This is a genomic window from Nonomuraea sp. NPDC026600 (genome assembly GCF_040638335.1).
Classification (GTDB): Bacteria; Actinomycetota; Actinomycetes; order Streptosporangiales; family Streptosporangiaceae; genus Nonomuraea.
Window position 1 is genome coordinate 113,169 of the sequence record NZ_JBEZYD010000005.1, and the last position, 53,840, is coordinate 167,008.

The window sequence follows — 53,840 nt, forward strand, 5'->3', positions numbered from 1 at the left end:
CAGCAGAACGCCCTCCACCTGCATCTCGTCCAGGACGGCGTCGAGCACGTCCAGAAAGCGCGGCAGGTTCTCTCTGATCGCGAGGTCGACCCGCTCCACCCCCGGTGGGATGGGCAGGCCCGCGTCGGTCACGACGATCCGGTCGGTGTGGCCGGCCTCGCAGATCACACGTGCGAGCTGGGCGTTGAGCGTTCCGCCGTTGCGCCTCATGAGGAAACTCCTTCAGGGATGAGTCTTCCTGGAGCCGTGTTGCCGGTTGGAGCTCTTTTGAAACCGTTGTCCGTTCGGCGGCGAAGTCGAGTGTCCTGGTCGGGCCATATGCGCTAATAGGGTGAGCACATGTCGCCGCTCCGGACCCGAATGGCCGCCCGCGACCTGGGCGAGCCTCATCGTGTCTCGAGCCCTCTCGAGTTGCTCTTCGATCTCACCTTCGTCGCCGCCGCGTCGCAGATCGTGGGCCGGCTCGCCCACGCGACCGAGCAGGGGCATGGCGTGGAAGCGATCGGGCCGTTCCTCATGGTCTTCTTCGCCATCTGGTGGGCGTGGATGAACTTCACGTGGTTCGCCTCCGCGTACGACACCGACGACGTGCCGTACCGCGTCATGACGCTCCTGCAGATGGCCGGCGTGCTCGTGCTCGCGGCCGGGGTGCCCGCGGCGTTCGACGGCGACTTCACCGTCGTGACGATCGGCTACCTCGTCATGCGGGTCGGGCTGGTGAGCCTGTGGTCGCGCGCGGCGGTCGCGCACCCTGAAGGACGCGCGACGGCGCTTCGCTACGCGATCGGCATCTCGCTCGTCCAGGTGCTCTGGGTGTCCAAGCTCGCGCTGCCGGGCGGCGGGCCGGTGTGGGTGTTCGTCGTGTGCGCCGTCCTCGACCTCGCGGTGCCGCCGATCGCGGAGCGTACGGGGTCGACGAGCTGGCACCCGCACCACATCGCCGAGCGGTACGGGCTGTTCACCATCATCCTGCTGGGCGAGAGCGTGCTCGCGGCCACGAACGCGGTGCAGGGCGCGGTCGCGCACGGGCTGAGTGCCGGCCTCGTCGTCATCGCGATCGCCGGTCTCGTCATCCTGTTCGCGCTGTGGTGGATCTACTTTTCCGAGCCGGCCGGCGACGGGCTTGAGGAGCGACGGCAAAGGTCGTTCTTCTGGGGCTATGGGCACTACCTGATATTCGCGGCGCTCGCCGCGCTCGGCGCGGGTCTTGAGGTCGCGGTGGCGTCGGTAGGGGAGGGGGAGCACCACATCGTGGCGGGTGCGGAGGTCGTGGTCGCCTCGGTCGCCATCCCGGTGGCCGTCATGCTCGTCCTGTTGTGGGTGCTGCACGCACCGCTGGTGAGCCGTACGGTCGTGCGGCCGGAGGCGATCGGTGTCGCGGTGGCGCTCGTGCTGCTCGCCGCGTTCATCGCGCCGAGCATCGGCGTCGCCGCGGGACTGAGCGCCATCGCCGCGGTGCTCGTGCTCTTGCTCGTGACGACGTTGGCGCGCGAGGCCCGCCGAACGCTGCCCGCATCCGCCCCATGAAGTCGGCGGCTGCGCCCCATGAAGCCAGCGGCTAGCGCGGGTCCATGCCGCGCAGCAGGAGGGCGAGCCCGCCGCGGAACTCCTCGTCCGTGGTGACGCCGTCCGAGTGTCTGGCGGTCTCGGACAGGTAGGGGAGTTCGGCGTGGTCGGCGATGACCTGGGTGCCCGGGCCCGCGAGTGGCCCGAGGTGTTCGAGCTGGATCGCCCCGACGACGTACGCGAGCAGGCAGCGCAGGGCGATCACCCGCTTCCCGCCGTCCAGCCCCGCCTCGGTGAGGATGGCGGCCAGCGTCTCTGACCAGCGCAGCACGCTCGCGGACTGGTGCCGGTGGGTGATGAGCAGCGGCACGATCCACGGATGGGCGCCCACGACGCCGCGCACCCGCTCGACCATGATCTCGATCTGTTCGTGCCAGGGCCGGGCCGTGCCGGGAGGGGTGGTGTCGACGGTGCCGAGGACGAGTTCGATGACGAGTTGTTCGAGCTCGCCGCGGTCGTCGACGTATCGGTAGAGGCCCATGGTGCTCATGCCGATCTCCTGCGCGACCGCGCGCATCGACAGCCCGGCGAGTCCGTCGCGGTCGATGACGGCGAGGGCGGCCGTGGCCAACTGGCCGGGAGTGAGTGAACGTGGGCGCGGCATGGCAGTTGACAGCGTACGGCATACGCCTATCATCGTAAGCGTATGTCGTACGCCTACAGGAGGTTCAGATGCGTGTCGTCGATGCCAGAGAGCTGACCGCGGTGTCCGGCGGGCCGGTCGCCATTCCGGACCGGGAGCGGCTGGTCCACCTCCAGTTCCGGCGGTTCGCCGGATGTCCGGTCTGCAACCTGCATCTGCGGTCCATTGCGCAGCGGCATGGCGAGATCGAGGCGGCGGGCGTCCGCGAGGTCGTGGTCTTCCACTCGCCCGCAGAAGAGCTGGCCGAGCATACGCCCGGCCTGCCGTTCCCGGTGATCGCCGATCCGGGCAAGCTGCTGTACGTCGAGTTCGGCGTGGAGTCGGCGGCCCGCTCGCTGCTCAACCCGCGCGTGTGGGGGACGATCGTCCGCGCGGTCGCACTGAGCACGTGGGGGATCCTGCGCGGTCGCGAACGCGGCCCGGCCGCCAGGCCGCACGGCGGCCGGTTCGGCCTGCCCGCCGATTTCCTGATCGGCCGGGATGGCCGGGTGCTCGCCGCCAAGTACGGCGAGCACGCCTACGACCAGTGGTCCGTCGACGAGATCCTCGACCTGGCGTCCCACGCGCCGAAACCCAGCCAAAAGTAGTCCCAGGCGTCGAAACCCAGCCAAAACTAAGGGACCCTCGTCCCGGACACCGCACGCCTCATTGACCGGCTGACGGCACCTCGACGAACGACGCCGCGAAGGAGTTGCGGGCGATCTGGTCGAGCTGTGCGTCCGTCATGCCCAGCTCGTCGCGGAGCGCCTGGTAGTTGTCCTCGACGTAACCGCCGAAGTACGCCGGATCATCGGAGTTCACCGTGACCATCAGGCCCTCGTCCAGCATCGCGGGCAGGATGTGGTCGCGCAGCGACGGCACCGTGCGCAGCCGGACGTTCGACAGCGGGCACACCGTCAGCGGGATCCGCTCCTCCCGCAGGCGGGCGACCAGCGACGGGTCCTCCATGGCGCGGATGCCGTGGTCGATCCGCTCCACCTTGAGCACGTCCAGGGCCTCCCACACGTAGTCGGGGCCGCCCTCCTCGCCGGCGTGCGCGACCCGGCGCAGGCCCTCCGAGGCCGCCATGTCGAACACCCGGCGGAACAACGCCGGCGGATGACCGACCTCCGCCGAGTCCAGCCCGACGCCGATGAAGTGCTCCCGGTACGGCAGCGCGGCCCGCAGCACCTCCTCGGCCTCCTCGGCACCCCGATCGCGCAGGAAGCACATGATCAGGGCCGCTGACACGTCGCTGTCCTTGAGGGCGGCCGACAGCCCGCCGAACACCGCCTCCAGCGACACGCCCCTGATCAGATGCGCCTGCGGGTCGAAGAAGATCTCGGCATGCCGTACGCCCTGCGCCTGCGCCCGCCTCAGGTAAGCGGTGGCGAGATCGTAGAAGTCTCGGTCGGTGCGGAGCACGGCCATGTTCTCGTAGTAGATGTCCAGGAACGACTGGAGATCGGCGAAGTCGTACCGGGCCCTGATGGCCTCCGCGTCGAAGGTCGGCAGGTCGATCCCGTTACGCCTGGCCAGCTCGACGACGAGCTCGGGTTCGAGGGTGCCTTCGATGTGCAGGTGGAGTTCCGCTTTGGGCCGCATATGATCGAGTAAACCTGACAACGCGCCGGCCACGGTATCGTGCGAACCTCCGAACTGTCACTCGTTGACCTGGCATAACATCAGATTCATGAGGCTGGCGGATCTGTTGGGGCGCGACGACCTGGGCCTCGTGCCGGTGACCGGTCACGAAGGGCTCGGCAGGGAAGTGAAACGGGCCTATCCGACGGATCTGCCCGACCCTCGGCGCTATCTGCGTTCCGGCGACCTCGTGCTGACCAGCGGGGTCTGGTACACCCAGCCGTCCGACTGCGAGACGTTCGCCGACGCGCTGTGGACGAGCGACGCCGCCGGGTTGATCGTCGGGCTGGTCGTGCTGGGGGAGCTGCCGGACGCGCTGGTCAAGGCGTGCGAACGCCGCCGGTTGCCGTTGCTCCTGGCCGCGCCCGACCAGTCGTTCGGCGCGATCACCGAGGTGGTGACCGAGGAGGCGTTCGCGGCCGAGCGGCGCAAGGACGAGCGGGCCAGGGCGCAGACGCTGCTCGACCTCCTGGGCACGCAGCGGATCGCGCCCGGCGAGGTGTCGGCCCACCTGCGGCTGCTCGGGGCCGATCCGGGGCTGCCGACCACGGCCATGGTGGTGGCCAGGACAGGCGGCACCGACGATGACGACGTGCCCGCCATCATGTACGCGCTGGACCGCAGAGGCCGGCATCTGGTCGTCGGCGGGCGGTCCGACGAGGCCATGGTGCTGGTGAACGGCAAGGTGTCGCGCCAGGCACTGACCGAGGAGTTGCGCCTGCTCGTGACCAACCGGCCGGGGATGCGGGTGGCGGCCGGGATCAGCGACGCGACCGCCAGCGTGTCGCAGCTCGGCGAGGCGCTGGAGACGGCGCGGCGCGGGATGGAGTCGGCCCGCTACGGCGAGGGGCCGGTGTCCGTCATGTCGGTCGCCGACGTCGACAGCCACGAACTCCTGCTTGCCCAGTTGCCCATGAGCGTGCGCCGCTCGTTCAGGGAGCACCTGCTCGGGCCGATCATCGAGTACGACGCCCGGCACGGCTCCGAGTTGCTGCGCACGCTCGACGTCTTCCTGGAGACGTGCGGCTCCTGGCAGCGGACGGCCGACGAGCTCTATGTGCACGTCAACACGTTGCGCTATCGCATACAGCGGATCGAGGAGCTGACCGGGCGGCGGATGTCGTCGATGCGCGACCGTACGGACCTCTATCTGGCGCTCAGGTCAGGGCAGCCGGCCCGCGACGAGCCGGCCACGTGAGACCACGGCGACGATGTTCGCCACGGCCAGGTCCGCGATCCGCTCCCACGGGCGGCCGCGCAGCACGATGAAGTCGGCCCCGAGGCCCGGCGCGATCCGGCCCACCGGCATGCCGATCGAGTCGGCGGCGTCGGAGGTGGCCGCGCGCAGCGCCTCCGAGGCGGACATGCCCAGGATCTCGGTCATGTGGACCACCTCGGCGAGCTGGTCGCCGAACTGGACGTGGTGCCCGTTGGCGTCGGTGCCCAGGACGAAGCGGACGCCCAGCCGTGCCGCCTCGGCGAGCAGCACGTTGCGCGTGGCCACCAGCTCGGCGGCCTTGGCCATGGACTCCGCGGTGACCGGGACCCGGCCGTCGGCGATGGCCTCGTTGATCAGCAGGGTCGGCGCGACGGGCGTGCGGCGGGCCGCGAGCACCTCGGCGAGGTCCCCGCTCAGCAGCGTGCCATGCTCGATCGAGTCGACGTGCTCCTCGACGGCGACGCGGATGCCGTCCTCGGAGTGGGCGTGTGAGGCGACCAGCATGCCGAGCGCGTGCGCCTCGTCGACGACGGCCCTGATCTCCTCGCGCGTGTAGTTGCGCCAGCCGTTCTTGTCGCCGATCGACAGCACGCCGCCGCTGGTGGTGAGCTTGATGCCGTCCATCCCGGCGCGGGCCCAGGTGCGTACGAGCTTGCGGCACTCGTCGGGGCCGTCGGCGGTGGGTTTGCGCTGCGGGATCGCGGGCGGCACGAACAGGTCGTTGTGCCCGGCCGTCATGCCGACCACGCCATGGACCTGGACGCGCGGGCCGGGCAGCACGCCGGCGTCGAAGGCCCGGCGCAGCGCGATCTGCGCCTCGTCCCCGGCCAGGTCGCGCAGGGTCGTCACGCCGTGGCGCATGGCCCGCTGGGCGTGGGCGACGCCGTGCAGCACCTGCTCGTCGCGGGTCGTGACGAGCGGCCAGGTGGCGAAGTCCGGCGGCGGGCCCTCGCCGGCGTAGCCGATCAGGTGTACGTGCGTGTCGACCAGGCCGGGGAGCACGCACAGGTCGTCGTACCGCTGCGTGGCGGGCCGCACCTCGCCGATCCGGTCCGGTTCCCAGCTCAGCTCGACCGGGCCCCTGAATTCGGTACCGTCCCAAAGCGGGATTCCGTCAAGTCTCATCTCATAAGCGACGCTACCGGACCCTCTCCACCGCTGGAGGGATCTACGGACCTCACCGGGCGCTCTCGTAGGGACCTACAGGGTCCGAAGCGCCGGGGCTGGGCTTTTCCCCACCTGATCATCCCACCCCATGCCGTGACCGGTTTTCCGTCACACGATGGTAATAATCACTGTATAGCTTCCTGACCTGCATGTTCATCGCCGTTCCAAGGAGAATTATGGCTACCCTCGACCGTCGCGCGTTCCTGCGGACGACAGGATTGGCCGGACTGGCGCTCGGCCTGGCCGCCTGTGGTGACGGCGGAACGTCCGGTGGGAGTGGGAGTGGGAGCGGGTTCGGCGCGGTCAAGATCCAGCTCTCCTGGAAGAAGAACGTCGAGTTCGCCGGCGAGTACTTCGCCGACAGCAAGGGCTACTACAAGGCCGCCGGGTTCTCGCAGGTGGAGCTGCTGTCGGGCGGCGGCTCCGGTACCTCGGTCGAGTCGGGCCTGACCACCGGCCGCTGCTGGATCGGCCTGTCGACGCCGACCATCACCGCGCCCGCCGTGCTCCAGGGCGCCCTGCTGAAGATCGTCGGCGCGACCTTCCAGAAGAACCCCTTCGCCATCGTCTCCCTCGGCAAGAACCCGATCCAGGACCCCAAGGACCTGGCCGGCAAGAAGATCGGCGTCCAGGACTCCAACGAGCTGGTCTGGAACGCGCTGCTCAAGGCCAACGACATCGACCCGGCGAGCCTGACGCGGGTGCCGTTCCAGTCCGACCCGTCGATGCTGACCTCCGGCCAGCTCGATGGCTATGTCGGCTTCGTCACCAGCGGCCCGGTGCGGCTGAAGATGCAGGGCGTGGACGCGGCGCACATGCTGTTCGCCGACCACGGGCTGCCGCTGGTCGCCGAGACGTTCACGGTGACGCAGGAGACGATCGACAAGGAGCGCGACAAGCTCAAGGCGTTCCTCACGGCCGAGATCAAGGGCTGGAAGGACGCCGTCGCCGACCCGGCCAAGGCGGCGGAGCTGGCCGCGAAGACGTACGGCAAGGACCAGAACCTCGACGTCGCCGAGCAGACCGAGGAGGCCAAGATGCAGAACGGCCTCGTCGTCACCCCCGACGCCAAGGCCAACGGCCTGTTCACGATGACCGCCGAGCTGATCGAGCAGAACATCGCCTCCCTCGCCAAGGCCGGGCTGACCGTCAAGGCCGAGAACCTCTTCGACCTGACGATCCTGGACGAGATCTACAAGGCCGACGCGAGCCTCAAGCTCTCATGACCGGCATCGGCATCACGGGGCTGAGCAAGACGTTCAGCAGAGGGCTGACCGCGATCGAGCACATCGACCTGGAGACGCCGAAGGGCTCGTTCCTGTCGCTGCTCGGCCCCTCGGGCTGCGGCAAGTCGACCGTGCTGCGCATCCTGGCCGGGCTCGAACAGCCCACCACCGGCGAGATCCGGGTGAACGGCGAGACTCCCGAGGAACTCCGCAGGAGCCACCACCTCGGCATCGCCTTCCAGGACTCGGCGCTGCTGGCCTGGCGCAGCGTCGCGGCCAACATCCGGCTGCCGCTGGAGGTCGCCGGGCTCAGGCCGGAGCCCGGCGTGATCGACGACCTGATCAAGCTGGTCGGCCTGCAGGGCTTCGAGAAGGCGCGGCCCGCCGAGCTGTCGGGCGGCATGCGGCAGCGCGTGTCGATCGCCCGCGCGCTGGTGGTCAAGCCCAGCGTGCTGCTGCTGGACGAGCCGTTCGGCGCCCTGGACGACATGACCCGCCAGCGGCTCAACCTGGAGCTGTTGCGCATCTGGACCGAGAAGCCCGCCACCACGCTGATGGTCACCCATGGCATCGGTGAGGCGATCTTCCTGTCGGACGTGGTGGCCGTCATGAGCCCGCGCCCGGGCCGGATCGTGGAGATGGTGAAGATCGATCTGCCGCGCCCCCGCGTGCCGGAGATGATGCGTACACCGGAGTTCCACGCCATCCACGACCACGTCAGCGACCTGCTCTTCGGGCACGGCTCGTGAAGGGGCACGGCTCGTGAAGCGGATCCACGGCCTGCTCGGCGTCGCCGTCCTGATCGCCCTGTGGTGGCTGCTCGCCGTGACGGTCTTCGCGGACGGCGGCGCGGTGCCGACGCCGTGGGCGGTTCTGGCCGGGATGGGCCGCGACGGCTGGGGCTTCTACGGCCCCAACACGACGGCCACCGTCAGCGCCGCGCTGCAGGGCTTCCTCTGGGGCAACGGCCTGGCCATCGGGGTCGCGCTGCTCGTCCTGCTCGTCCCGCGTCTGGAGGCTGTGGCGACGCAGCTCGCCGTGATCAGTTACTGCATCCCGCTGCTGGCCATCGGCCCGATCGTCCTGGTCGTCTTCGGTGGTGAGGCCGCCGTGGTGTTCCTGGCCGCCGTCTCCGTCTTCTTCACCACGCTCATCGGCGCCCTGCTCGGGCTGCGCTCCGCCGACCGGACCAGCCTCGACCTCATCGCGGTGTACGGCGGCGGCCGCCTGGCCAAGCTCCGGCACGTCCAGATCATCGCGGCGCTGCCGAGCACGTTCGCCGGGCTGAAGATCTCGGCCCCCTCCGCGCTGCTCGGCGCGATCATCGGCGAATACCTCGGCAGCAACGACCAGGGACTCGGCGTCTCCTTGATGATCTCCCAGCAGCAGTTCCAGGTCCCGCGCACGTGGGGGCTGGCGCTCGTGGCCGGCCTGGTCGCGGGCCTCGGCTACGCGGTCGTCGCGCTGGTCGCGCGCGTGGTGACACCCTGGTCCTACGGCAGAGCGAGGTCCTCCCGATGATCGGCCGCATCGTGTTGCGGGTCGTCGGCCCGCTGCTGCCCTCCGTGGTCATCGTGGTGGCGATCTGGTGGCTGTCCCTGGAGGCGTTCGGCATCAGCCCGCTGGTGGGCAAGCGTCCCCCGCAGGTCTGGGAGTACCTGTTCGGCTCGTCGGCGGCCCACCGCGACGCGGTCTTCGCCGCTCTGGGCATCACGATCAGGGACGCGGCCATCGGCTTCACCACCGGGATGGTCGCGGCGGTCGTCGTGGCGATGGCGTTCGTGCTGTTCAGGACCGTCGAGCAGACGTTCATGCCGGTCGCGATGCTGTTGCGCTCGGTGCCCCTCGTGGTGATGACGCCGCTGATCACGCTCGTCTTCGGCCGCGAACTCGTCGGCGTCGCCGTCATCGGCGGCATCGTGGTGTTCTTCCCCGCCCTGGTCAACATCGCCTTCGGGCTGCGCTCCGCCTCGCCGCAGGCCACCGACCTGGTGATGGCGTACGGGGGCGGGCGGCTGACCGTGCTGCGCAAGGTGGCCGTGCCGACGGCGATGCCCTCGGTGTTCGCCTCCGCTCGGATCTCCGTGCCCGCCTCGATCATCGGGGCGCTCATCGCGGAGTGGCTGGCGACCGGGCAGGGGATCGGGGCCGGGATCCTGCGGGCGATCGGCGGGTTCCGGTACGACGAGGTGTGGGCGGACATCGTGGTGGTCACGGCCGTGTCGATCCTGGCGTACGCGGTCGTGGGCGTCGTCGAGTCACTGGTCCTGGCCCGCTTCTCGGACACTCGCGACTGACGGCGGTGGGGCTGGAAAGGGGTGCGGGCCCGGTCGCGGTCCGCTGTGCGGGGGGAGGCGCGACCGGGCCCGCCGGATGGGAGCGCCGTGGCGTTGCGGTGGGAACCGGCGCGGTGGCGCGCCTGGTGGAGGCCCGACGCTCCCTGGCTGGGTGGGGTTCTGTGGTCTAGTGGGCGGCGAAGTCCTGAGTCCAGTAGGGGCCCTTGGCGGACTGGCCGACGCCGATATGGGTGAAGGAGCAGTTCATGATGTTGGCGCGGTGCCCGGGGCTGTTGAGCCAGGCCTGTACGACCGAGGCGGCCGTCGGCTGGCCCATGGCGATGTTCTCGCCCCAGGTGCTGATCGGCGCGAAGCCGGCCGCCGAGATGCGGTTGCCCGGGGTCCGGCCGTTCGTGGAGTCGTGCTCGAAGTAGCCCCGGGCGGCCATGTCGGCGGAGTGCCGCTCGGCCGCCGCGTGGAGCTTGGGGTCGTGGGTGAGGGGGCGGCAGCCGTTCCTGGCGCGCGCCTGGTTGGTGAGCTTGACGACCTGGTCCTCGGCGGCCGAGGCGGTGCCGGTCTTCGACGGTGCCCGCGTCTCGCAGGACAGCGCCACGGACGGCGACTGGATCGGCTTGCTCTGGTAGTCCATGGCCACGACGTAGTAGCGGCCGGGGGCGGCGCAGCGGACGCGGGCGGCGATCCGGCCGTTCAGCACGGGCTTGGATCCGCTCTTCACCGTACGATCGGGACCGGCCATGGCTCGGACGATCCGGACTCTGAGCGTGGCCTTGGCGTCACAGCCGATCCTGCCGGCCGTGCCGGTGACCATGCCCCTGGACAGGGACGGCTTGGCGGCCAGGACCCGGCACGGGGCCTTCGTGCTCGCCGCCTGGGCGGTGGCGGGCGCGGGGAAGCTCAATGCCGCCAGACTTCCGAGGCAGACGAGTGCCTGGAGTTGTCCGCGCATCCTGTCCCTCCGGTGCTGCTAGATACTGCGTCGATCCCGCATTCTGGTAGGCCCGCAACGTCCATGTCACGAAAAACACTGCTATATCTGGAGTACCAGGTGACCCAATCGTAACGATGACCCCGTCGACCTCGGTAAACCTCCCATGCCACATAGGCGTCGGACGCCGAAAAAAATATGGCCGTGCGGCGTAAGGCCGCACGGCCATGGACGGACATCGCCGGCTCAGCACTCGCCGGGCGTCACCCGGGCGGTCAGCACTCGGCGGGCTTGAGCCAGGAGCACTCGAGGTCGGCCGTCGCGGTCTCACCCGTCGAGCGGAGCTGCGACACCGCGTCCACCGGCGCGGTCCGCGAGAACTGGGCGAGCCGGATGGCGATCTTGTCCTCGATGTCCTTCGGCGAGCTCGACAGGAACTGGTTGAGCATGATGGAGAACACCAGCGGCTCGCCCTCCGCGCTGTTCACATAGCCCGACAGTGACGTCACACCGGTCAGCGACCCGGTCTTGGCGTGCACGTTGTTCGCCGCGACGGTGTTGCGCATCCGGCTGCGCAGCGTGCCGCCGGTGAACCGGTCGGCGTTGCCCGCGATGGGCAGCGCGTCGTACCAGGTCTTGAACCACGGCTTGGCGCGTATGGCGCTCAGCAACTGGGCGATCGAGGTCGGCGTGAAGCCGTCGCGGCGCGAGAGGCCGGAGCCGTCACGCATGTTGAGCACCTGCACACCGTTGGCCTTGGCGAAGTCGGTGCTCACCTTGAGCCCGGCCGCCCAGGTGCCCTGGCCGGAGACCTTGCGGCCCATCGCCTTGGTCAGGATCTCGGCGTGGATGTTGTTGCTGAGCTTGAGGAAGGGCACCAGCAGCTCGCTCAGCGGCATCGACTGGTGCTCGGCCAGCGTGGCGGCGCCGGACGGAGCCGCGCCGGTGACGGTGGGGCCCGCCACGCGGACGCCGTGCTTGGCCAGCGCCTTGCGGAACAGCGACGCCACATAGCGGGTGGGGTCGTCGACGGCCACCCACTCCTGGTACGGGTCGGCCACGGTGCCGGTGATGACCACGGTGTTCGTGGCGTGCTGCCGTTCGATGAGCACGTCGGTCGTGGTGCCCACGGTGGCCTTGTTGACGATCTTCAGGTAGTCGGTCTCGGGCGTGGTCGACACCTTGACCTCGGTGCCGGAGGCCGCCACCGAGACGATCACCGAACCGGCGTCGTAGTCCCGGTCCGGGGAGGCGGTCAGCGCGGAGATCTGCGCCGCGTAGTAGGCCGTCTCGTCGTCCCAGGCCCAGTCGTTGCCGAGCCGTACGGAGTCGAACCACGTGTCGTCGGCGACCAGCTTGCCCGCGACCACCTTGATGCCCGCGGCGGCGACCTTGGCGGCCAGCGCGTCGTAGTCCTCGGCCAGCATCGTCGGGTCGCCGGTGCCGCGCAGGACCAGGTCGCCGGTCAGTACGGAGCCGAGCTTGCGCCCGCCGCTCAGCACTGTGGTGGGGAAGCGGTAGTCGAGGCCGAGCGTGTCGGCGGCGGCGGCGGAGGTGAACAGCTTGGTGTTGGACGCCGGGATCAGCAGCTTGCCGGCGTCGGTGGCGTACAGCTCGTCACCGTTGGCCGCGCTCTTGACGACCACGCCGGCCCGGCCGACGGTGAGCCGCGAGTCGGCGAGGATCTGGTTGATGTCCTGGGCCAGGTCCGCGACGCCCGCCGAGGGTTCGAGCGCGACGGCGGGTGAGGAGGGGCCGGACGCCCACGCGAGGGCCGCGACGAGCGCGCCCGCGACGAGGGATGCTGAGGTGCGCCGCATGGGGTCTCCAATGGGGACTGGGGGTCTCGCCTGGGATCATGCGGCAGCGCCCGCAGCCTGTAATCCGCAAATATCCGTATATTCGGGTCGGCTGTACGGCAGGCGCCGCCCATGGTCAGCCTGGCAGGCGGCCCTCGCTCATGAAGGACGGACGCGCTTACGAGAGCTGGCCCGCGTTCACCAGGAAGCCGCAGTCGCCGAAGGAGATCTCGTCACCCGACTTGACCTTGGCCGGCCCCACCAGCCGCCAGCCGTTCAGCCGCGTGCCGTTGAGCGAGCCCAGATCGACCAGCATCCATCCGCCGTCGTCCTCGCGCCGCAGCTCGGCGTGCACCCGTGAGACCGTCAGGTCGGACAGCACCAGGTCGCAGGCCGACCCGCGGCCGACCACGTAACGGACGCGGTGGTCGTCGGGCAGGGCCAGCCGGGGCAGGCGCGGCTTGCGCCAGGCCGCCTGGAGGCGGGTGGTGAAGTCGGAGGCGTTCGACACCGCGTCGGTCAGCCGCTGGCGGAACGTCCGGCGGCGGGGCAGGTCGGCGACCAGGTCATCGAGCTCGTGCCGGTTGCGTGCCCGCAGCGCCTGGTCCACCCGGCCGACGAAGGTGTCGTGGGAGATCCGCCCTTCGACGGCACGGTCGCGGAGCTCGTCGATCGCGCGATCGCGTTCCCCGTCGGACGCGCGGAACGGTGGATGCGTCGAGCTCATGCCCCGAGTATCGGCCTGAACCGCGTCCCCTGTCCAGAATATGCGGATCTCTTGCGTTGAGCATACTCAGTATGCATACTCAGTATCCATGTCGATCAGACACGGACTGCTCGCGTTGCTGAGCAGGGGGCCGCGTTACGGCTACCAACTCCGGGTGGAATTCGAGGCGTCGACGGGGGCGACCTGGCCGCTCAACATCGGCCAGGTCTACACGACGCTCGCCCGGATGGAACGTGACGGCCTCGTCGAGCCCGGAGGGGCCGACGAACAGGGGAGGGCCGTCTACACGGTCACCGAGGCCGGTCGGGCCGAGCTGGAGCGATGGTTCAGCACCCCCGTCGACCAGACCGACCGGCCTCGGGACGAACTGGTCATCAAGCTCGCCATGGCCGTCGCCGCCGGGGACGTCGACGTGCCGGCGGTGATCCTGGCCCAGCGCACCGCCACCATGCGCACGTTGCAGGAGCTGACCAGGGCGAAACGGGCGAACACGGATGGGTTCGCGCAGCGGCTCGTCCTCGATTCATTGATCTTTCAGGCCGAGGCGGAACAGCGCTGGCTGGACCACTGCGAGGCCGTTCTCAAGGAGAAGAGCACATGACCGTGATGAGGCTGGATGAGGTGACGCGCGCGCACGGCCAAGTGCACGCGCTCAGGGGAGTGAGCCTCGAGGTCTCCAGCGGCGAGTTGGTCGCCGTCATGGGCCCGTCGGGCTCCGGCAAGTCGACGCTGCTCAACCTCGCGGGCGGCCTTGACCGGCCGACCTCGGGCAGCGTGACGATCGAGGGCACGGACCTGGCCACCGTGACGGATCTGGCGGCGCTGCGGCGCGGCAGTGTCGGGTACGTCTTCCAGGACCTGAACCTGATCCCGTCGCTCACGGCCGCCGAGAACGTGATGTTACCGAGAGAGCTCGACGGCGTCCGCTCCCGGCAGGCCCGTGAGGAGGCGCTGGCCGTACTGGCCTCGGTGGGGGTGGACCACATGGCCGACCGCTTTCCCGAGGAGCTGTCCGGCGGGCAGCGGCAGCGCGTGGCGATCGCCAGGGCGCTGGTCGGCGAGCGGCGCCTGGTGCTGGCCGACGAGCCGACGGGCGCGCTGGACACGGCGAGCGGCGACGAGATCCTGCGGCTGCTGCGTGAACGCTGCGACGAGGGCGCGGCGGTGCTGCTGGTCACCCACGAGCCCCGCTACGCCGGGTGGGCCGACCGCGTGGTGTTCCTGCGGGACGGGGAGATCGCCGACTCGACGGCCGTGCCTTTGGAGAGCGCCCGATGAGCGCGTTCGCCGCCGCGCTGCGCATCTCCCGCAGGGACGCGCTGCGGTTCAAGGGGCGTACGGCGCTGATCATGGTGATGATCGGCCTGCCGGTGCTGCTCATCACCGGTGTGCTCACGGGGTACGCCACCATGGACGTGGACGCCCGAGAGGGGTTGACCGCCCGGCTGGGGGCGGCGGATGCGCGGATCGCCACCAGGAACCACCGGCCGCTCGAGCAGGATGTCTCTGGCACACAGTGGTGGTCAACGGCCGAGGGAGAGCCGTCCAAGACCCTGCCATGGACGCGCACGGAGGTGGCGGCGCTGGTCGATGGCCGGATCATCCCCTACGACGAAGGCTCCGTGGAGGTCCAGGTCAAGGACGGCTATGACCAGGTGAGTGCCGTCGAGGTGGACCTGCGCGACCCGATGACGCGCGGAATGCGGTCACTGAAGGAGGGCAGGTTCCCGGCGTCGCCCGGTGAAGTGGTGGTGACACCCGCGCTGCTGGAGCGAGGAGCGAAGGTAGGCGACACGATCGGCGTGACCCGGCGGAACACGCAGGTGCGTGTGGTCGGTGTGATCGAGCATCCGAACAAGCCCGCCTACGCCGAGATCATCGGCTTCCAGGGTGTGCTCCTGCTGGACAAGACGGACGGAGGCGGCACCGGCTGGCTCGCCGACACCGCCGCGCCGTTCGACTGGGCGCACGTGCGGGGGCTGAACAGACACGGGCTGCTCGTCCATTCCAGAGCCGTCATCGAGAACCCGCCCGCTGGCGTTTCCGATGGTTTCCCGGACAGCAGGCTGCCGATCAAGATCGCGCTCGCCGTCGTCTTCATCGTCATGGAGACGGTGCTGCTGGCCGGGCCCGCGTTCGCTGTGGGCCTGCGGCGGCGGCGCCGGGAGCTGGCCGTGGTCGCGGCGCAGGGCGGCTCGGGCAGGCACCTGCGGGCTATCGTGCTGGCCGACGGGCTGGTGCTCGGCGGCGCGGCGGCGCTGGTGGGGACGGTCCTCGGCGTCGGAAGCAGCCTGGCGGTGGTACGACTTGTCGCGGGGTGGTTCCGGTCGCTCGGCCCGTTCGAGGTGCCGTGGGCGAGTGTCGCGGGTGTGGCCGCGCTGGGTGTGGTCAGTGGGCTGATCGCCGCCCTCGTACCCGCCGTGCAGGCCGCGCGGCAGAGTCCCGCCCAGGTGCTGGCGGGCCGGGAGGGCGAGTTCCGCGACCGTGCGGGCCGTCCCGTGCTCGGCCTCGTGCTCGTGGTGGCCGGGCTGGTCGTGACCGCGCTGAGCCTGCGCAGTGACGGGCTGCCGGTCGTGGCGGCTCTGGGGCTGGTCGTGCTGGGGCTGGTCGCGTTGATGCCGTGGCTGGTCCGCCGCACGGCCCGGCTCGCCGTCCGCCTGCCGCTCCCGCTGCGCCTCGCGGTCCGCGACGCTTCACGCCACCGCTCCCGTACGGCCTCCGCCGCCGCAGCCGTCATGGCGGCCACGGTGGCGGCGGTCGGGTTCAGCATCGGGCTCGCCAGTAGTTCCGCGGGACAGGAGGCCGCTTACCATCCCTATGCCCCGGTCGGCAGTATCAAGATCGAAGGCGCCGACTTGGACGACAGCGGCTGGGCCAAGCTGCGGATGGCGGCCGCACGGCGACTGGGCGGGGCCCAGATGGTTCCCGGTGCGTATCCGGTGGACGCCAAGGGCCGTCGAACCTGGATCAGTCTCGGCCGCGACTGCGGCGAGCGGTGTGACGGCAGCGTCTATGGAGGCGAGGTGCCGGTTGGAGACGCGCAACTGCTCGCGTTCATCCAGGGACGGCAGGATCCGCAGGCCGCCGCGGCGCTGGCCGCGGGCAAGATCGTGGTGTTCGATCCGGAGCTCATCAAGAACGGCCTGGCGACCCTGGAGTTCACTACGCAGGAGGACGGGAGCCTGATCAAGCCCAAGCAGCTGCCCGCCGTGCTGGCGAGCGCCGCCGACCCGCGGCTCAGCGGCGGGGTGGTCCCGCCGGCCGCGCTGGCGTCCGTCGGAGTACAGGTCAAGGAGCGGCGGCTGTACGCCATGTACCGCCCCGCGAACCAGGAGCAGCTGAACCGGGATCTCTCGGCGATCAGCGGCAGGATCGACCTCTTCGTCGAGGGCGACCGGGGCGACGATCTCACACCCATGCTCTGGATATTGCTGGGCGTCGCCATGGTGCTGGTGCTCGGCGGCACGTTCGCGGCCACCGGGCTCGCCGCGGCCGACATGCGCCGCGACCTGGACACCATGACGGCGGTCGGCGCGCCGTCCCGCAGCCGGCGGCTGGTGATAGCCGGTCAGGCGGGTTACATCGCCGGGCTGGGTGCGCTGGTCGGCGTCGTGGCGGGGGCCGTGGCCGGGGTCGCGCTGTCGTGGCCGATGTCCTTCGTACCCCAGAGAGGCGGGGCGTTTCCGTTCGATCCCGGGCCTACGACGATCGCCGTCCCGTGGTTGTTCCTGGCCGCGCTCCTGCTGGGCCTGCCGCTGCTGGCCGCGCTGGTGGCCGGGTTGTCCGCCAGGACGCGGCTCGTCCTGGCCCGCCGCCTGACGTAAAGGCGTACCTCCCGTCCGACGACCGCGGTCCGCCTGAGGCGGGCCGCGGTCGCTCGTGTCCGGGTGGCGCTAGTCGATCACGTCCGCGCAGACCACGTGGGCGCCGATCTCGATCATCCGTTGCTCGCTGCGCGAGTCCGCCACCCGGGCCATGAGGATGGGCGCCCCGCTCGCCGCGAACTGCGGCAGCCGGGCGCGGGTCCCGCGGTGCAGGTCGCGGACCACGTCCTCGGCGGCCGACATGTGCACCTTCACGTGCAGCATGATCCCCGTCGCCCCCGAGGCGGTGCGCGCCTCGGAGATCCAGACGTGGTGCACGAGCGGGTAGTCCATCAGCAGGTTCCCGATCGCCAGCCGCAGGGCGGGCAGGATCGGGTGCGTGCACCGCCGGTAGCCGGGGTCGACCTGCTGCATGGGCCCCGACAGGTGCGGTCGCGGCGCCGGGATCCACGGCAGCGCGGGGGCGTCCGCCGAGGGCGGTGCCACCTGCGCGAGCGCGGCTCCCCGTGACACCGTGGCCATCGCGCCCGTCGCGTACGCGGCGGGGACGGCTCCCGACAACACCGGATGAGGCCCCGATCGCGTCGAGGCGAGGAAGCGCTGCAGGTCGTCGATGGGCACGGCCGCAGCAGCGGGCCCCGCCGCGTCGATCACGATCTCCCGCACGCCGGTGACGCGCTGGATGTCGAGGATCGTGTCCGGATCGCAGGCGGAGAGGGAGTGACTGCCACGGTGCCGGGCGTACGTAGCCGCGCCCGTGTATCCGAGCAGCACTCTGTCGCCGGCCTGGGTCGTACCCAGGACGACTGAACGGTCTGGTCGCACTGCCACCAGAACCCCACCATCAGCGAGCGCCGCCAGCAGGCGATGTGGACTGCCATGCTGGGCGAGCACGTCGGCAAGCGCAGGATTCCCGATGCTCATATGACGAACCATAGGTAGTCGGTCACGGCTTATCAGGCTAATAGCCAAGAATTCCCCCGATCAAGACAAAGATGCGAGCAGTCTGGATGAGTTTGCGGGACGCGGGGTATGGCGGCGGCTGTCTCAGATCCTGGGTCCCTCGTGAACACATTCACAAGCGCGGATAGACTCGGAGCGATCCGAGGGGCCCGGAGACGTGTCCCTCAATGCCCGCCCGCCTGCCCCTAAGGATCCACTTCCATGAGCAAGCCCGTCGTACTGGTCGCAGAGGAGCTGTCCGAGGCAGGCCTCGCCGTACTCGCCAACGATTTCGAGGTCCGCCACACCGACGGCGCCGACCGCGCGCAACTCCTGCCCGCGCTCGCCGACGTGGACGCGCTCATCGTCCGCTCCGCCACGCAGGTCGACGCCGAGGCCATCGCCGCGGCGCCCAAGCTGCGCGTGGTCGCCCGGGCCGGTGTCGGTCTCGACAACGTCGACGTCGAGGCTGCCACCAAGGCCGGTGTGATGGTGGTCAACGCCCCGACCTCCAACATCACCAGCGCCGCCGAGCAGACCATCGCGCTCATCCTGGCCAGCGCCCGCAACACGGCTCAGGCGCACGCCGCGCTGAAGAACGGCGAGTGGAAGCGGTCCAAGTACACCGGTGTCGAGCTCGACGAGAAGGTCGTCGGCATCCTCGGCCTGGGCAAGATCGGCCAGCTCGTGGCGCAGCGCCTGCAGCCGTTCGGCGTCGAGCTGATCGCCTACGACCCCTACCTGCCGCCGGCCCGCGCCGACCAGATGGGCGTCAAGCTGGTCAGCCTCGAAGAGGTCATCAAGCAGGCCGACTTCATCACCGTGCACCTGCCCAAGTCCAAGGAGACGCTCGGGCTCATCGGTGACAAGGAGCTGCACGAGGTCAAGCCGTCGGTGCGGATCGTCAACGTGGCCCGCGGCGGCATCGTGGACGAGGGCGCGCTCTACTCGGCGATCAAGGAGGGTCGCGTCGCCGGGGCCGGCATCGACGTGTTCTCCAAGGAGCCCTGCACCGACAGCCCGCTGTTCGAGCTCGACCAGGTCGTCGTCACGCCGCACCTGGGCGCCTCCACCCACGAGGCCCAGGAGAAGGCCGGCACCCAGGTCGCGCGGAGCGTCAAGCTCGCCCTCGCCGGCGAGTTCGTGCCCGACGCGGTGAACGTCCAGGGCGGAGCGGTCGCCGAGGACGTCAAGCCGGGCCTGCCGCTGGCCGAGAAGCTGGGCCGCGTCTTCACCGCGCTGGCGGGCGAGGTCGCCACCAGGCTCGACGTCGAGGTGCGCGGCGAGATCGCCGCGCAGGACGTGCGGGTCCTCGAGCTGGCCGCGCTCAAGGGCATCTTCACCGACGTGGTCGAGGACTCGGTCACGTACGTGAACGCGCCGCTCCTCGCCAAGGACCGCGGGATCTCCGTCAACCTGGTGACCAGCGCCGACAGCCCCGACTGGCGCAACGTGGTCAGCGTGCGCGGCGTGCTCGCCGACGGCCGCCGCGTCTCGGTCTCGGGCACGCTGTCCGGCCCGCGGCAGATCACGAAGATCGTCGAGGTCAACGGCTACGAGATGGAGATCGAGCCGACCGCGCACCTGTCGTTCTTCACCTACGCCGACCGGCCCGGCATCGTCGGCGTCGTCGGCCGCCTCCTCGGCGAGCACGGCATCAACATCGCCTCGATGCAGGTGGCCCGCGACACCAAGGGCGGCAACGCGCTGATCGCGCTGACGGTCGACTCGGCCATCCCGGCCGAGGTGGTCGAGCAGATCATCACCGAGATCGGCGCCGACAGCGGCCGCTCGGTCGACCTGGAGGACTGACCTGCCCCGTTCCAGGACAAACGGCTGCCGCTCTCGCGGCAGCCGTTTTTCTGTCTCAGGATGCGAGATAGTAGGACGTCCAACGAGACAGCCAAACTACCGCCAGGTATTCTTTCGAAAGATGCGCCAGGTTCTCGTACTTCTTACCTGCCGCGGCGGGGCCTGTTAGGGCAGGTCGACGACTCGCCGCGGTGTGCGGCGTCGCGTCGGCCGGTAAGCCCCTTCGTCCGGTCCGCGATCCGGACCCCACGAGCTCAGGCCCGGTCGGATTCGTGACCGGGATCCGACTGCACAGTACGACGCCCCGCGAAACGAGATGAGACACCCATGTACGAGATGTATGCCTGGAACGCCACCGACGAGACCGAGGACGAGGCGACCGAGGCCCTGCAGACCGCCCTGGACCGCAGGGACAACGGCGGCGCCCCTCAGAACTCCAGCCGGTAGAAGACGGCCATCCTCCCGAACCGTGGCACGACCTTGGCGATCCCCGCCGAGAACCGGTGCGACGCCGAAAGGCGGCCGTAGCCGGGCAGGTCGAAAGCGCTCAGCGCGGTGACGAGGCGCAGCTTCGGGCTGATCGACAGCAGGTCGTCCGGCCCGTCGATGCCCCAGCGCATCGTGGCCTCGGCCTTCCTGAGCGGTTTGTTGATCGCCTGCAGGCGCAGGCCGAAGGGGCTGACCGCGTCGAAGACGAACTGGCCGCCCGGGAACCGGTCGACGATCGCCCTGACCAGCGCCCGGCCGCCCGGCGGATCGAGGTAGTAGAACAGGCCCTCGGCGATGACCAGCACCGGCTTGCCCGCGGGCACCTGGTCCAGCCAGCCGAGGTCGGTGACCGACGTGCCGATGGTCCTGTGCTCCTCCGGATACAGCCGCCGGCGCAGGTCGATGACGTCGGGATAGTCCACGTCATACCAGTCGACGCCCGGCGGCGGCGCCAGGCGGTAGACCCGCGTGTCGAGGCCGCAGCCCAGATGCAGCACGGTCGCTTCGGCATGCCGGGAGAGGAACTCCCTGGCCCAGCCGTCCAGGAAGCGGGCCCTGAGCGCGACCGAGCCGGCGTTGCGGCGGTCCATGCCGGTCTGGCGGAAGTCGTGGTCGATGCGCTCGACGGTCGCCGCCGCCATGCGATCGTCGAGGATGGGACGCGGTGATCGGGCGTCCAGTGCCCTGCCGTACAGGGTGGCGAGGAGCGTGGCCTTCTCAGCGGCCAGGTGCACCTTCTCGGGGGCCATGTTCCTTAAGCTACACCTATTTCACAAACTCATGAAGACTGTGAAGCGGCGTGGGCGAGTGCCAGCGCGCCGAGCAGCGGGGCGTCGTCGGTGAACCGCGCCGGACGTATCTCCGGCGGGAAGGGTACGGCCCGGCGCAGCTCGGCCGTCAGGCGCGGCATGATCAGGTCCGCCGCGCCCATCATGCCGCCGCCGACCACCAGGCACTCGGGGTCGAACGTCGCGCACAGGTTCGCCACGCTCATGGCCAGCAGCCCGAGCGCCTCGTCCACCAGTCCGGCGACATCGGGAGTGCCGTCAGAGACATCGGCGGCGAAGAGGGCGAACAGGTCGGCCGCCGTGGTCTCGCGGCCGAGCAGGGCCGTGCCCCGGGCCGCGAGCGCGGCTCCGGAGACCCGCTCCTCCAGGGGCACATGCCCGTCGGCGAAGGCGGGCTCGCCCGGGATGGCCTGAAGGTAGCCGATCTCGCCCGCCGCGCCGTGCGCCCCGGACACCACCTGGCCGTTCACCACCAGCGCCGCCGCCAGGCCGGTGCCCAGGTTCAGGTAGACGCCCGCCGACACGCCGCGCAGCGCTCCCCAGCGCAGTTCGGCCGCCGCTGCCGCCTTCACGTCGTTGTCGATCGCCACCGGGATCGCGCCGTACTCCTCCCGCAGCAGCCTGGGCAGCTCCAGCCCCTCCCAGCCGGGCACGTTCGGCGCCAGCCGGACCCGGCCGTCACGGATGACGCCGCACGTCGAGAAACCCACCGCGGCCGGCGCGCCGTCCAGGCCCCTGGCCGCCGCGAGCGCCCGTTCGAGCGTGCCGGAGCCGGTGTCGAGCCGGATCCGTTCGGCGATCTCCGGTCCGTCGGAGCTGGACACGCCGACGGCGACCTTCGTGCCACCCACGTCGATGCCCAGCACCCGGCTCACTGGGCGGCCCCCCGGCGGGCCAGCGAGTCGATCGCCACGGCCAGGGCCAGGACCGCGGCCGTCACCATGAACCGTACGGAGGAGTCGACGCTCAACAGGTACATGCCGCTGGTGATCGACTGGATGACCAGCACCCCGAGCAGCGCGTCATAGGCGCGCCCACGGCCGCCGAACAGCGAGGTGCCGCCGATGACCGCCGCGGCGATCGCCATGAGCAGGATGTCGCTGCCACCGGACTGCTGGTTGACCGCCGACAGCCGGCTGGCCGCCAGGATGCCCCCGGCCGCCGCCAGCGTGGAGGCCAGCATGAACGCCAGGATCCTGATCCGCGTCACGTTGATCCCGGCCCGCCTGGCCGCCTCCGCGTTGCCCCCCACGGCGTACACATGCCTGCCGAACGCGGTATGCCGGAGCACGAGATCGAACACCACGACCAGCGCGCCGAAGATGATCAGCAGGAGCGGCACGCCCCGGTCGGCCGACATGATGAGCACGCCCGCCGCGAGCAGTACGGCCAGCCCGCCCGTCCTGACCAGCAGCCACCACAGCGGTGTGATGGGCAGCCCGGCGGCCAGCCTGAGGCGCCGGGTGACCAGCGCCGCGCCGCCCGAGACGAGCACCAGGCCCGCCACCAGCAGCCACGACAGCCAGGACGGCAGCCAGGTGTCGCTCAGCTTCGAGATGAACCCGGTGAACGGCAGGTTGATCGTGCCGCCCTGCCGCAGCAGGAAGAGCAGCAGCCCGAGCCAGCCCATCAGCCCGGCCAGCGTGACCACGAACGACGGCATCCGCAGCTTGGTGAACATCAGCCCATGGATCAGCCCGATCCCCGCCCCGGCGGCCAGTGCGATCAGGATGGCCGCCAGCGCGCTCCAGCCCTGCTTGACGTGCATGATCGTCATGATCGTCGCGCAGAGGCCGCTGACCGAGCCCGCCGACAGGTCGATCTCGCCGAGCAGCAGCACCATGATGATGCCCAGCGATATCGTGCCGGTCGCGGCCATCTGGAGGGCCAGGTTGGTGAGGTTCTCCGGCGCGAGGAAGCGGTCGTTGAGCGCGCTGAAGACGATCGCGATCGCCACCAGCCCGCCGACGACCGGCCACGCGCCGACGTCACCCTGTCTCAGCCGCTCGACCGCGACCTTCGGTGTGTAGGGCTTGCGCGCCAGTGTGTCGGTCATCGCCCTGCCCCTGTGATCGCGGCCACGATCTCCTCCTGCGTGGTGTCGGCCGTACCGAACTCACCGGCGTTGCGTCCCAGGCGCAGGACGACCACGCGGTCGCTCACCTCCCGTACGTCGGCCAGGTTGTGTGAGATGACCAGGACCGCGAGCCCGCGTTCGCGTAGCCGTCCGATCAGCGCGAGCACCTGGGCCGTCTGCTCCACGCCGAGTGCGGCGGTGGGCTCGTCCAGGATGACCAGCCGCGGCTCGCCGATCAGCGCCCTGGCGATCGCCACGGACTGGCGCTGGCCGCCCGACAGCATGGCGACCGGCACCCTGATGTCCCTGATGCGTACGTCGAGCTGTTCGAGCAGGTCGCGGGTGGCGCGTTCCATCGCGATGTGGCGCAGCAGCGTCCAGCGGCGGCGTTCCGTACCGAGGAACAGGTTGGCCACCACGTCCAGGTTCTCGCAGAGCGCGAGATCCTGGTAGACGGTCGAGACGCCGAGCGCCTGCGCGTCGTGCGGGTTGGTGATCCTGACCGGCGTGCCGTCGAGCGTGATCGTGCCCTCGTCGGGGACGACCACCCCCGAGATGGTCTTGACCAGCGTGGACTTGCCGGCGCCGTTGTCGCCCATGAGGGCGGTGACCTCGCCGGGGCGCAGGTTGAGGCTCGCGCCGTCGAGAGCCTGGACCGCGCCGTAGCGCTTGGAGATGCCTGTCGCGGAGAGCATTTACTGAATGCCCGCCTTGGCGCAGGCGGCCTTGACCTCGGCGGTGCAGATCTGGTCGGCCGTGTAGAACTTGTCCTTCACGATCGTGTCCTTGACCTTGTCCGCGGTGACGGCGATGGGGTCGAGGAGGAAGGCCGGGATGTCGACGGTGCCGTTGTTGACCTTGCTGGTCGCGGCGGGCTGCTCGCCCTTGGCCACGGCCACGGCCAGCTCGGCGGACTTCTCCGCCTCAGCCCTGATGTCCAGATATATGGTCATGTACTGCTCGCCGGTGAGGATGCGCTGCACGGCGGCCAGTTCGGCGTCCTGCCCGGTGATCGGCGGCAGTTCCTTGTAGCCCGCGCGCTTCATGGCGGCGATCGCGCCGCCGGCCATGCCGTCGTTGGCCGACAGCACGCCCACGATGTTGTCCCGGCCGATGGCGGTGATCGCCTGCTCCATCTGCTGCTGGGCCTTGTCGGGGCTCCAGTCGGGCGTGTCGAACTCCCTGCCGACCTTGACCTTGCCGTCCAGGACGCTCTTGGCGCCCTTCTTGTAGTCGGCCGAGCTGGGGTCGGTGGGCGCGCCGTGGATCTCCACGATCTGGCCCTTGGCCGTCGTGCCCTTGGCGTTCATCGCGTCGAGCAGGGCCTGGCCCTGCATCTCGCCGACGCGGACGTTGTTGAACGACACGTAGTACGCGTAGTCGATGCCGGAGATCAGCCGGTCGTAGGCGATCACCGGGATCTTCTTCTGCTTGGCCTGGTTGACCAGCGGGGCCACCGCGTTGGCGTCGACCGCGTCGAGCACCAGGACGTTCGCGCCCTGGGTGAGGGCCGCCTCTACCTGTTGCTGCTGCTTGGCGGCGTCCTGCTCGGCGTTGCTGTAGAGGATCTTGCAGTCGGCGCAGAGCTCTTTGACCTTCGCCTCGAACAGCGGCCGGTCGAACGCCTCATATCGCGTGGTCTTGGACTCGGGCAGGAAGAGGGCGATCGTCTTCGGAGCGGCCCTGGCGCTCGCGGTGGCGCCCTTGTCGGTGTTGGTGTTGGCGGAGTTACCGCAGGCGGCGGCGGCCAACAAGACCGCCGCGGCCGGGATCAGTCGCCATGCTCGGTCCATCGCACATCTTCCTCTCGGGTGGGCGCGCCCCGCTGTTTGGTAAGAAAGCTAGTTTACTACTAGGGCCGTTGGCTAGAGTTTGGCGCGAGGAGGCTGGAGATGCGAGGTGGGCTGGGTAATCCGCGGCTGCTGCGGGTGCTGAACGAGCGTCGGCTGCTCGACCAGCTCCACGCGAACGGCCCGGCGTCACGGGCCGATCTGGCCAAGATCACCGGACTGTCGAAGCCGACGGTCTCGGCGGCGCTGGCCGGCCTGGAGGAAGACGGGCTGGTGCACCTGGTCGGCGAGGTGTCGGGCCGTCCTGGCCCGGTGACCTCGCTCTACGACATGAACGCGGCCTCCACCCACGTGGCGGGCATCGACATCGGCCGCGACTGGATCCGCGTCGCCGTGGCGGACCTGCGCGGTGCGTTCGCGGGCCGCTGCGACGGGCGCAACACCGCCCGCGACTCGGCCGAGCTGGCGATCCTCGTGGACGAGCTGTGCCGCGCCGCGGCCAGGGAGGCGGAGCTGGAGTGGTCCGCGATCGCCTGCGCGGTGGTCGGCTCGCCCGGCGTCTACGACCCGGCCCAGGGCCGCCTGGACTTCGCGCCCAACCTCCCCGGCCCGCCTGACCTGGCGGGTCGCCTCAGGTCGGCCCTCGAGGTCGAGCTGATCATCGAGAACGACATCAACCTGGCGGCGGTCGGTGAGCACACGTACGGGGAGGGGCGCGGCAAGTCCAACTTCGCCCTGGTCTCCATCGGTACGGGCGTCGGGATGGGCATCGTCATCAACGGCGAGCTCTACGTAGGCGCCAGAGGAGCGGCGGGAGAGGTCTCCTACGTCCCCACGGACTCGCCCCCCACGGATGACGCCCTGGCCCACGGCGCCACGGAGACGGTGACCGCCGCTCCCGGCGTGGTCCGCGCGGCCAGGGCGGCCGGGCTGGACCTGGAGACGGCCAAGGCCGTCTTCGCGGTGGCGGCGGACGGCGACCCGGCGGCCCGCTCGGTGGTGGAGGCGGAAGGCCGCCGCATCGGCGGTCTCCTGGTGGCGGTGGCGGCGGTCCTGGATCCGGAGGTCATCGTCCTGAGCGGTGGAGTGGGCCGTAACCTGGACCTCCTCGGCGCGGCGATAGAGGACCGGATCGCGGAACTGGGCCCACTGCGGCCGGTGGTGGTGGCCAGCGCTCTGGGAGACAGCGGAGTACTGCTGGGCGCGGTGGCCCATGCCAGGACCAGGGCCTGGGACCTCATCTTCGACGCCAGACGCGGCTGACTCTCTCTTGTCCAAGAGGTGAGATAGAATGCTCGACAGTCGAGACGAGCGGGTAAGGTACGCACATGGAGTCGCGGAATATTCGCCTGGCCGTCATCCCCGGAGACGGCATCGGCACCGAAGTCGTCGCTGAGGGGCTGAAGGTCCTGGAGGCCGTCGGGACCAAGATCGAGACCACCCACTACGACCTGGGTGCCGCACGCTATCACCGCACGGGCGAGACGCTGCCCGACGCCGTGCTCGAAGAGCTGCGCGGTTATGACGCGATCCTGCTCGGCGCCGTGGGCGACCCCAGCGTGCCGCCCGGCGTCCTGGAGCGCGACCTGCTGCTCCGCCTCCGCTTCGCGTTCGACCACTACGTCAACCTGCGCCCGGTCAAGCTCTTCCCCGGCGTCGAGACCCGGCTGGCCGACACGCCCACCGAGAACATCGACATGGTCGTCGTCCGCGAGGGCACCGAGGGCCTCTACGCGGGCACCGGCGGCGTCATGCGCCGTGGCACCCCGTACGAGATCGCCACCCAGGAGTCGCTCAACACCGCCTACGGTGTCGAGCGCGTGGTCCGCTACGCCTTCGAGAAGGCCAAGTCCCGCCCGCGCAAGAAGCTGACACTCGTCCACAAGACGAACGTCCTCACCTACGCCGGCGACCTCTGGCAGCGCACGGTCAACCGCGTGGCGGAGGAATACCCCGAGGTCACCACCGACTACAGCCACATCGACGCGGCCTCGATGTTCTTCGTGAGCCAGCCCGAGCGGTTCGACGTCATCGTCACCGACAACCTCTTCGGCGACATCATCACCGACCTCGGCGCGGCGATCGCCGGCGGCATCGGCCTGGCGGCCAGCGGCAACATCAACCCCGAGCGCACCGCGCCCAGCATGTTCGAGCCGGTGCACGGCAGCGCCCCCGACATCGCCGGGCAGGGCAAGGCCGACCCGACCGCGACGATCCTGTCGGTCGCCATGCTCCTGGAGCACCTCGGCCTGTCCACCGAGGCGGCCAGGGTCGAGCAGGCCGTCGCCGACGACATCGTCGAGCGCCTGGCCGGTTGGGCCGGCCGTACGACACACGAGATCGGTGACGACATCACCGCGCGAGTATCGAGCTAGGGCCGCCCAGCTCCCCAAAGCGCCTGGCGGTCCGCACACGGACCGCGAGGCGCTTTTTCGCGTCTAAACGGCTAAAGCACCCCATTAGCCGCTTGCAATCCCATATAGCGAGACAATAGGAAGTACAGGCTGCTCTAAGCAGTGAATGTCCAGAGCCGTAGAGTCTGTCCAGAACCGTAGAGAGAAGGACCTCCGTCATGACCATCGCTCAGAAGCTCAGCTTCGACGTGCAGCTATCCGACCACGCTCGCACTGCGGCCGAGCGGGAGCAGGTACTGGCGAACCCCGGGTTCGGGCAGACCTTCACCGACCACATGATCTCGATCGACTACACCGAGGGCGAGGGCTGGCACGACGCCCGTCTTGAGCCGTACGGGCCGCTCTCGCTCGACCCGGCCACCTCGGTGTTCCACTACGCGCAGGAGCTGTTCGAGGGGCTCAAGGCGTACCGCCAGGTCAACGGCTCGATCGCGACCTTCCGCCCGTACGCCAACGCCGCCCGCTTCAACACCTCGGCCGAGCGCATGGCGATGCCCTCGCTTCCGGAAGAGGCGTTCGTCGAGTCGCTCGAACTCCTCGTCCAGACCGACAAGGAGTGGGTCCCCACCACCGAGGGCCACAGCCTCTACCTGCGCCCGTTCATCATCGCGACCCAGGTCGGCCTCGGCGTCAACTACCCGTCCCGCTCCTACCGGTACATGGTCATCGCCTCCCCGGCGGCCTCCTACTTCACCGGCGGCGTCAAGCCCGTCTCCGTCTGGCTCTCCACCGAGTACACCCGCGCCGCGCCCGGCGGCACCGGCTTCGCCAAGTGTGGCGGCAACTACGCCGCCGCCTTCGTCGCCCAGCGGCAGGCCGTCGAGCAGGGCTGCGACCAGGTGGTGTGGCTGGACGCGCACGAGCACCGGTACGTCGAGGAGATGGGCGGGATGAACCTGTTCTTCGTCTTCGGCGACAAACTGGTCACCCCCGCGCTGACCGGCACCCTGCTGCCCGGAATCACCCGCGACTCCATCCTGTCCCTCGCCGCCGACCTCGGCCTGGAGGCTTCGGAACGCCTCATCTCGACGGACGAGTGGCAGGCAGGCTGCGAGTCGGGGGAACTCACGGAGGTGTTCGCCTGCGGGACGGCGGCGGTGGTCACGCCGGTCGGCTCGGTCAAGGGCACGGACCGGGCATGGACGGTGGGGGACGGCACGCCTGGGGAAGTGACCATGCGGATCCGTGAGGAACTGGTGGGCATCCAGTACGGCTCCCGCCCCGACACCCACAGCTGGATCCACAAGATCAGCTAACCCGTCCTTCGGGCGTCCTTTTCCAGCCCCCTGAAAGGGCCTTCGCTTCGCTCCGGGCGTCTTTCGCCAACCCACCCGTTACCCATTTGGGTGGTTGACCGTTTGACGCCCGCCCTTCACAAAGGGCTCACAATCGGCGCTTCGCGCCCTGGAAGCTCGACGCTCTTCCTTTGGGCGCTAACGCGCACTGCAAGGCCCTCCGCTTCGCTCCGGACGTCCTCACAGGCGGGCTACCGCCCGCCTCCTGGAGGACCTCGCTCCGCTCGGACTGCCTTCCCGAACGCTTCGCCGGGTTGGCCGGTTGGAATACTTGGGTTGCCCTGGCAGGAGGCCCATGGCAGTTCCTCCAGCCGTGTCACCCTGGGTGTTGAGCGACAAGTTTTCTGCCAGCGGAAACGACAGGTTCTTGGCCGCGACTGTCACCTCGTGCGCGGCATCCTCGTCGCGGCCCGGGCGTTGGTAGGCGTAGCCGAGCTGGAGATGCAGCGCCGAGGCCAATGCCGGATCCTCTTCCTGGTCAACCAGTTCCAGAGTCTCGGTCGGGCTCTCCCGCGCCTGTTCCCAGGCTCAGCGGGAAGGAGACGACCTGATCCTGGCGATCAAGGCGGAGTCGATCGGAAGACTGAGCGGGACAGTTCGTTCTGGCGGACTCCACGAGGTTTCTGTCCACGCCGTCGTTGAGCGAATCACTTGCGGAGCACGCGGGCATCCTTGAGATCTGGCCCTTTGCCCCAGAGGAGCTTGGCGGAAGGGGCGAATCCTTCCCCTCTCTGACGGAGAGCCAGCGGAAGTGTCGGACGCGTGGGGCACACTGGTGTGTATGAACGCTCAGCATGGTGCTCCCTTCAGCTATGCGGATATCCGGCCGTATGTGGTTGCCGAATCGCTAGATGAGCTGCGTGGCCCGGTGCACGGCGTGATGACTCTCCCGCACGAGCTGGCGTGGAGCGGTCGTCGTAGGTTCGATCTGGATGATCCCTATGACCTCGGTGCCTTCTACAAGATTGTGCTGGAGGAAGGGCGTCAGGAGCATTTGCGCGCCCTGCTCAATGGTGAGGTGCTACAGCGTCGCTGGAGTGAGTTCCTGCCCGCTCGGCGGGTCCGGGCGCTATGGGAGAAGCGGTTTCCCGAGTTGCGTCGGGCCGCTGCCTGATGGATCCGTTGCAGGAGCGGCTTGCACGTATCGGGCTGGAGGTGGCCGCCCAACACGGATTCGTCCTCGGCGGCGGTCATGCGGTGCAGTTGCACGGCATGGGTGCGCGTCCTTCCGAGGACATCGACCTGTTCACGCCGCAGCGCGGGACTCCGGAACAGGTCGAACAAGTGGTCGTCGACGCGTACTGCAGGGAGGGCTTCCAGGTCGAGGTATGGCTGCGTACGCCTGATCTGGTGCAGATGGAGGTCAGCGATGCTACCGGGCACAGCTGCAAGGTAGATCTGGGGGTGTTCTGGCAAGCACGCTCCCCGGTGATGTTGGCGATAGGTCCGGTGCTGCACCCTGACGATGCGGTGGCCGGCAAGATGGACGCGCTGTTCAACAGGTGGGCGCCCCGAGATTTCCTGGATATCGAAGCGATCTTGTGCAGCGGCCGCTACACCCGAGACCAGCTCTTGGCAGTCGCCGAAGAACACAATCCCGGGTTCGACAGGTCTATGTTCGCCGAAGCACTGTCGTATCTCGAGCGGGTCCCTGATCGAGACTTCCTCGCGTATGGCGTGACATCGGAACGTGTCGAGGCGATGCGCGAGCGCCTGGACGAGTGGCGACGCTCACTCTCCCCGGCGTCGGAATGATCGCCTCCGACCTCAATGCCGTCCACCTGTAACAAGCAGTCCACAGTGGGCTCAGCCCAACGCCAGCGTCCGCATCAGACCTTGCCAACTTGGCTGCTCAGCGAGAGTCAGCCCTCCACCGGCCAACTCTCACGATCGGCAACGAAGCTGCCCCGTTGGGGCAAGGTCATCACCCACCCCTCGTCCCGCAGCAGAGCCACGGCCTGGCGGGCCGTATCGCGCGCAACCCCGTGATTTCGCACCATCTCCGACTCCGATGGGATCCGATCGCGTGGCCCTAGCGCACCATCCTTGATCTGCTCTCGGATGATCGCCGCCACCTGTTGATAGATCGGCGTCGGATCGAACCTATCCACTTCCACAAGGCCGACGTTAGGTACGTTGCCTACGGCTAGCATATGGGCAACGTCCTAGACGAGGTAGACAAGATGGCTTTAGGGTGAGCTCATGACTTGGGTCTACCACAGCATCCATGCCGAGCCCGCAGAGCCCGATCATGAGAAGCTTGCGCTCTGCGCACGCGACGCCGACAAGCTGGAGTGTCTCCTGCAAGCCGTTGAGTATCGCGAGCAGGGACACCAGAACGTGCAGCCGTGGATCGACAGCTCTCTTGCCGCGCTCAAGACCGCGACCGGGAAGCGGCTCGCCGAGGAGGCTCTTCGTACGGGGACTCTGGAGTGGATGACCCGCGTCCTCAACGGCGACTGAGCGACAAGACAAAGGGCCTCCGCTGTCTGGAGGCCCATGGCGCGGTGAAGCCGGGCCTTACCGGGCCTCGCCGCATAGCAGCGCGCGCCCATGCCAAGCTCGGCGGCTCCGGGAAACGTGCGAACACCCAGCACGGCAGTCGGAGAACGTGATCTGCGGCTGGTGACCTTCCAACGCGTAAAGGGGATGAACCTCTCCAGGTTCGGTGCAAAGCTGGGCTCGTGATCGACACGCAAACGGTGGTCCTGGTCGAGGGAGCCAGTGATAAGTCGGCCATCGAGGCGTTGGCCGAGCGCCGTGGCCGGAACCTGGCGGCCGAAGGCATCTCCCTTGTGGCGATGGGCGGTGCCACGAACATCGGGACGTATCTCGGCAGGTTTGGCGCTCCTGGTCGCAATCTCCGGCTGGCCGGTCTGTGCGACGTCGGGGAGGAAGGCGACTTCCGGCGGGCTCTTGAGCGCGCCGGCCTTGGATCCAATCTCAGCCGACGCGATCTGGAGGCGCTCGGATTCTTCGTGTGCGTCGCTGACCTGGAAGACGAGCTGATCCGCGCCCTCGGTACCGCCACGGTTGAGCGCGTTGTCGATGCTGAGGGCGAGCTCCGCTCATTTCGCACGCTCCAGAAGCAACCCGCATGGCGCGGGAGCGCCACTCACGACCAGCTGCGCCGGTTCATGGGATCAGGCAGTGGCCGCAAGATCCGCTACTCTGGCCCGCTCGTCGCGGCACTCGATCTCGATCGCGTGCCGCAGCCGCTGGATATGCTGCTGGCCCACCTATCGGGGTAGCCGGAGATAGAGATTTTGTCATCGCCGAGTGGGGCGGATTCGTTGGTGGAACCAGCTCGCGCGGGCTAGGTGGCGTCGTCGGCAGCTGTGCCAGCGCAGGCTGTACCGGTAGGGATTGCTAGGTTGACCAGGCGTTTTACCTCTGTAACGGTGAGGGGAATCAGCCCGGATCGGCGGGTGAGGTCTGGTTGGGGGCGGTGGTGAACCGCCTCTGGTGGTGCGTGCCCGCGCGGCGGTGATGGTACAGACAGCCAGGGCGGCCATGGACAGCACCAGGTGGCGCAGCAGCGCCGGGTAGGTTCTGACCTGAGAGTGGTCCAGCCCGAAGGCGTCTCCGACTCCGAGGGCATCGGGTGGAGGACTCGAACCCCGGCGCCGGTGATCCACGGAGTGTGGCCCTCGTCGTCGGCCGCGCACCCTCAGTCTCCCCCAGGCCCCAGGCCCCAGGCACTCTGCCGGGCGTCACGTTCGTCGTCTCAAACGTCGGTCGTGGCCCGTGGTCTGTCGGTTTTTTGGCCCGTCAAATGTCGGTTGGCTCTCTGCGATCTGTCGGTTTTTTGTACCGTCAAATGTCGGTTGGGCTCTACGCTGGTCTGGATCGTCGCAGGAAGGAGCTGCCATGTCTGAGTTGGTTTCACGCCAGCTAACCGGCCATGCCGAGGAGTTCCTCGACGCCTTCAGAGTGGTGATCGTCAATGGGCCGAGGCAGTCAGGCAAGACCACCCTGCTTCAACAGCTCAACAGGGGAGGAGCGGGGACCTATCTCACCCTGGATGACGGCCCGTTGAGAGCGGCCGCGCAGGCCGACCCCGCTGCCTTCATCGCGGACGGGTCGCGTCCGATGATGATCGACGAGATTCAGCGGGGAGGAGACGACCTGATCCTGGCGATCAAGGCGGAGGTCGATCGGAAGAGCGAGCGGGGGCAGTTCGTTCTGGCGGGTTCCACGAGGTTTCTGTCGACGCCGTCGTTGAGCGAATCACTTGCGGGGCGCGCGGGCATCCTTGAGATCTGGCCCTTTGCCCAGGAGGAGCTTGCCGGGAAGGGCGAATCCTTTCTTGTGACGGCCTTCAACGATCCTGGTGCGTTGCGCTCTTCGTCGCCCAGCGACTACAGCCGAAGGGACTACTTCGAACTGGTCTGTCGAGGGTTCTATCCGGAGGCAGTCGCGATGAGATCGGAGTTCACCCGAGACAGGTGGTACCGGACCTACGTTCAGTCGGTCATCGACACCGACATCAGGGAGATGGCGAGAGTCGATGAGCCGAGCAATCTCCGGCAACTTCTCAACATCGCCGCGGCGAATACGGCCCAAGAACCGAACATGGTCAAGATCGGCAGTGATCTCCAACTCCATCGGAGCACGGTCAACCGTTACGTCGGCTTGCTGGAGACAGTTTTTCTGATCCGTCAGGTTCCAGCATGGTCTCGGAACCTTGTGGCTCGGTCGATTCGCCGTCCCAAGCTTCACGTCACCGATACCGGCCTCGCCGCTCATCTGATCGGCGTCGACGCGGATGGCCTGGCTGCCAGGGTCTCGCCTGCGCGGGGCCCTCTTATCGAGTCGTTCATCGTCAATGAGATCGCGAAGCAGGCAACCTGGGCGCCGTTTCGAGTCGGACTCCATCACTGGAGGGTCAGCCAGGGCGCTGAGGTTGACCTCGTACTTGAACGAAACAATGGGCGGATCGTCGGTGTGGAGGCCAAAGCCACCGACTCTGTCAACCAGGACGATTTTCAGGGCCTTGTAGCTCTGCGTGAGAGTCTCGGCGAAGACTTCATTCACGGTTTCGTCTTCTACACAGGGGTGAGGTCCCTGTCCTTCGGAGACCGGCTGACAGCGCTGCCCCTCAGCGCCCTCTGGGACAGGTAGCACTCCGGACTGACCTGCGCAGCGCTCACGACTCCCGGTGCTCGCCCCGATCCTGGACCGCCTGAACGACCTGAGGCCGCTGCCCGACGACAGCGTCGTGCACTTGGACGTCGGCTACGACCCGGACAAGACCCGCGCTCTGCTCGACGAACGCGGTCTGCATGGCCGCATCGCGCGCAAGGATGAGAAGGTGCCGATCCAGTCGAGCCGACGCGGGCACGTCGAACGGACCACGCCTGGCAGAACGCCTTTGGCCAGGCGTCCAGCAGGGAATCGGGCGGCCATGTCAGCGATCTTGTCCTGGGGCAGATGACTCTCCATCCCGCCAGCAATGACGAGAGTGGGCGCGTTGACTTGCGGGATCTCGACCCGCCAGGCCGGATCGGGTGCGTTCAACTGCTCTACGATCGCCGGCCGCCATCGATCAAGCATTGATCGTCCACGTTGTTGAAAGTAGCGGCGGCGGCGATACGGGGACAGGCCTCTCTTCTGATCACAGAGCGTGGCAACTCCACGATCGCCATGACCTGCGCCTGCCTTGCCTCTGGGGCTTCCATCGCGCCTATCCGCGCGGCCTGAGCGCGCGAGTCGCTGCCCCATGAGGATGATCATTTCCCGCAGGATCATGGCCTCGTGATGCTCGGACAAGGGGCGTACGACGGGCATCCAACCTTCCGGTGCGGCAGGGCTCTGACGCCGCTGTTGTTACCGGAAGGGTGGTCGTACGCCGCCAGGGCACCCGCGACGGGCACTGAGTCCAGGATGCTCCTTACCGTGGGGTGGTGGGTGCGGGGGCCGGGCGTACGGCGATGGATTGGCTCCGCGGGCTCTCCCCACCCGTAAGGAACGGTGATTTCGGGGCCTCCTTCAGCGTGCCGCCGGATCCGATCTCGAACGCGGCCACCTCGTTGGTGTCCCGGATGGCGGCGAAGACGTCCCGGCCGTCCGGTGTGATCGCGACCGCCGCGACCTCGGCGTGGTCAGGAGTGGGGGCGGGGGAGTCGGCGGTTGGCCTGAGCGAGCCGTTCGCGAGGATCGTGAAGCCGAGCAGGCCGCCGGGGGGCGAGTCGGTGTCGGAGTCGTTGCCGACGACGTACAGGTGCTGCCCGTCGGGCGTGACCTTGAGGCCGACCGGGAATTCGGCTGCGGGGAACGGCGATCCGGGCACGGGGGTCAGCGAGCCGTCCGCGCCGCGCCGGAACCCCCACACGTTCTGCGGCTCCACCGAGGTCACATACACGAAGGCGCCGTCCGGGCTGATCGCGATCCCGTAGTTGGCCGGCCCGACCTTCGCCACGTCCTGCGCGGGTCCGAGCGTGCCGTCGAAGCGCACGGCGAATCTGGTGATGACCCGCGGCGGGCTGTCGGCGGTCTCGTCCGTGTCGGCGTACGAGAGGTAGAGGAAGCGCCCGTCGGGAGACAGCACTGTCTGTTTGGGATGGTCTGAGGTGGTCTTGAAGTCGCCGAGTTTGGTGGGTGTCCCGTCCGGGCCGATCCGGTACGCCGAGATCGTCGCGTCGGCGGTGTTGGTCACGTACAGGGTGCGCCCGTTCGGGGAGATGGTCGCCCCCCACGGCTCGTCGCCGGTCTTGACGATCCGCGGGTCCGGCTGGAGCGCGCCCCGCGCCCCCACACGGAACACCGAGAGCGTGTCGGAGTCGCTGTTGACGACGTACGCGGTGGCCCCGTCCGGGGTGAGGGCGATGCCCCGGGGGGTCTCGCCGCCGGTGGAGACAGGCTTGTCGAGGAGCGTGAGGGTGGCCCTCGGGCCGATCGCCAGGGAGGAGACATTGCCGGAGCCCGCGTTCGTGACGTAGACCACGCCGCCGGACGGCGGCAAGACTGGTCCCGCGGCGGCTTGGACAGGGGCAGGGAAGGGGACGGCGAGCAGCGCGGCGGCAAGGACGGCACCGCCTACTCGCGTGGACAACCGGATGGACACGGGTGACACGACTGACTCCTCAGGATTCAGGGATCTTGATCGATGGGCCTACACCTGATGGGCGTGCCATCCCGTTCCATCTGTCCCTGCGGAGTTGGTTCGACGCCCACTACCGCTCAGGCGTCGGTGGTGGCCCGTGGTCTGCCGGTTTTTCGCACCGTTACTTCGTGAGGGTGGCTCACGCAGGGTTCGGCAGGCGCAGCGATTCAAGCTTGGCGGGATCGGCCACGATCGCGATGGCGGTGATCCGGTCGTCGGTGACCGTGAACGAGATGATGGAGAGTGGGGTTCCGTCCTCGCGCCAGGAGACGTACCCGGGAAGGCCGTTGACGAGCACCGCCTGATGTCGTGCGACTTGGCTGGAGACCATCCGCGCGCCGGCGGCGACCGCGGTGGCGCCGAGGGTGACGACCACCCCATCGGGGATGTCGACGGTCAGCTTCACGTCCGGGTCGAGTACGCGCAGCAGCGCTTCGAAATCGCCGCCCTGGGCTGCCGCGCGGAAGGCTTGGATGACTTCTCGTTGTTCTCGTGCGACGACCGTCGGCCGTTCGGTCGCCTGTACCTTCTTGCGGGCGCGGCTGGCGATCATCTTGGTGGCGTCGGCGGACTTGCCGAGGATCTGGCCGATCTCGGCGAACGGCACCGCGAACAGGTCGTGCAGCACGAACGCCAGCCGCTCGCTCGGCCCGAGCGAGTCCAGGACGACGAGCAGCGCGAGCCCCACCGCGTCGGCGAGCGCCACGTGTTCCTCGGGTTCAGCGCCGTCGTCGACCGTTACCAAGAGCCCAGGAAGCCCGTCGCCGTAGGCCGCCTCGGGGCGGGTCTGGCGTGACCGCAGGACATCCAGGCTGATCCTGCCGACCACCGTGGTCAGCCAGCCCGCCAGGTTGTCGATGGTCGTCGCGTCCTGGCGGGCGAGCCGCATCCAGGCCTCCTGGACTACGTCCTCGGCGTCGGCGTGCGATCCGAGCACGCGGTAGGCGACCGCGCGCAGCCGGTCGCGCTGGGCCTCGAACGCCTCGGCCACCAGGTCTGTCCGGCTGTTGTCGGTCATCTTGTCATCGTCCTCGGATCTGCTTGCTCATGGGTTATCGTCGCGCCCTCTACGGGCGGTCAGCCATCAGCACGGTTTGGGCGGCGCTGCTGGCGGAGCGAGATCCGGTTGCCGTCTGGATCCACTGCCTCGATGCGAACGCCGAACGGGTAGTCCTCCGGTTCGGGCCGATCGAAGGTCACGCCTCGTTGGCGAAGTACCTCGAAGTCCTTCCTCAGGTCGTCCGACTCGAGGAAGAGCGGACCGGGGTCGAGGCCCGGCCGCTTGTCGATCGGTTGCCCCACGGCCGGCTCATGCGACCAGAGGATGATCTCGACCGGACTGCCGGCAACGCCCACAGTGAGGAAGCGTCCTTCCGGCCCCGGGTAGTCGATGCGCTTCTCCAGGCCGAGCCCTTCGGTGTAGAACTCCAGCGCACGGTCCTGATCGGTGACATAGACCGTCACGTACATAATGTTCGTCAGCACCCTGGTCTCCCATCCATGTGTTGGTCCTACGGCCGGTTGCATACGCGGCCGTCGCCTGTATGACGGGTGCCGGCGCCTGAAGGTATCGAATGGACGCCGCCTGAAGGCTTCGAAGAGCGCCGGCCTGCCTGAAGACAGTCGCGTACCGGCAGGTCGTGAGTCGCATCCCGTGGGGCGCACGCTGTCACGGGTATCGGCGAGAAATCGTGAAGTCGCCAGGACCAAGACCTTCAGGCGGCCTCTGGTTGGGCCTCGTCGGCCGGTCGTTCGACGAACTTGCCGCCCTTGAACTTGGCACCGGCGCAGGGCCACGAGTTGAGGGGCGTTCACCGCCCGCCAGCGGGACGAACGGCTCCGTGCCGAGCACGCGCTGCTCGTCGTGGAGATCGTTTCTCCCGGCTCCGAGACGCAGGACACGACCGACAAACTCGGGGAGTATGCCAAGGCCGGCATTCCGCACTACTGGATCGTCCGGCTCGATCGCGCCGGTGTGTCGATCATCGAACGGTACCGGCTGGATCGGGCATCGATGCTTTACAAGCACATCGGCACCTTCATGAAGGACGAGTCCGGCGACGTTCCCAGCGTCAGCAACCCGATCCCTATGGTGATCGACTGGTCAGAACTGCAGTTCTGAGCAAGCCCACATGATCCCTTCAAGGGCCCGGTCTCTCGGAGACGTCAAGGTGCGAGTCTCGCGGAGATTACCGACCATGCGCCGGTGAGCGCGTGGTCCACCATGTCAGCGGTCGAACCAGCGTGTTGCCGAAGGCGTGAGCAGCATGACGACAACCGCCAGCGGGAAGAGCGTGCTGGGGGCGATCAGCTTGATCCAGCTGAGGTCGCCGTCGATCGCGGTCATGATGAGGTAACCACCGGCGGCGACCACTTCGACGGCGATGGTGCCCCAGCGCACCGGCTTCCTTCGGGAAGACCAGCGGGATAATAGCCAACCCATGAGCGCAGTGATCACGGCGCTGTAGAGGGGCATCAGGAGGAACGGGCCGCTGAAGGCAAATGCGGCGGCAGTGCCGATCATGATGGCGAGCCCCACGAGACTGAAGGCCACCTCGAGGGTCATGATGAACCTGGCGGCTCGCATGGCGGCCGGCATGCGCTCGGCCTGGATCGCATCCGTCACACGATCATTCTGCCGTGTGGCGGGCATATGCGGAGTGTCTCCCCTAAACAATCGAGTATCTCGAGCTGCGGCCGTGGGTCGACAGCTCTCGTGCCGCGCCGATACGGCTCACGTGGTCGCTGTACTGCACGGCACCTACGCCTGATCATCAGACCGCCGGTCGGTGGCCGGCCAGAATCGCGACAACGGTCTGTCGCCACAGACGTCCCTTGCGCGGCGAGGCCGGTTGCCCCCCGCTCAGGCTGAGGGAGGACAACCGGCAGGTTCGCTGAGCGCCTACGCGGCCGGCGCCGGGCCCATCGCGATGAACGAGAAGTCCCGGTCCGCCTGCTTGCCGTCACTGCCACCGGTGGTGACGCGGAAGCGGTCCGTGGAGATGGCGATGACGACGGCGTTGTCCCGCGTGTCTCCGCCGGTGCTGCTCATGTTGCCGGGGTACATCTGTGTCGCGACGACGGACGGCCACTGCGGGAACGCCACGTCGAACAGGACCGTGTAGACACCCGTACCAACACGGTCCACCTTGAAGCCGGTCCCCGAGTAGATCGTCGAGCCGTTGCTGCCGACACAGCCCCACACTGATCTGTCAGCCATGTTGATCACCTTCTCTTCCTGTTGGTTTCCTGGTGGAAACGCGGACTTGATGGATGTGGACAGGCACGAGGTTCTGGGTCGCTCGGCAGGCGAGGGGGCGGACGCTACCCCGGCCCGTCCCGGCTCACCTGCTGCGCTTCAGTCCCCTGATGGCCTATCATGTTAGGCAACATGTAGCGCAACGTTGTTGCCTTATATGTAGTGTTAGCGAGGACTGGGCATGCGTCAAGAGGTCTTCGGAAGACTTCTCGACAGGTGTCCAAACGATCGCGCAGATGGAGAAACAGCGATGACATCGCGACCCGATAGCACCCCACGCCACACCCGTAATCCGCGAGGTGCGGGCGACCGCCTACGGCAGGATCTGATCACTGCGGCCAACCGCCTGCTGGAGGACGGCGCCACTCACGAATCGCTGTCCTTGCGGGCTGTCGCCCGAGAGGTCGGGATCGCCGCGACCAGCGTCTATCTACACTTCCCGGACAAGATGTCGCTGCTGCTGGCCGTCTATCAGCGGCACTTCGTCGAGCTGATCCACCACATCGACCAGGCCATCGCCCGGCATACCGACCCCGTGGCCCGGCTGCGCGCGGCTGCGGCGGCCTATTGCGAGTTCGCCGACGATCACCCTGACGTCTATCGCGTGATGTTCACGGTGCCCAGCGTGCCCGAACTGCCCCGCGCGATCTCCGACGACCAGCGACCCGGCGCCGCCGCCATCGAGTCCGTCCATGAAGTCATCAAGGACTGCATCGAGGCCGGCCGCATGCCCCGCACCGACCCCTACGCGGCGACGCTGTGCCTGTGGGCCGCCCTCCACGGGATCATCACGCTGCGAGCGGCCCGCCCTTACGTTCCATGGCCTCCCCTGGACACTCTCATCGACACCCTCCTGGCCAGTTGTATCGGCGCCACCTGAGCGAAGTGTCCGTTCTGGGAGATCAGGTCAGCGGCGGTGGCTTCAACCGCCGAACGCCTCTTGCTTGATCTGCTCGAACTGCGCGCCCATCGCCTCGGCCAGCGCGTTCGCCCCCGACAGCGGCCGCACCATGACGGTCAGGTCGTCGATGAGGCCGTCGTCGTCGAAGTGCAGGAAGTCGCAGCCGTGGACCTGCTTGCCGTTCACCGTCGCCCGGAACACCAGCGCGAGGTCACGGCCGTCCGCGTCGGCGATCTCCCGGACGTAGTGGAAGTCCTCGAACACCCGCGAGACGCCACGGAGGATCGCCGCCGTGAGCGCCTTGCCCGGATACGGCTGGTACGCGACCGGGCTGGTGAACACGATGTTCTCGGCGAGCAGTGCCTCGATCGCCGCCATGTCATGGGCCTCGACGGCCTGACGGAACGCATGCATGCCTACCCCTACTCAATTAGTTGACTATACGCGCTTGACAGTAGCTCCAACGTGCAACGTCGTCCAGAGAACAGGGTGCCGTCACCCGCCATATAGGCCATGACCTCGGGAAACAGCTTCCCACTCCCAGCCCGGCGAGTGTCCGTTAGGGATCTTCTTATTGGACCTTGATCGCATTACACTCACGTCCATGACCGCGACCATGATCGAGTTGGACGATGGTGCGCAGCTTCGTACGTGGACCGCGGGCTCGGTGATTCCGCGGAGATTTCCCGTGGTCATGGTGCACGGCGGTCCAGGAGCCCCCGACTGTTTCGCCCCGGTCGCCGACATCATCGACGACTTGTGCCTGGCGGATCGTCCTGGGAGGGAGAGCACACGATCGTCCGCCGCAGTGGAGAGGCAGACCCAAAGGGCTAATTGACGGATCTACGGGTGCCACCGGAATACGGCAGAAGCGGGCCGCAGTACCGCGAGTCGAATGACAACCTAGCGGCGCGATCTCGAAGCAGTGTGAATCAGGAGGCGCGACATGGCCAGAATCGCCTACGACGACCAGACCGCGGCAGCGTACAAGGCGGTCCGTGAGATTCCCCGAGACGGGCTCGAAGAATGGCGTGAAGCGATACGACGTCACCTCAGCCCGTCGCCCGGGATGACCGTGGCCGACATCGGCGCGGGGACCGGCGCGTTCTCCACCGCCTTCAGCGACTGGTTCGGCCTCAGCGTCCTCGCGGTCGAACCGTCGGCGGCGATGCGGGCCCAGATTCCGCGCCGCCCGGGCATCCAGGTGGTGGAGGGCGACGCCGGCGCACTCCCGTTCCCGGACGGCTCGGTGGACGGCGCCTGGATGTCCCTCATGATCCACCACATCCCCGACATGGAAGCCGCCGCGCGAGAAATCCGCCGCGTTCTGCGCCCGGGCGCTCCCGTTCTGATCCGGCAGGGATATCCGGACAGGCCCTATATGACGCGCACCTTTCCCTGGGAGTTCTTTCCCGAGACCGTCCGGACGACCGATACCTTTCCCTCCCTTGAGCAGACGTGCCAGGCGTTCACCTCCGCGGGATTCCGCCGCGACGCGCTTGAGCCGGTCCCCGAGACAATGTTCAGCCTTGCCGAGTTCCTCGCCCAGGTGGATGTCTTCCGCCGCTCCGCCACCATCATGCGCGGCCTCACGGAGGAGGAGTTCCAGCGGGGCAAGGAACAACTCCGCCGCGCTGTGCAGGACGCCGAGCGGACACCCAGCCCGGAACCCAGAGCCAATTGGCTTGACCTCCTGGTTCTGCGCTGACAGCCGACGATCAGTACGTTCGTCATGCCGATGACGATGCCCACAGGCTCCCTCAGGGGCGCAGTCCGTGGAACAGCTCTACCCGGGCGCGGTGGTATTCGACGTCCGCCTCGTCGTGCGTCACCCCCGAGCGGACGGCCTTGTGGAAGTAGGCATGCTCCCTGCGGAGCTTGTGCCTGACGAGCTGAGCGAGCGACTCCTCGTCCAGGCGGGCGGCCGTGCCGCCCGCCTGGTGGTAAGCAGCCACGAACTCCTCGCTCGGCCCGGCCAGGTCGTCGCCCCATTCCAGGGCGGCGGCGGCCAGCTCCAGCTCAGGGGCGCCGACGAAGGTCTCGTCCCAATCGAGAACCGCCACTATCCGGCCGTCCCTGGCCAGCGTGTTGCCGGTGTAGTAGTCGCCGTGCAGGGGGTGACGCATGGGGTGCTCAGCGTGGAAGGCGGCCAGCCAGCGGTCCAGGTCGGGGTCGTCCAGCTCGGCGGCGTCCTGGGGCGGATCGCCGTACAGGCCGGACTCCTGGAAGGCGGGCACCGGGCGCGGGCCGGGGCGGATGACGTGCCCGTCGAGGCGGTAGGCGGCGGATTCCTCTCCGCCGTGCAACCGCTCACCCTCTCCCGTGACGCCCCAGGTCAGAGCCACGGCTTCGCGGATCTCACGGGTAAGGGGCGTCTTGACGTAGATCATCCCGCCAGCCTACGTGCTTCCGTTCGGCGGCAGATGCGCCAAGGTCGGGGCGTGGTCTCGCGGTTGCTGCCGATCTTGACGGCACCCCAGGACAAGTAGGCGTCGATAGTCGCATCGTTGATTAGGAACCGGGATGGTTAATCAATCCGGCGATATCGTTGTCAGATGTCGTTGCGTCACGCGGTGATGGTCGCGCTCCTGGAGGGCGAAGCGTCCGGATACGACCTGGCCAAGGGGTTCGACGCGTCGGTGGCCAACTTCTGGATGGCCACACCCCAGCAGCTGTACCGGGAGCTGGACAGGATGCGGGCCGACGGCCTGGTCCAGGCACGTGTCGTCGAGCAGGAACGCCGCCCCAACAAGCGACTGTTCTCGCTGACCGAGACCGGACACCGTGTGCTGCGCGAATTCACCGCCACGCCACCCCGCCCGGGCGCGATCCGCGACGAGCTGATGGTCAAGGTCCAAGCTGTGGACGCCGGCGACGCCGAGGCCGTGCGGGCCGCCATCGGGGAACGCATGGACTGGGCCGAAGCCAAGATCGCTCGATACGAACGGCTACGCGCCCGGTTGCTGAACGGCCGCAGCGAGGAGGAGTACCTGGCGGATGCCGACCGCATCGGCCCTTATCTGACCCTGATGCGCGGCCTGGCCTTCGAACGCGAGAACCACCGGTGGGGCGAGTGGGCCCTGGCCGTACTGAAGCAGCGCTCAACCGCCACCACCTGAAGCCCCCGAACGCGGCTCTGCCACGGCTACGAAAAGCGCCTTACCGATGGGGTACGTGGCGACCGGCTTCGCGGGGGACTTCAACCGGCCGACCAGGGCGATCATGGGCCTGCTGGGAAAGCTGGCCGCCGCTCCGCCCGCCAAGGCGATCGCGCCCATCGTCGGCTTGGTCGACCAGCCGCCCGCTTCGCCGGTGAGCGCCTTCAAGGGCCGCAAGGAGATCACCCGGCCGGTCGATCCGGCCGACGCGCGCAAGCTGCACGAGAGCACCGCCCGCCTGCTCGCCGAGCTTGGCATCCCGTCGAGCGCTTGATCAAGGCTCCAGCAGGCGGCGCGGGCCCGGGCCCTGCTGGGCGAGGGCGTCGCCGGGATTGACCAGGGCGCACTGCTCGAACGACAGGCACCCGCACCCGATGCACTCCGTGAACCGGTCGCGCATCCGTTCCATCCGCTCGATGCGCAGGTTGATCTCCTCGCTCCAGCACTCCGACGCCCGGATCCAGAACTCCCGGGTCGGCTGGACGCCCTCCGGCAGCAGGTCCAGCACGCCGCCGATCACCGACAGCGGTATGCCGACGCTCTGGGACGCCCGGATGAACGCCACCCGCCGCAGCGTGGTGCGGTGATAGCGACGCTGGTTGCCGGTGGTCCGGCGGCTGTCGATGAGCCCCTGCCGCTCGTAGAAGCGCAGCGCGGAGGCGGGTACGCCGCTGCGCTCGGACAGCTCACCGATGGTCAGTTCCTTGGCGATCGCTTCGGGCACGCTCCGAGCCTAGCCCGAGGTATAGGCCTAGTTCTGGGCTGTGGGGCGGACGACGATGTCCCCCACATCGACGCCGTCCGGCTGCTCGATGGCGAAGGCGACGGCGCGGGCCACCGCGTCCGGTGAGATCGCGATCTTGGTCATCTGGTCGGAGATCTGGGCCTTCACCTCCGGACTCATGTGCTCGGCGAAGTCCGTCCTGACGATGCCCGGCGAGACGACGGTCACGCGCAGGCTGTCACCGGCCTCCTGGCGCAGGCCCTCGGAGATGGTGCGTACGGCGTTCTTCGTCCCGGCGTACACCGGCTGGAGCGGAACGATGCGCAGGCCCGAGGTGGACAGGATGTTGATGAAGTGCCCGAAACCCTGTTCCCGGAAGACGGGCAGGGCCGCGGCGATGCCGTACAGGACGCCTTTGAGGTTGACGTCGATCATCTCCTCCCAGTCCTCGACGCGGAGGTCGTCCAGAGGGGAGATCAAGCCGATCCCGGCATTGCCGATGAGGACATCGATCTTGCCGAAGCGTTCACGGGCCAGCCCGACGAGGCCGGCCAGGTCCTCGCGTCGCTTCACGTCCGTGTGAGCCCAGGCGGCTTCACCGCCAGCCTTTTCGATGCGGGCGGCCAGCGCCTCAAGACGCTCCGTACGGCGTGCCCCGAGGACGACTTTCGCGCCGCGCTCGGCGAGCAGCAGCGCGGTCGCCTCGCCGATGCCGCTGCCGGCGCCTGTGATCGCCACGACCTTGCCTTCGATACCCGACATGATGGGCGGTCCTTCCAGAAAGTGTCCTACAGTGAAAGTGGAGGCGCCGCCACTTCGTCCCACCCTAAGTGGCGGCGCCTCCACTTAGCAAACAGGGGGAGAGCGGCTGATGGCCCGAGACGCAGAACGTCCGCTGAGGGCTGACGCCCAGCGCAACCGGGACAAGATCCTGGTCACCGCGGTGCGTGTGTTCACCGAAGAGGGGCTGGACGCGCACTTCGAGCGCATCGCCAAGGAAGCGGGCGTGGGAACCGGCACGCTCTATCGCAACTTCCCGACCCGGGAGATCCTGATCGAGGCGGCCTACCGCAACGAAGTGGCCCGGCTGTGCGACGCCGTCCCCGAGCTCCTGGCGACCATGCCGCCACGTGCGGCGCTACGCGCCTGGACGCGCCGCTTCATCGATTACGCCGCCGCCAAGCTGGGTATGGCCGACGCCCTGCGAGCCGTCGTCGCCTCGGGAACCAACCCCTACGCCCGCAGCCGCGAGCTGATTCAGGCCGCCCTCACCTCGCTCATGGACGCCTGCGTGGCCGCCGGCGAGATCCGGTCCGACATCAGCGCGAGCGACATGTTCGCCGCGCTCGCCGGCATCGCCCTCACCTCGGCGGAGCCCGAGCAGCGAGAGCAGGCCGAACGCCTCCTCGACCTCACCCTGGACGGGCTGATGCGGCTCCCCGAAAGCTGATGGCCCCGCCCGCGGCCGGACGCCTCCGGCCGCGCCTGGAACGACTCCTAGTTCCGGCGGATCAGGGTGAGTCCGTCGGCGATCGGCAGGATGACCACGGTGACCCGGGGGTCCTCCCGCACCAGGTCGTTGAACTCCCGCATCCCCACGGTCCCCGGATCCGACGCGGCCGGGTCGGCCACCCGCCCGCTCCACAGCGTGTTGTCCACCATGAGCAGGCCGCCCGGCCGCAGCCGGTCGATCAGCAGCTCGTAGTACGCCGGGTAGTTCCCCTTGTCGGCGTCGAGGAAGGCCAGGTCGATGGGCTGCTGGAAGGCGGCGAGCGTCTCCAGCGCCGGACCCAGGGTCAGGGTGATGCGGTCGGCCACGCCGGCCTTCTCCCAGTAGCGGCGGGCAATGGACGTCCACTCGTCGCTGACGTCGAAGCAGTGCAGCTTGCCGCCGGACAGGCCTCTGGCGATGGACAGCGACGAGTATCCGGTGAACGTACCCACCTCGACCGCCACCTCCGGCGCGGTGAGCTGGGTGATCATCGTGAGGAACACACCCTGGTCGGCCGTGATCTGCATGCCCGCGCTGTCGCCCGTCGCCGCGAGCGTCTCGGCGATCAGTTGCTCCAGCAGGGGGTCGGGGTGGCTGGAGTGGTCAACGATGTAGCGGGCCACGGCGGGGTCGAGAAATTCAGATTTCATGATTCTTATTCCCAACGGGCATCGGAGCGGCTCAGGCCGGTCGGCCGGCCGCAATGCGGAAATACATAATCCCCGATGTTTAAAGACATAAAACGTCCGATAAGTCAAACGGGTACCCTTGCGGGGTGGGTGAAACGGCGACCAGGGCGAGGGGCCTAGGGGCGACCGGGAAGGCTGCTCCGCGCGGGCGTATCGCCAAACGAGAAGCGATCATGACCGCTGCAATGAGGGTGTTCGTCCGGGACGGTTACTCGGGTGCGAGCATCGAAACCATCGCCGCTGAAGCGGCGGTATCCAAACAGACCATCTACAACCATCTGGGCGACAAGCAGCGCTTGTTCGAGTCCCTGATCGACGAGAACTTCGATCAGGTCAATGCCCAGCAATTCGCCATGATCGAGACTTTTCCCGATCGTCCGGCGAACCTCATGGCGGAGCTGACGGCGTTCGCCGGGGATCTCATGCGTGGCTGTCTCATGGACGAGCGGGCGCGAGCCTTACGCACACTCGTCCAGGCAGAGGGATCCCGGCGTCCCGAGATCGCCAGGCAGTGGCGGCAACGTGGCCAGGACCAGCTCGCAGGGTCCCTGGCCGCCAGGTTCGCCAGGCTGGCGCTGGCCGGAAAGCTCTCCATGGTCGACCCTGACCAGGCGGCGCGTGACTTCCTGGCGTTGATCACGTATGACGCCCAGGTCGGCTGGACCATCGGTGACGCGACGATGCGAGACGACGAACTCGACGCCTCCATCGCCGCCGGGGTCCGCACGTTCATGCGCGCGTACGGCAACGGCAACGGCAGTAACGGCAACGGCAACGGGAACGGAAACGGCAACCACCATCACAACGGCAACGGCAACGGCTCGCCCGGAGGCTGAATGATGCCCGCCCGCTCTCTTCGGGTAAGGTCTCGGCGATCAATGAGCTAAGGGCGGGCAAATGAACAAGAGGTTGGCGGCCGTCGTGGCCGCGGGCACGACGCTCGTTGTGCTGCTGACTGTCGTGGCGTTCTCCGAGCCAGGCAGGTCGGTGGCACAGGGAGTGCGGCTGACCCGGCAACCCGACGGTTCCATGGTGCTCGCGGACAGGGGCGGAGACGCCCCTGTGCTCGACCTCTTCGAGGACTTCGACTGTCCTGTCTGCAAGGAGCTGCACACCAGGGTCAACGCGACGATCGAGCGGCTGGCCAAGGAGGGCAAGGTCAAGGTCGTCTTCCATCCGGTGACGGTCTTCGAGGACGAGCCCATGCGGTCCAACTCCGTCCGCGCCGCGGCCGCCGCCCGCTGCGTGCCGGAGGAGAGCTGGCTGGCGTTCAGGGATGAGCTGTACGCCATGCAGCCCTCGCCGCACGGGCTGGCGTCAGGGTTCGGCGTGCAGGACCTGGCCGAGGCGGCCAGGAAGGTCGGCGCGTCCGTCGACCAGTGCGTGACCTCGCAGTCGTACGCCGACGAGCACCTGCGGGAGAGCGCGAAGGTACAGATCGAGGGGACGCCTACCCTGCTCCTCGACGGCGAGCTGCTGGGCAACGAGGCCTTCGACCCGGCAACCCTGGAGCGGGCCATCACCGGAGGCTTGGGCGTCACCGTCTGAGCAGCGTCACCGTCTGAGCAGCGTCACCGTCTGAGCAGCGTCGCCGTCCCCAAAACGTCCCAAAGACTGAGACCGGTGTGCCGACCAGTGGATAGGTGTGGCAGACTCGCAGGCACCATGTTCTACGGTCTGCTCATTATCAGCAGGCGCGCTGGCTGACAAAGGGACACCGCCAGCGCGCAGACCTCTCACGTCCGTGAGGGGTCTTTTTGTTTTCCAGGGAGACGACACCATGGCCGACGACCGCTTTCACGTGTATGACACGACGCTGCGTGACGGCGCACAGCAGGAGGGCCTCACCCTCACCGTCGCCGACAAACTCGCCGTCGCGCGGCAGCTGGACGGCCTGGGCGTCGGCTTCATCGAAGGGGGCTGGCCAGGAGCCAACCCCAAGGACACAGAGTTCTTCAGGCGCGCTCAAACAGAGCTCGACCTGAAGCACGCGCAGCTCGCCGCGTTCGGTGCGACCCGCCGAGCAGGTGTGAAGGCAGCCGACGACCCGTTGGTGGCCGCCTTGCGCGAATCCGGCGCGCCGGTCGTGACCCTTGTCGCCAAGAGCCACGACCGGCACGTGGAGCTGGCCCTCCGCACGACTCTCCAGGAGAACCTCGCGATGATCCGCGACACGGTCTCCCACCTTCGTGCGGGGGGACAGCGAGTCTTCCTCGACGCCGAGCACTTCTTCGACGGCTACAAGTCCAACCCAGCCTACGCGCTGGAGGTTCTGCGTACCGCTGCCGAGGCGGGCGCCGCCGTCATCGCCCTGTGCGACACCAATGGCGGCATGCTCCCCGACGAGCTGGCCGACATCGTCTACGCCGCCGCCCAGACCAGCGCCCGCGTCGGCATCCACTGCCACGACGACACCGGCTGCGCGGTCGCCAACACGCTGGCCGCCGTCAAGGCCGGCGCCACGCACGTGCAGGGCTGCGCCAACGGGTACGGCGAGCGGTCCGGCAACGCCAACCTGTTCACCGTGGTCGCGAACCTCCAGCTCAAGCGGGGCTTCGACCTGGTGCCGCAGGAGTCGCTCGCCGACATGACGCGCATCGCCCACGCGATCACCGAGGTCACCAACGTCACGCCCAACTCCCACGCGCCCTACGTCGGCATGTCGGCGTTCGCGCACAAGGCCGGGCTGCACGCCAGCGCCATCAAGGTCGACCCGAACCTCTACCAGCACATCGACCCCGCCCAGGTCGGCAACGACATGCGCATGCTGGTCTCCGACATGGCCGGCCGCGCCTCGGTCGAGCTCAAGGGCCGCGAGCTGGGCTACGAACTCACCCCCGAAGCCACCAAGACGCTGGTCGGCCGGGTCAAGGACCTGGAGTCGAAGGGCTTCACGTTCGAGGCCGCCGACGCCTCCTTCGAGCTGCTGCTGCGTGACACCGTCCACGGCGAGCGCACGCGCCACTTCGAGGTCGAGTCGTGGCGGGTGATCGTCGAGCGGGCCAAGGGCGGCGAGCTGGTCAGCGAGGCCACGGTCAAGCTGCACGCCAAGGGCGAGCGCATCGTCGCCACCGGCGAGGGCAACGGCCCGGTCAACGCCCTCGACCGGGCGGTACGCCTGGCGCTGGAGAAGCTCTACCCCGAGCTGGCCAGGCTGGAGCTCATCGACTACAAGGTGCGCATCCTCGAAGGCACCCACGGCACCGACGCCATAACCCGCGTGCTCATCACTTCCAGCGACGACACAGCCGAGTGGTCCACGGTCGGCGTCGCCGAGAACATCATCGACGCCTCCTGGCAGGCGCTGGAGCAGGCGGTGACGTACGGCCTGCTCCGCGCGGGCCACGAGGCCGGCTAGCCGCTCGGCTAGAGCAGACCGGCGGGGAAGGTCAGGCCCTGGACCTTGACCTTCCCTCCCGAACAGGACACCTTCGGCGAATCGGTGTCCGGCACGATGACGGTCAGCAGCGACTTGGCCGCAGGGGAGACGACCACGTTCGTCGGCAGCTTCGACAGGTACGTCGGCGACACCCAGCCCAGCTTCCCGCCCCGCTGCACCTTCTGCCCGCCCACCGGCTTGCAGCCCGCGAGCTGGACCAGCGTGACCCTGAATTTCCCGTCGCCCAGCACGACCCGGCCGCCGCCGTTGGAGATCACCTTGAGCGACGGGGCGAACCGCCACAGGTTCGTCACCTTCTTGCCGCCGGACGCGGTGTCGAGCACCGCCATCACGTCCTGGCCGTGGTTCACCAGCACCGATCGGGTACGGCTCGCGCCATAGGCCTTGTCGGTCAGCCGGAAGGACTGCCGGTCCTTGCCGTACGACGACTTGATCAGCTTGCTGGCCGTGCGCGGGCGGAAGCGCCCGCCCACCACGGACGGCACGTTGTGCGCCTCGGGGGAGAGCGTCCAGTAGCGGTAGGAGCTCTTCTCGTAGGAGTTGAAGCCGCCGTCGACCAGGATGTCGCGGCCCTGCGCGTAGTAGGTCACGCCCAGGTGGTCCTCATGGCCGTGGAACTTCAGGCCGGGGCCGAACCTGATCGAGTAGAAGGCGGATTCGGGCTTGCCCCAGTCCGTCCGGCCGTACACGTAGCCGGCCTTGTAGACCTTGACCTTCTCCTTGGGCGTGCCGGTCTCCATGTTGGGCTCGACCACGGCGCTGCCGTCGCCGATCGGCACCATGAAGCCGTTGGGCTGCGTGGAGTGGGCGACGAACGCCTTGAGCGCGTCGGCCCGCTTGGTGATCTCGCCGGGCACCTTGCGGCCGCAGTCCTTCATGTTGGTCATCGCGACCATGAGCCTGCTGTGCACGTAGACGGCGTAGCGCGGCGCCTGCTCCATGAGCGCGCCCTGGGAGTCGACGTCGAGCTTGACCGTGCCGGTCAGCCGCTTGACGGCCAGGCTCGTCCAGTCCTTGCGGCCGTAGCGGCAGCCGATGCCCATGAGCGCGATGTCCTGGTCGATCCCGTGATTGTGGCCCTTCTTGTACAGCCGCGAGTCGGACAGGAGCTTGGCGTGCTCGGCCAGCGTCCGCTTCAGCCAGGCGTCTTTCACGTGCATGCTCAGGCAGACCAGCGCCTGGGAACGGAGTGAGACCGGGTGGTCCTTCCAGGCGTACGACGGGGTGCCGCGGGCGCCGCGCCGGTTGTGGTCGGCCCAGTCCTTGGTGATCTCCTTGGCCCGGTCGAGGTAGCGCTCCTCGCCGCTGTTCTCGTACGCGACGACCAGCGTGCCCATCCAGCGCAGCGACTGGAAGACGAACTCCCACGAACGGTTGTGGTACGGGCTCATGGCCCAGTTGATCTTCGTGCCGATCTTCACCGGAGGCTGCTCGACCAAAGGCAGCTCACCCCGCATGACCTCGTCCGCCGTGGGCGTACCGGGCAGCCAGTCGCCCTGGCACTGCGCGGTGCGCTTCACCGACGTGTCGGCGTGCGCTGTGCTCACCAGCCCGCTGAGAACGAGCATGAGAGCGAGGGGGATCGCAAGGCGGCGCACGCCGGTTCCTTCCGGGCAAAAAGATGGGGGCGGAACATGCTGACCGAATCTCGATCAACTGGTCAAGTTGGGTGCCGGATCGTTAGCGGCTCGATGCGGCTCGGTTTCCGGACCGGTCAATTCACGACATCCTGGGCGCATGAGATTCGACGACATCGTGATCCCGGACAGCGCCGCCTGCCGGGGTGCCCATGAGGTGGCGACCAGGTATCACTCGCCCTCGCTGCTCAACCACTCCGTCCGCGCCTACCTGTGGGCGGCGGCCTACGCGGGGCTGCACGAGATCGCGTTCGACGCCGAACTCCTCTACGTGTCGTCGATGCTGCACGACATCGGGCTGACCGCGGAGTTCGACAGCCACACGGTGCCGTTCGAGGAGGCGGGCGGGCACGTGGCCTGGGCGTTCGCCGCCGGAGCCGGGTGGCCGGTCGAGCGCAGGGTACGGGCCGCCGAGGTGATCATCCGCCACATGTGGGACGAGGTGCCGCTGGCGGAGGACCCCGAGGGGCACCTGCTGGAGCTCTCGACCGGCATGGACATCTCGGGCCGCCGTACCGAGGAGATCCCCCCGGAACTGCGGCAGGAGGTGCTCGCCCGCCACCCTCGGCTGGAGATCGCCAAGGAGTTCGCGGCCTGCGTGACGGACCAGGGCACGCGCAAGCCGTCCAGCCTCGCGGCCGGGTTCGTCCGGGCGGGCATCACGGACCGCCTCGCCAACAACCCGCTGGACGCCTGACGCTTCAGCGAGCGGCTTCGGCCTCAGCCTCAGCGGCCTCAGCGGACGACGCGGTGTGAGGTCGGGGCGGGTTCCAGGGTCACGTGGGCCACCGCCGGTACGCGATCCGCCTCCAGCGCGCTGCGCATGTGCGGGATCGCCACGCCCGCCAGGTGGTCCCTGAGCTCGCTCATCGACGCCTGCTCGTCCGCCACCAGGCGCAGCCGTACCATCAGCCGGTCGCGGGAACCTCCCAGGTCGGCCCCGGCGTTCAGCACGGCGGGACTGGTCGCGACGTCCGCCGCGACCGCGGCGGCCATGCCCTTCGCGGTGACGTCGGTCACGCCCCCGGGACCGGTCTCCATCCGCAGCGAGTCGCGGCTGTCGCGGCGCCCCTGAACGAACAGCCAGCGCAGCCCGAGCAGCGCCACGATCACGGCCACCAGCGCGACTACCCACCAGATCCACGGGCTCGTGGCCACGAGGAACAGTCGCACGGGACGGTCCGCGATCGCCGTTCCCGCCGCGCTTCGCCCGAACACCCCCATGCCGCGCGCCAGCGCGCAGCCGCCGAGTACGGCGAGCACGATGCCGGTCAGGGCCAGGCCCCACCGGTTGCCGCGGCTGGTTCTGCGGTTCACTTGCGCTCCCTCATGTTGACCTTCACCTGGTACGGCTCGACGGGGTTCAGCGCCGCGATCCTCGACAGCACCATCGCCCGTACGGCCTCGCCGAACCGCTCCCGATCCCACCCGGTGGTGGTGGCGGTGACGGCGGCGGTACGGCCGCGGACCGAGGCGCGGGCCGAGTGCACGCCCGGAACCTCTTCGGCGGCGTGCGCCAGCGCCCTGGCGAAGCTCTTGCGCCGCATGCCGATGATCAGGTCCGCGTCTCCGGTACGTACCGGGATCAAGCGCGGCCTTCCGGGCATCAGCGCGGTCACCACCAGCGCCAGCCCGATCAGCGTGACCAGCGCGGCGCCGAGCAGGAACAGCGGGTCATTCCACGGAGTCGACGCCGCCCAGATCAGCAGCCGATCCAGGCGTACCCACCCCAGCGGCCGCCCGGCCAGCGCCGAGACCGTCTCGGCGGCGACCACCGCGCCCAGCACGGTGAGCAGCGCGGCCACCACGACGGCGGGCACGGTCCGGCGCGGCCGGAACGCCCGCACCGCCGCACGATCGGCCCCCCGGCCGGAGGCGCCGGTCGCTGTGCGGCCGTCTGTCGTCCGGCCAAGCTCACCGGCCGGCGGCGCGTCCGTCGCCCGGTCGGCGAGGCTCGTCACCGGCTCATCCGCTCGGTGCGCACCGGTGCTCATGACGAAACCCCCCGCGGTCCCTCACGCGAGGTCTCTTGCGGTCCCTCCTGCGGCGTCTCTCGTGATACCTCCCACGTGGGCGCTTGTGGGGCCGTGAACTCGGTCATCGTGACGTCCACGCGTGACACCCGCAGGCCCGTCAGCGCGGCGACTCTGGCCGCCACGTGGTTCCTGATCTGGCCGGCCACCGCACGCAGGGGCGTCGGATAGGCCACGGACACGGTCAGCCCGATCTCGACGCCGTCGTCACGCACCGTGGCGCTCGCCGGGCGCGTCCTGCGCAGCCCGCCGCGCTCGCTCACCTCGCGTACCCCGGCCACCTCACGCGCGGCGCAGCCGGCGATCTTGCCCGCCACGCGGGCCGCGACCTCGGTACGGCCACGCCGCTCGGGTGGTACCGGAGCGGGGCGCTGCTCCGGTACCACCACGACGGCCGTCTCGGACGCGGGCAGGTCGGTGGTCATCTGCGCCTCACGGTGAGGTTCGACAGGTTCACCTCGCCGCCCTCCATGATGCGGCCCACCAGGAGCCCGACCGCGCCCAGTACGACCACGAGCAGGAAGGCGCCGAGCCCGCCGAATGCTCCGACGATGCCCAGCACCATGCCTACCGACATGCCGATCACGGGCAGCCACGAGATCTTGTTCATGAGGTCTCCTTCACCGCGTCCTCGGGTGCCGGCACTGTGTCTTCGGGCACCACGTCGTCGATCCGGATGTTCACCAGACGGTCCCCGGCCAGGTCGGCCACCGCCCGCCGTACCTCTTCGGCCGTTTCGGGGAGGGGGCGGTCGAGTCGCGCCACGATGGCGATGTTCACCTCGCGCTCGTCCGCGGACACGCCCGTGAGGCGCTCGCC

Annotated in this window: 57 protein-coding genes and 3 pseudogenes (2 of these 60 cut by a window edge); 30 read left to right on the forward strand and 30 right to left on the reverse strand. The window is 68.6% G+C overall.

Translation table 11 applies throughout. From position 1 onward, the window contains the following. Nucleotides 1-210: the 5' portion of a D-ribose pyranase gene (gene rbsD, locus AB0F17_RS13475; RefSeq protein ID WP_358021178.1), read on the reverse strand. It extends 195 nt beyond the left edge of the window; only the first 210 of its 405 coding nucleotides appear in the window; its start codon is at nt 208-210; the stop codon falls past the left edge of the window. A 129-nt stretch (nt 211-339) separates the two neighbouring features. On the opposite strand from rbsD, the gene AB0F17_RS13480 reads away from it, so the two are divergent. Continuing rightward, nucleotides 340-1,527: a low temperature requirement protein A gene (locus AB0F17_RS13480; RefSeq protein ID WP_358021181.1), complete on the forward strand. Its 1,188-nt coding sequence runs from the start codon at nt 340-342 to the stop codon at nt 1,525-1,527. A 31-nt stretch (nt 1,528-1,558) separates the two neighbouring features. Here AB0F17_RS13480 and AB0F17_RS13485 read toward each other — a convergent pair whose 3' ends face one another. Continuing rightward, nucleotides 1,559-2,170, reverse strand: a complete 612-nt coding sequence (locus AB0F17_RS13485) for a TetR/AcrR family transcriptional regulator C-terminal domain-containing protein (protein WP_358021184.1) — start codon at nt 2,168-2,170, stop codon at nt 1,559-1,561. 68 nt (nt 2,171-2,238) lie between these two features. Between AB0F17_RS13485 and AB0F17_RS13490 the strand changes: the two genes are divergently transcribed. Further along, nucleotides 2,239-2,796 carry a peroxiredoxin-like family protein gene (locus AB0F17_RS13490; RefSeq protein ID WP_358021187.1) on the forward strand — a complete coding sequence of 186 codons (558 nt, stop codon included), beginning with the start codon at nt 2,239-2,241 and terminating at the stop codon, nt 2,794-2,796. A 58-nt stretch (nt 2,797-2,854) separates the two neighbouring features. On the opposite strand, the gene AB0F17_RS13495 is transcribed toward AB0F17_RS13490, so the two are convergent. Next, entirely contained in the window at nt 2,855-3,793 is a 939-nt protein-coding gene (locus tag AB0F17_RS13495; protein WP_358021190.1) for an adenosine deaminase, read from the reverse strand. A gap of 88 nt (nt 3,794-3,881) precedes the next feature. On the opposite strand from AB0F17_RS13495, the gene AB0F17_RS13500 reads away from it, so the two are divergent. After that, nucleotides 3,882-5,030, forward strand: a complete 1,149-nt coding sequence (locus tag AB0F17_RS13500; protein WP_358021193.1) for a helix-turn-helix domain-containing protein — start codon at nt 3,882-3,884, stop codon at nt 5,028-5,030. Here AB0F17_RS13500 and AB0F17_RS13505 read toward each other — a convergent pair. Then, nucleotides 4,995-6,176 carry an amidohydrolase family protein gene (locus tag AB0F17_RS13505; protein ID WP_358021195.1) on the reverse strand — a complete coding sequence of 394 codons (1,182 nt, stop codon included), beginning with the start codon at nt 6,174-6,176 and terminating at the stop codon, nt 4,995-4,997. The genes AB0F17_RS13500 and AB0F17_RS13505 overlap by 36 nt on opposite strands. A 218-nt stretch (nt 6,177-6,394) precedes the next feature. On the opposite strand from AB0F17_RS13505, the gene AB0F17_RS13510 reads away from it, so the two are divergent. The 4 genes from AB0F17_RS13510 to AB0F17_RS13525 are packed head-to-tail and all read left to right on the forward strand — an operon-like array spanning nt 6,395 to nt 9,741. Continuing rightward, the gene (locus AB0F17_RS13510; RefSeq protein ID WP_358021198.1) at nt 6,395-7,444 is read left to right on the forward strand and encodes an ABC transporter substrate-binding protein; all 1,050 of its coding nucleotides are present in this window, start codon (nt 6,395-6,397) and stop codon (nt 7,442-7,444) included. Further along, the gene (locus AB0F17_RS13515; RefSeq protein WP_358021201.1) at nt 7,441-8,193 is read left to right on the forward strand and encodes an ABC transporter ATP-binding protein; all 753 of its coding nucleotides are present in this window, start codon (nt 7,441-7,443) and stop codon (nt 8,191-8,193) included. The genes AB0F17_RS13510 and AB0F17_RS13515 overlap by 4 nt, the downstream gene beginning before the upstream one ends. Before the next feature lie 13 nt (nt 8,194-8,206). Further along, nucleotides 8,207-8,965 carry an ABC transporter permease subunit gene (locus AB0F17_RS13520; protein ID WP_358021204.1) on the forward strand — a complete coding sequence of 253 codons (759 nt, stop codon included), beginning with the start codon at nt 8,207-8,209 and terminating at the stop codon, nt 8,963-8,965. Continuing rightward, nucleotides 8,962-9,741 (forward strand): ABC transporter permease subunit, encoded by a 780-nt coding sequence (locus tag AB0F17_RS13525; protein ID WP_358021207.1) that lies wholly within the window; start codon nt 8,962-8,964, stop codon nt 9,739-9,741. The genes AB0F17_RS13520 and AB0F17_RS13525 overlap by 4 nt, the downstream gene beginning before the upstream one ends. A 166-nt stretch (nt 9,742-9,907) precedes the next feature. Here AB0F17_RS13525 and AB0F17_RS13530 read toward each other — a convergent pair whose 3' ends face one another. The 3 genes from AB0F17_RS13530 to AB0F17_RS13540 all read right to left on the reverse strand — a co-directional run bounded on the left by AB0F17_RS13530 (nt 9,908) and on the right by AB0F17_RS13540 (nt 13,192). Then, nucleotides 9,908-10,687, reverse strand: a complete 780-nt coding sequence (locus AB0F17_RS13530) for a CAP domain-containing protein (RefSeq protein ID WP_358021210.1) — start codon at nt 10,685-10,687, stop codon at nt 9,908-9,910. A 254-nt stretch (nt 10,688-10,941) separates the two neighbouring features. Further along, nucleotides 10,942-12,486: a D-alanyl-D-alanine carboxypeptidase/D-alanyl-D-alanine-endopeptidase gene (gene dacB, locus AB0F17_RS13535; RefSeq protein ID WP_358021213.1), complete on the reverse strand. Its 1,545-nt coding sequence runs from the start codon at nt 12,484-12,486 to the stop codon at nt 10,942-10,944. Nucleotides 12,487-12,643: 157 nt separating this feature from the next. Then, nucleotides 12,644-13,192, reverse strand: a complete 549-nt coding sequence (locus tag AB0F17_RS13540) for a DUF1707 and FHA domain-containing protein (RefSeq protein WP_358021216.1) — start codon at nt 13,190-13,192, stop codon at nt 12,644-12,646. Nucleotides 13,193-13,280: 88 nt separating this feature from the next. On the opposite strand from AB0F17_RS13540, the gene AB0F17_RS13545 reads away from it, so the two are divergent. The 3 genes from AB0F17_RS13545 to AB0F17_RS13555 are packed head-to-tail and all read left to right on the forward strand — an operon-like array spanning nt 13,281 to nt 17,016. Then, a complete protein-coding gene (locus tag AB0F17_RS13545) occupies nt 13,281-13,793 on the forward strand; it encodes a PadR family transcriptional regulator (RefSeq protein WP_358021219.1) in 513 nt (170 codons plus the stop codon). Further along, a complete protein-coding gene (locus AB0F17_RS13550; protein ID WP_358021222.1) occupies nt 13,790-14,470 on the forward strand; it encodes an ABC transporter ATP-binding protein in 681 nt (226 codons plus the stop codon). The genes AB0F17_RS13545 and AB0F17_RS13550 overlap by 4 nt, the downstream gene beginning before the upstream one ends. Continuing rightward, the gene (locus AB0F17_RS13555; protein ID WP_358021225.1) at nt 14,467-17,016 is read left to right on the forward strand and encodes an FtsX-like permease family protein; all 2,550 of its coding nucleotides are present in this window, start codon (nt 14,467-14,469) and stop codon (nt 17,014-17,016) included. The genes AB0F17_RS13550 and AB0F17_RS13555 overlap by 4 nt, the downstream gene beginning before the upstream one ends. A gap of 69 nt (nt 17,017-17,085) precedes the next feature. Here AB0F17_RS13555 and AB0F17_RS13560 read toward each other — a convergent pair whose 3' ends face one another. Further along, nucleotides 17,086-17,940, reverse strand: a complete 855-nt coding sequence (locus AB0F17_RS13560; RefSeq protein ID WP_358021228.1) for a hypothetical protein — start codon at nt 17,938-17,940, stop codon at nt 17,086-17,088. A 240-nt stretch (nt 17,941-18,180) separates the two neighbouring features. Here AB0F17_RS13560 and serA point away from each other — a divergent pair, with 240 nt between their 5' ends. Next, nucleotides 18,181-19,770, forward strand: coding sequence for a phosphoglycerate dehydrogenase (gene serA, locus AB0F17_RS13565; RefSeq protein ID WP_358021231.1), 1,590 nt, complete (start codon nt 18,181-18,183; stop codon nt 19,768-19,770). Between the two features lie 428 nt (nt 19,771-20,198). Here serA and AB0F17_RS13570 read toward each other — a convergent pair whose 3' ends face one another. From AB0F17_RS13570 to AB0F17_RS13590, 5 genes are read right to left on the reverse strand one after another with little or no spacing between them, the layout of a single operon-like run. Then, complete coding sequence (locus tag AB0F17_RS13570) at nt 20,199-21,008, reverse strand: class I SAM-dependent methyltransferase (protein WP_358021234.1); 810 nt, start codon at nt 21,006-21,008, stop codon at nt 20,199-20,201. A gap of 29 nt (nt 21,009-21,037) precedes the next feature. After that, nucleotides 21,038-21,922 (reverse strand): ROK family protein, encoded by an 885-nt coding sequence (locus tag AB0F17_RS13575; RefSeq protein ID WP_358021237.1) that lies wholly within the window; start codon nt 21,920-21,922, stop codon nt 21,038-21,040. Continuing rightward, a complete protein-coding gene (locus tag AB0F17_RS13580) occupies nt 21,919-23,103 on the reverse strand; it encodes a sugar ABC transporter permease (RefSeq protein ID WP_358021240.1) in 1,185 nt (394 codons plus the stop codon). The genes AB0F17_RS13575 and AB0F17_RS13580 overlap by 4 nt, the downstream gene beginning before the upstream one ends. Beyond that, entirely contained in the window at nt 23,100-23,819 is a 720-nt protein-coding gene (locus tag AB0F17_RS13585) for an ATP-binding cassette domain-containing protein (protein WP_358021243.1), read from the reverse strand. The genes AB0F17_RS13580 and AB0F17_RS13585 overlap by 4 nt, the downstream gene beginning before the upstream one ends. After that, nucleotides 23,820-24,917 (reverse strand): sugar ABC transporter substrate-binding protein, encoded by a 1,098-nt coding sequence (locus AB0F17_RS13590; protein ID WP_358021245.1) that lies wholly within the window; start codon nt 24,915-24,917, stop codon nt 23,820-23,822. It abuts the gene before it with no gap. 99 nt (nt 24,918-25,016) lie between these two features. Between AB0F17_RS13590 and AB0F17_RS13595 the strand changes: the two genes are divergently transcribed. From AB0F17_RS13595 to AB0F17_RS13615, 5 genes are all read left to right on the forward strand, one after another. Beyond that, nucleotides 25,017-26,177 carry an ROK family transcriptional regulator gene (locus AB0F17_RS13595; RefSeq protein ID WP_358021248.1) on the forward strand — a complete coding sequence of 387 codons (1,161 nt, stop codon included), beginning with the start codon at nt 25,017-25,019 and terminating at the stop codon, nt 26,175-26,177. A gap of 65 nt (nt 26,178-26,242) precedes the next feature. Next, complete coding sequence (locus AB0F17_RS13600) at nt 26,243-27,289, forward strand: 3-isopropylmalate dehydrogenase (RefSeq protein ID WP_358021251.1); 1,047 nt, start codon at nt 26,243-26,245, stop codon at nt 27,287-27,289. 197 nt (nt 27,290-27,486) lie between these two features. Beyond that, nucleotides 27,487-28,584 carry a branched-chain amino acid aminotransferase gene (locus AB0F17_RS13605; RefSeq protein ID WP_358021254.1) on the forward strand — a complete coding sequence of 366 codons (1,098 nt, stop codon included), beginning with the start codon at nt 27,487-27,489 and terminating at the stop codon, nt 28,582-28,584. Between the two features lie 820 nt (nt 28,585-29,404). Next, nucleotides 29,405-29,737 carry a hypothetical protein gene (locus AB0F17_RS13610; RefSeq protein WP_358021257.1) on the forward strand — a complete coding sequence of 111 codons (333 nt, stop codon included), beginning with the start codon at nt 29,405-29,407 and terminating at the stop codon, nt 29,735-29,737. Beyond that, a complete protein-coding gene (locus AB0F17_RS13615; RefSeq protein ID WP_358021260.1) occupies nt 29,737-30,378 on the forward strand; it encodes a nucleotidyl transferase AbiEii/AbiGii toxin family protein in 642 nt (213 codons plus the stop codon). The genes AB0F17_RS13610 and AB0F17_RS13615 overlap by 1 nt, the downstream gene beginning before the upstream one ends. 107 nt (nt 30,379-30,485) lie before the next feature. On the opposite strand, the gene AB0F17_RS13620 is transcribed toward AB0F17_RS13615, so the two are convergent. Further along, nucleotides 30,486-30,740: a winged helix-turn-helix domain-containing protein gene (locus AB0F17_RS13620; protein ID WP_358021263.1), complete on the reverse strand. Its 255-nt coding sequence runs from the start codon at nt 30,738-30,740 to the stop codon at nt 30,486-30,488. A 145-nt stretch (nt 30,741-30,885) separates the two neighbouring features. Between AB0F17_RS13620 and AB0F17_RS13625 the strand changes: the two are divergent. The 4 genes and pseudogenes from AB0F17_RS13625 to AB0F17_RS13640 all read left to right on the forward strand — a co-directional run. Further along, nucleotides 30,886-31,086: pseudogene (locus AB0F17_RS13625) on the forward strand (HAD family hydrolase); the annotation flags it as partial. 221 nt (nt 31,087-31,307) lie between these two features. Further along, nucleotides 31,308-31,874, forward strand: a complete 567-nt coding sequence (locus tag AB0F17_RS13630) for a TOPRIM nucleotidyl transferase/hydrolase domain-containing protein (protein ID WP_358021266.1) — start codon at nt 31,308-31,310, stop codon at nt 31,872-31,874. Nucleotides 31,875-32,493: 619 nt separating this feature from the next. Next, the gene (locus AB0F17_RS13635) at nt 32,494-33,747 is read left to right on the forward strand and encodes an ATP-binding protein (protein ID WP_358021269.1); all 1,254 of its coding nucleotides are present in this window, start codon (nt 32,494-32,496) and stop codon (nt 33,745-33,747) included. A 20-nt stretch (nt 33,748-33,767) separates the two neighbouring features. After that, nucleotides 33,768-33,999: pseudogene (locus tag AB0F17_RS13640) on the forward strand (IS5/IS1182 family transposase); the annotation flags it as partial. A gap of 517 nt (nt 34,000-34,516) precedes the next feature. Here AB0F17_RS13640 and AB0F17_RS13645 read toward each other — a convergent pair. The 3 genes from AB0F17_RS13645 to AB0F17_RS13655 all read right to left on the reverse strand — a co-directional run bounded on the left by AB0F17_RS13645 (nt 34,517) and on the right by AB0F17_RS13655 (nt 37,192). Next, a complete protein-coding gene (locus AB0F17_RS13645; protein ID WP_358021272.1) occupies nt 34,517-35,698 on the reverse strand; it encodes a beta-propeller fold lactonase family protein in 1,182 nt (393 codons plus the stop codon). Nucleotides 35,699-35,867: 169 nt separating this feature from the next. Further along, nucleotides 35,868-36,746, reverse strand: a complete 879-nt coding sequence (locus AB0F17_RS13650) for a sigma-70 family RNA polymerase sigma factor (RefSeq protein WP_358021275.1) — start codon at nt 36,744-36,746, stop codon at nt 35,868-35,870. A 59-nt stretch (nt 36,747-36,805) separates the two neighbouring features. After that, nucleotides 36,806-37,192, reverse strand: a complete 387-nt coding sequence (locus AB0F17_RS13655) for a VOC family protein (protein WP_358021278.1) — start codon at nt 37,190-37,192, stop codon at nt 36,806-36,808. A 379-nt stretch (nt 37,193-37,571) separates the two neighbouring features. Between AB0F17_RS13655 and AB0F17_RS13660 the strand changes: the two are divergent. Continuing rightward, nucleotides 37,572-37,850, forward strand: a pseudogene (locus tag AB0F17_RS13660) (Uma2 family endonuclease); the annotation flags it as partial. A 105-nt stretch (nt 37,851-37,955) separates the two neighbouring features. On the opposite strand, the gene AB0F17_RS13665 reads toward AB0F17_RS13660, so the two are convergent. Together AB0F17_RS13665 and AB0F17_RS13670 are read right to left on the reverse strand one after the other, a co-directional pair. Further along, nucleotides 37,956-38,354, reverse strand: coding sequence for a hypothetical protein (locus AB0F17_RS13665; RefSeq protein ID WP_358021281.1), 399 nt, complete (start codon nt 38,352-38,354; stop codon nt 37,956-37,958). Nucleotides 38,355-38,630: 276 nt separating this feature from the next. After that, entirely contained in the window at nt 38,631-38,948 is a 318-nt protein-coding gene (locus tag AB0F17_RS13670) for a hypothetical protein (RefSeq protein WP_358021284.1), read from the reverse strand. Between the two features lie 289 nt (nt 38,949-39,237). On the opposite strand from AB0F17_RS13670, the gene AB0F17_RS13675 reads away from it, so the two are divergent. Then, nucleotides 39,238-39,867, forward strand: coding sequence for a TetR/AcrR family transcriptional regulator (locus AB0F17_RS13675; protein ID WP_358021287.1), 630 nt, complete (start codon nt 39,238-39,240; stop codon nt 39,865-39,867). A gap of 42 nt (nt 39,868-39,909) precedes the next feature. Here AB0F17_RS13675 and AB0F17_RS13680 read toward each other — a convergent pair whose 3' ends face one another. Then, on the reverse strand, nt 39,910-40,302 hold the full coding sequence (locus AB0F17_RS13680) for a nuclear transport factor 2 family protein (protein WP_358021290.1): 393 nt from the start codon (nt 40,300-40,302) through the stop codon (nt 39,910-39,912). A gap of 532 nt (nt 40,303-40,834) precedes the next feature. Between AB0F17_RS13680 and AB0F17_RS13685 the strand changes: the two genes are divergently transcribed. Next, on the forward strand, nt 40,835-41,596 hold the full coding sequence (locus AB0F17_RS13685; RefSeq protein WP_358021293.1) for a methyltransferase domain-containing protein: 762 nt from the start codon (nt 40,835-40,837) through the stop codon (nt 41,594-41,596). A 52-nt stretch (nt 41,597-41,648) separates the two neighbouring features. On the opposite strand, the gene AB0F17_RS13690 is transcribed toward AB0F17_RS13685, so the two are convergent. Continuing rightward, entirely contained in the window at nt 41,649-42,278 is a 630-nt protein-coding gene (locus tag AB0F17_RS13690; protein WP_358021296.1) for a phosphotransferase, read from the reverse strand. Between the two features lie 165 nt (nt 42,279-42,443). On the opposite strand from AB0F17_RS13690, the gene AB0F17_RS13695 reads away from it, so the two are divergent. Next, complete coding sequence (locus AB0F17_RS13695; RefSeq protein ID WP_358021299.1) at nt 42,444-43,007, forward strand: PadR family transcriptional regulator; 564 nt, start codon at nt 42,444-42,446, stop codon at nt 43,005-43,007. Nucleotides 43,008-43,062: 55 nt separating this feature from the next. Next, nucleotides 43,063-43,320 (forward strand): hypothetical protein, encoded by a 258-nt coding sequence (locus AB0F17_RS13700; RefSeq protein ID WP_358021302.1) that lies wholly within the window; start codon nt 43,063-43,065, stop codon nt 43,318-43,320. Here AB0F17_RS13700 and soxR read toward each other — a convergent pair whose 3' ends face one another. Continuing rightward, nucleotides 43,321-43,770 (reverse strand): redox-sensitive transcriptional activator SoxR, encoded by a 450-nt coding sequence (soxR, locus tag AB0F17_RS13705; protein WP_358021305.1) that lies wholly within the window; start codon nt 43,768-43,770, stop codon nt 43,321-43,323. It lies immediately after the preceding gene. A 27-nt stretch (nt 43,771-43,797) separates the two neighbouring features. Then, the gene (locus AB0F17_RS13710) at nt 43,798-44,532 is read right to left on the reverse strand and encodes an SDR family oxidoreductase (RefSeq protein ID WP_358021308.1); all 735 of its coding nucleotides are present in this window, start codon (nt 44,530-44,532) and stop codon (nt 43,798-43,800) included. Nucleotides 44,533-44,641: 109 nt separating this feature from the next. Between AB0F17_RS13710 and AB0F17_RS13715 the strand changes: the two genes are divergently transcribed. Beyond that, the gene (locus AB0F17_RS13715) at nt 44,642-45,220 is read left to right on the forward strand and encodes a helix-turn-helix domain-containing protein (RefSeq protein WP_358021311.1); all 579 of its coding nucleotides are present in this window, start codon (nt 44,642-44,644) and stop codon (nt 45,218-45,220) included. Between the two features lie 47 nt (nt 45,221-45,267). Here the strand turns inward: AB0F17_RS13715 and AB0F17_RS13720 are convergent, their stop codons facing one another. Continuing rightward, the gene (locus AB0F17_RS13720) at nt 45,268-45,912 is read right to left on the reverse strand and encodes an O-methyltransferase (RefSeq protein WP_358021313.1); all 645 of its coding nucleotides are present in this window, start codon (nt 45,910-45,912) and stop codon (nt 45,268-45,270) included. Nucleotides 45,913-46,124: 212 nt separating this feature from the next. Between AB0F17_RS13720 and AB0F17_RS13725 the strand changes: the two genes are divergently transcribed. From AB0F17_RS13725 to cimA, 3 genes are all read left to right on the forward strand, one after another. After that, on the forward strand, nt 46,125-46,787 hold the full coding sequence (locus tag AB0F17_RS13725) for a TetR/AcrR family transcriptional regulator (RefSeq protein ID WP_358021315.1): 663 nt from the start codon (nt 46,125-46,127) through the stop codon (nt 46,785-46,787). A 61-nt stretch (nt 46,788-46,848) separates the two neighbouring features. Beyond that, on the forward strand, nt 46,849-47,499 hold the full coding sequence (locus AB0F17_RS13730; RefSeq protein WP_358021317.1) for a thioredoxin domain-containing protein: 651 nt from the start codon (nt 46,849-46,851) through the stop codon (nt 47,497-47,499). A 232-nt stretch (nt 47,500-47,731) separates the two neighbouring features. Continuing rightward, a complete protein-coding gene (cimA, locus tag AB0F17_RS13735; RefSeq protein ID WP_358021320.1) occupies nt 47,732-49,309 on the forward strand; it encodes a citramalate synthase in 1,578 nt (525 codons plus the stop codon). Between the two features lie 8 nt (nt 49,310-49,317). Here the strand turns inward: cimA and AB0F17_RS13740 are convergent, their stop codons facing one another. Next, nucleotides 49,318-50,949 carry a heparinase II/III family protein gene (locus tag AB0F17_RS13740; RefSeq protein WP_358021323.1) on the reverse strand — a complete coding sequence of 544 codons (1,632 nt, stop codon included), beginning with the start codon at nt 50,947-50,949 and terminating at the stop codon, nt 49,318-49,320. 139 nt (nt 50,950-51,088) lie between these two features. Here AB0F17_RS13740 and AB0F17_RS13745 point away from each other — a divergent pair, with 139 nt between their 5' ends. Next, a complete protein-coding gene (locus AB0F17_RS13745) occupies nt 51,089-51,685 on the forward strand; it encodes an HD domain-containing protein (RefSeq protein WP_358021326.1) in 597 nt (198 codons plus the stop codon). A 38-nt stretch (nt 51,686-51,723) separates the two neighbouring features. Here AB0F17_RS13745 and AB0F17_RS13750 read toward each other — a convergent pair whose 3' ends face one another. The 5 genes in view from AB0F17_RS13750 to AB0F17_RS13770 are tightly spaced (each overlapping or abutting the next) and all read right to left on the reverse strand, a layout consistent with a single transcriptional unit that may run on beyond the window. After that, the gene (locus tag AB0F17_RS13750; RefSeq protein ID WP_358021329.1) at nt 51,724-52,305 is read right to left on the reverse strand and encodes an alkaline shock response membrane anchor protein AmaP; all 582 of its coding nucleotides are present in this window, start codon (nt 52,303-52,305) and stop codon (nt 51,724-51,726) included. Further along, complete coding sequence (locus AB0F17_RS13755; RefSeq protein WP_358021332.1) at nt 52,302-52,982, reverse strand: DUF6286 domain-containing protein; 681 nt, start codon at nt 52,980-52,982, stop codon at nt 52,302-52,304. The genes AB0F17_RS13750 and AB0F17_RS13755 overlap by 4 nt, the downstream gene beginning before the upstream one ends. Continuing rightward, a complete protein-coding gene (locus AB0F17_RS13760; RefSeq protein WP_358021335.1) occupies nt 52,979-53,446 on the reverse strand; it encodes an Asp23/Gls24 family envelope stress response protein in 468 nt (155 codons plus the stop codon). Before AB0F17_RS13760 ends, AB0F17_RS13755 begins: the two co-directional genes overlap by 4 nt. Continuing rightward, nucleotides 53,443-53,631: a hypothetical protein gene (locus AB0F17_RS13765; RefSeq protein WP_214636929.1), complete on the reverse strand. Its 189-nt coding sequence runs from the start codon at nt 53,629-53,631 to the stop codon at nt 53,443-53,445. Before AB0F17_RS13765 ends, AB0F17_RS13760 begins: the two co-directional genes overlap by 4 nt. Further along, on the reverse strand, nt 53,628-53,840 hold the final stretch of the coding sequence (locus tag AB0F17_RS13770) for a hypothetical protein (protein WP_358021338.1). 219 nt of this gene lie beyond the right edge of the window; 213 of the gene's 432 nt are visible here — the last part of the coding sequence; its start codon lies off the right edge, out of view; it ends in the stop codon at nt 53,628-53,630. Before AB0F17_RS13770 ends, AB0F17_RS13765 begins: the two co-directional genes overlap by 4 nt.

Coding starts and splice junctions, on each gene's coding strand:
- AB0F17_RS13480 (WP_358021181.1), top strand. CDS start 340: ATGTCGCCGCTCCGGACCCGAATGGCCGCCCGCGACCTGGGCGAGCCT.
- AB0F17_RS13485 (WP_358021184.1), bottom strand. CDS start 2,170: ATGCCGCGCCCACGTTCACTCACTCCCGGCCAGTTGGCCACGGCCGCC.
- AB0F17_RS13490 (WP_358021187.1), top strand. CDS start 2,239: ATGCGTGTCGTCGATGCCAGAGAGCTGACCGCGGTGTCCGGCGGGCCG.
- AB0F17_RS13495 (WP_358021190.1), bottom strand. CDS start 3,793: ATGCGGCCCAAAGCGGAACTCCACCTGCACATCGAAGGCACCCTCGAA.
- AB0F17_RS13500 (WP_358021193.1), top strand. CDS start 3,882: ATGAGGCTGGCGGATCTGTTGGGGCGCGACGACCTGGGCCTCGTGCCG.
- AB0F17_RS13505 (WP_358021195.1), bottom strand. CDS start 6,176: ATGAGACTTGACGGAATCCCGCTTTGGGACGGTACCGAATTCAGGGGC.
- AB0F17_RS13510 (WP_358021198.1), top strand. CDS start 6,395: ATGGCTACCCTCGACCGTCGCGCGTTCCTGCGGACGACAGGATTGGCC.
- AB0F17_RS13515 (WP_358021201.1), top strand. CDS start 7,441: ATGACCGGCATCGGCATCACGGGGCTGAGCAAGACGTTCAGCAGAGGG.
- AB0F17_RS13525 (WP_358021207.1), top strand. CDS start 8,962: ATGATCGGCCGCATCGTGTTGCGGGTCGTCGGCCCGCTGCTGCCCTCC.
- AB0F17_RS13530 (WP_358021210.1), bottom strand. CDS start 10,687: ATGCGCGGACAACTCCAGGCACTCGTCTGCCTCGGAAGTCTGGCGGCA.
- dacB (WP_358021213.1), bottom strand. CDS start 12,486: ATGCGGCGCACCTCAGCATCCCTCGTCGCGGGCGCGCTCGTCGCGGCC.
- AB0F17_RS13540 (WP_358021216.1), bottom strand. CDS start 13,192: ATGAGCTCGACGCATCCACCGTTCCGCGCGTCCGACGGGGAACGCGAT.
- AB0F17_RS13545 (WP_358021219.1), top strand. CDS start 13,281: ATGTCGATCAGACACGGACTGCTCGCGTTGCTGAGCAGGGGGCCGCGT.
- AB0F17_RS13550 (WP_358021222.1), top strand. CDS start 13,790: ATGACCGTGATGAGGCTGGATGAGGTGACGCGCGCGCACGGCCAAGTG.
- AB0F17_RS13555 (WP_358021225.1), top strand. CDS start 14,467: ATGAGCGCGTTCGCCGCCGCGCTGCGCATCTCCCGCAGGGACGCGCTG.
- AB0F17_RS13560 (WP_358021228.1), bottom strand. CDS start 17,940: ATGAGCATCGGGAATCCTGCGCTTGCCGACGTGCTCGCCCAGCATGGC.
- serA (WP_358021231.1), top strand. CDS start 18,181: ATGAGCAAGCCCGTCGTACTGGTCGCAGAGGAGCTGTCCGAGGCAGGC.
- AB0F17_RS13570 (WP_358021234.1), bottom strand. CDS start 21,008: ATGGCCCCCGAGAAGGTGCACCTGGCCGCTGAGAAGGCCACGCTCCTC.
- AB0F17_RS13580 (WP_358021240.1), bottom strand. CDS start 23,103: ATGACCGACACACTGGCGCGCAAGCCCTACACACCGAAGGTCGCGGTC.
- AB0F17_RS13585 (WP_358021243.1), bottom strand. CDS start 23,819: ATGCTCTCCGCGACAGGCATCTCCAAGCGCTACGGCGCGGTCCAGGCT.
- AB0F17_RS13590 (WP_358021245.1), bottom strand. CDS start 24,917: ATGGACCGAGCATGGCGACTGATCCCGGCCGCGGCGGTCTTGTTGGCC.
- AB0F17_RS13595 (WP_358021248.1), top strand. CDS start 25,017: ATGCGAGGTGGGCTGGGTAATCCGCGGCTGCTGCGGGTGCTGAACGAG.
- AB0F17_RS13600 (WP_358021251.1), top strand. CDS start 26,243: ATGGAGTCGCGGAATATTCGCCTGGCCGTCATCCCCGGAGACGGCATC.
- AB0F17_RS13605 (WP_358021254.1), top strand. CDS start 27,487: ATGACCATCGCTCAGAAGCTCAGCTTCGACGTGCAGCTATCCGACCAC.
- AB0F17_RS13610 (WP_358021257.1), top strand. CDS start 29,405: ATGAACGCTCAGCATGGTGCTCCCTTCAGCTATGCGGATATCCGGCCG.
- AB0F17_RS13615 (WP_358021260.1), top strand. CDS start 29,737: ATGGATCCGTTGCAGGAGCGGCTTGCACGTATCGGGCTGGAGGTGGCC.
- AB0F17_RS13635 (WP_358021269.1), top strand. CDS start 32,494: ATGTCTGAGTTGGTTTCACGCCAGCTAACCGGCCATGCCGAGGAGTTC.
- AB0F17_RS13650 (WP_358021275.1), bottom strand. CDS start 36,746: ATGACCGACAACAGCCGGACAGACCTGGTGGCCGAGGCGTTCGAGGCC.
- AB0F17_RS13670 (WP_358021284.1), bottom strand. CDS start 38,948: ATGGCTGACAGATCAGTGTGGGGCTGTGTCGGCAGCAACGGCTCGACG.
- AB0F17_RS13675 (WP_358021287.1), top strand. CDS start 39,238: ATGACATCGCGACCCGATAGCACCCCACGCCACACCCGTAATCCGCGA.
- AB0F17_RS13680 (WP_358021290.1), bottom strand. CDS start 40,302: ATGCATGCGTTCCGTCAGGCCGTCGAGGCCCATGACATGGCGGCGATC.
- AB0F17_RS13685 (WP_358021293.1), top strand. CDS start 40,835: ATGGCCAGAATCGCCTACGACGACCAGACCGCGGCAGCGTACAAGGCG.
- AB0F17_RS13690 (WP_358021296.1), bottom strand. CDS start 42,278: ATGATCTACGTCAAGACGCCCCTTACCCGTGAGATCCGCGAAGCCGTG.
- AB0F17_RS13695 (WP_358021299.1), top strand. CDS start 42,444: ATGTCGTTGCGTCACGCGGTGATGGTCGCGCTCCTGGAGGGCGAAGCG.
- AB0F17_RS13710 (WP_358021308.1), bottom strand. CDS start 44,532: ATGTCGGGTATCGAAGGCAAGGTCGTGGCGATCACAGGCGCCGGCAGC.
- AB0F17_RS13715 (WP_358021311.1), top strand. CDS start 44,642: ATGGCCCGAGACGCAGAACGTCCGCTGAGGGCTGACGCCCAGCGCAAC.
- AB0F17_RS13720 (WP_358021313.1), bottom strand. CDS start 45,912: ATGAAATCTGAATTTCTCGACCCCGCCGTGGCCCGCTACATCGTTGAC.
- AB0F17_RS13725 (WP_358021315.1), top strand. CDS start 46,125: ATGACCGCTGCAATGAGGGTGTTCGTCCGGGACGGTTACTCGGGTGCG.
- AB0F17_RS13730 (WP_358021317.1), top strand. CDS start 46,849: ATGAACAAGAGGTTGGCGGCCGTCGTGGCCGCGGGCACGACGCTCGTT.
- cimA (WP_358021320.1), top strand. CDS start 47,732: ATGGCCGACGACCGCTTTCACGTGTATGACACGACGCTGCGTGACGGC.
- AB0F17_RS13745 (WP_358021326.1), top strand. CDS start 51,089: ATGAGATTCGACGACATCGTGATCCCGGACAGCGCCGCCTGCCGGGGT.
- AB0F17_RS13755 (WP_358021332.1), bottom strand. CDS start 52,982: ATGAGCACCGGTGCGCACCGAGCGGATGAGCCGGTGACGAGCCTCGCC.
- AB0F17_RS13760 (WP_358021335.1), bottom strand. CDS start 53,446: ATGACCACCGACCTGCCCGCGTCCGAGACGGCCGTCGTGGTGGTACCG.
- AB0F17_RS13765 (WP_214636929.1), bottom strand. CDS start 53,631: ATGAACAAGATCTCGTGGCTGCCCGTGATCGGCATGTCGGTAGGCATG.